At 60.8% G+C, this 45,527-nt stretch carries 44 protein-coding genes and 2 pseudogenes (1 of these 46 running past the window's edge); 18 read left to right on the top strand and 28 right to left on the bottom strand.

All coding sequences use genetic code 11. The annotated features are described in order from the left end of the window. Window positions 1-284: 284 nt before the first annotated feature. Window positions 285-1,208: a LysR substrate-binding domain-containing protein gene (locus P3T21_RS19235; protein WP_429257521.1), complete on the bottom strand. Its 924-nt coding sequence runs from the start codon at window positions 1,206-1,208 to the stop codon at window positions 285-287. A 99-nt stretch (window positions 1,209-1,307) separates the two neighbouring features. Here P3T21_RS19235 and P3T21_RS19230 point away from each other — a divergent pair, with 99 nt between their 5' ends. Both P3T21_RS19230 and P3T21_RS19225 read left to right on the top strand, forming a co-directional pair. Continuing rightward, window positions 1,308-2,264: a DMT family transporter gene (locus P3T21_RS19230; protein ID WP_429257520.1), complete on the top strand. Its 957-nt coding sequence runs from the start codon at window positions 1,308-1,310 to the stop codon at window positions 2,262-2,264. After that, the gene (locus P3T21_RS19225; protein ID WP_429257519.1) at window positions 2,240-2,671 is read left to right on the top strand and encodes an AraC family ligand binding domain-containing protein; all 432 of its coding nucleotides are present in this window, start codon (window positions 2,240-2,242) and stop codon (window positions 2,669-2,671) included. The genes P3T21_RS19230 and P3T21_RS19225 overlap by 25 nt, the downstream gene beginning before the upstream one ends. Window positions 2,672-3,341: 670 nt before the next feature. Here the strand turns inward: P3T21_RS19225 and P3T21_RS19220 are convergent. The 10 genes and pseudogenes from P3T21_RS19220 to P3T21_RS19175 form a co-directional block, all read right to left on the bottom strand. Further along, complete coding sequence (locus P3T21_RS19220; protein ID WP_429257518.1) at window positions 3,342-4,478, bottom strand: hypothetical protein; 1,137 nt, start codon at window positions 4,476-4,478, stop codon at window positions 3,342-3,344. A 1,067-nt stretch (window positions 4,479-5,545) separates the two neighbouring features. Continuing rightward, window positions 5,546-6,328 (bottom strand): annotated as a pseudogene (locus P3T21_RS19215) (helix-turn-helix domain-containing protein); the annotation flags it as partial. Further along, window positions 6,325-6,963 carry a hypothetical protein gene (locus P3T21_RS19210; RefSeq protein ID WP_429257517.1) on the bottom strand — a complete coding sequence of 213 codons (639 nt, stop codon included), beginning with the start codon at window positions 6,961-6,963 and terminating at the stop codon, window positions 6,325-6,327. The pseudogene P3T21_RS19215 and the gene P3T21_RS19210, both read right to left, overlap by 4 nt. 313 nt (window positions 6,964-7,276) lie before the next feature. Further along, window positions 7,277-7,591 carry a high-potential iron-sulfur protein gene (locus P3T21_RS19205; protein ID WP_429257516.1) on the bottom strand — a complete coding sequence of 105 codons (315 nt, stop codon included), beginning with the start codon at window positions 7,589-7,591 and terminating at the stop codon, window positions 7,277-7,279. Window positions 7,592-7,693: 102 nt separating this feature from the next. Further along, complete coding sequence (locus P3T21_RS19200) at window positions 7,694-9,049, bottom strand: ATP-binding protein (protein ID WP_429257515.1); 1,356 nt, start codon at window positions 9,047-9,049, stop codon at window positions 7,694-7,696. 99 nt (window positions 9,050-9,148) lie between these two features. Beyond that, window positions 9,149-9,874: a response regulator transcription factor gene (locus tag P3T21_RS19195; RefSeq protein WP_429257514.1), complete on the bottom strand. Its 726-nt coding sequence runs from the start codon at window positions 9,872-9,874 to the stop codon at window positions 9,149-9,151. A 10-nt stretch (window positions 9,875-9,884) separates the two neighbouring features. Then, complete coding sequence (locus P3T21_RS19190; protein WP_429257513.1) at window positions 9,885-10,646, bottom strand: MipA/OmpV family protein; 762 nt, start codon at window positions 10,644-10,646, stop codon at window positions 9,885-9,887. 195 nt (window positions 10,647-10,841) lie between these two features. Next, entirely contained in the window at window positions 10,842-13,919 is a 3,078-nt protein-coding gene (locus P3T21_RS19185; RefSeq protein WP_429257512.1) for an efflux RND transporter permease subunit, read from the bottom strand. Beyond that, entirely contained in the window at window positions 13,916-15,094 is a 1,179-nt protein-coding gene (locus P3T21_RS19180) for an efflux RND transporter periplasmic adaptor subunit (RefSeq protein ID WP_429257511.1), read from the bottom strand. The genes P3T21_RS19185 and P3T21_RS19180 overlap by 4 nt, the downstream gene beginning before the upstream one ends. 6 nt (window positions 15,095-15,100) lie before the next feature. Continuing rightward, the gene (locus P3T21_RS19175; RefSeq protein WP_429257510.1) at window positions 15,101-16,603 is read right to left on the bottom strand and encodes an efflux transporter outer membrane subunit; all 1,503 of its coding nucleotides are present in this window, start codon (window positions 16,601-16,603) and stop codon (window positions 15,101-15,103) included. Window positions 16,604-16,985: 382 nt separating this feature from the next. Between P3T21_RS19175 and P3T21_RS19170 the strand changes: the two genes are divergently transcribed. The 4 genes from P3T21_RS19170 to P3T21_RS19155 all read left to right on the top strand — a co-directional run bounded on the left by P3T21_RS19170 (window position 16,986) and on the right by P3T21_RS19155 (window position 19,686). After that, entirely contained in the window at window positions 16,986-17,711 is a 726-nt protein-coding gene (locus P3T21_RS19170; protein ID WP_429257509.1) for an MlaA family lipoprotein, read from the top strand. Between the two features lie 104 nt (window positions 17,712-17,815). Further along, entirely contained in the window at window positions 17,816-18,157 is a 342-nt protein-coding gene (locus P3T21_RS19165) for a hypothetical protein (RefSeq protein WP_429257508.1), read from the top strand. Between the two features lie 294 nt (window positions 18,158-18,451). Then, the gene (locus tag P3T21_RS19160) at window positions 18,452-19,141 is read left to right on the top strand and encodes a hypothetical protein (RefSeq protein ID WP_429257507.1); all 690 of its coding nucleotides are present in this window, start codon (window positions 18,452-18,454) and stop codon (window positions 19,139-19,141) included. A gap of 194 nt (window positions 19,142-19,335) precedes the next feature. Beyond that, window positions 19,336-19,686, top strand: a complete 351-nt coding sequence (locus P3T21_RS19155) for a hypothetical protein (RefSeq protein WP_429257506.1) — start codon at window positions 19,336-19,338, stop codon at window positions 19,684-19,686. Between the two features lie 110 nt (window positions 19,687-19,796). Here the strand turns inward: P3T21_RS19155 and P3T21_RS19150 are convergent, their stop codons facing one another. Next, window positions 19,797-20,369 (bottom strand): DUF4337 domain-containing protein, encoded by a 573-nt coding sequence (locus P3T21_RS19150; protein ID WP_429257541.1) that lies wholly within the window; start codon window positions 20,367-20,369, stop codon window positions 19,797-19,799. Window positions 20,370-20,765: 396 nt separating this feature from the next. Beyond that, the gene (locus P3T21_RS19145; RefSeq protein WP_429257540.1) at window positions 20,766-21,125 is read right to left on the bottom strand and encodes an ester cyclase; all 360 of its coding nucleotides are present in this window, start codon (window positions 21,123-21,125) and stop codon (window positions 20,766-20,768) included. A gap of 315 nt (window positions 21,126-21,440) precedes the next feature. Between P3T21_RS19145 and P3T21_RS19140 the strand changes: the two genes are divergently transcribed. Next, entirely contained in the window at window positions 21,441-22,814 is a 1,374-nt protein-coding gene (locus P3T21_RS19140; protein ID WP_429257505.1) for a M14 family metallopeptidase, read from the top strand. A 141-nt stretch (window positions 22,815-22,955) separates the two neighbouring features. Here P3T21_RS19140 and P3T21_RS19135 read toward each other — a convergent pair whose 3' ends face one another. Then, window positions 22,956-23,588 (bottom strand): CGNR zinc finger domain-containing protein, encoded by a 633-nt coding sequence (locus tag P3T21_RS19135; RefSeq protein WP_429257504.1) that lies wholly within the window; start codon window positions 23,586-23,588, stop codon window positions 22,956-22,958. A gap of 172 nt (window positions 23,589-23,760) precedes the next feature. On the opposite strand from P3T21_RS19135, the gene P3T21_RS19130 reads away from it, so the two are divergent. The 4 genes from P3T21_RS19130 (at window position 23,761) to P3T21_RS19115 (ending at window position 26,809) form a co-directional block, all read left to right on the top strand. Then, window positions 23,761-24,456 (top strand): alpha/beta hydrolase, encoded by a 696-nt coding sequence (locus P3T21_RS19130; RefSeq protein ID WP_429257503.1) that lies wholly within the window; start codon window positions 23,761-23,763, stop codon window positions 24,454-24,456. Window positions 24,457-24,528: 72 nt separating this feature from the next. Beyond that, the gene (locus P3T21_RS19125; RefSeq protein ID WP_429257502.1) at window positions 24,529-25,500 is read left to right on the top strand and encodes a zinc-binding alcohol dehydrogenase family protein; all 972 of its coding nucleotides are present in this window, start codon (window positions 24,529-24,531) and stop codon (window positions 25,498-25,500) included. Between the two features lie 43 nt (window positions 25,501-25,543). After that, on the top strand, window positions 25,544-26,314 hold the full coding sequence (locus P3T21_RS19120) for an SDR family oxidoreductase (protein ID WP_429257501.1): 771 nt from the start codon (window positions 25,544-25,546) through the stop codon (window positions 26,312-26,314). Between the two features lie 153 nt (window positions 26,315-26,467). After that, window positions 26,468-26,809, top strand: coding sequence for a zinc ribbon domain-containing protein YjdM (locus P3T21_RS19115; protein ID WP_429257500.1), 342 nt, complete (start codon window positions 26,468-26,470; stop codon window positions 26,807-26,809). 87 nt (window positions 26,810-26,896) lie between these two features. Here the strand turns inward: P3T21_RS19115 and P3T21_RS19110 are convergent, their stop codons facing one another. Both P3T21_RS19110 and P3T21_RS19105 read right to left on the bottom strand, forming a co-directional pair. Continuing rightward, entirely contained in the window at window positions 26,897-27,370 is a 474-nt protein-coding gene (locus P3T21_RS19110) for an SRPBCC family protein (RefSeq protein ID WP_429257499.1), read from the bottom strand. Further along, the gene (locus P3T21_RS19105) at window positions 27,363-27,698 is read right to left on the bottom strand and encodes an ArsR/SmtB family transcription factor (protein WP_429257498.1); all 336 of its coding nucleotides are present in this window, start codon (window positions 27,696-27,698) and stop codon (window positions 27,363-27,365) included. The genes P3T21_RS19110 and P3T21_RS19105 overlap by 8 nt, the downstream gene beginning before the upstream one ends. 227 nt (window positions 27,699-27,925) lie before the next feature. On the opposite strand from P3T21_RS19105, the gene P3T21_RS19100 reads away from it, so the two are divergent. After that, on the top strand, window positions 27,926-28,327 hold the full coding sequence (locus P3T21_RS19100) for a hypothetical protein (protein ID WP_429257497.1): 402 nt from the start codon (window positions 27,926-27,928) through the stop codon (window positions 28,325-28,327). A gap of 214 nt (window positions 28,328-28,541) precedes the next feature. Here the strand turns inward: P3T21_RS19100 and P3T21_RS19095 are convergent, their stop codons facing one another. Then, window positions 28,542-30,563, bottom strand: a complete 2,022-nt coding sequence (locus P3T21_RS19095; RefSeq protein ID WP_429257496.1) for an alkaline phosphatase family protein — start codon at window positions 30,561-30,563, stop codon at window positions 28,542-28,544. Between the two features lie 478 nt (window positions 30,564-31,041). Between P3T21_RS19095 and P3T21_RS19090 the strand changes: the two genes are divergently transcribed. Further along, window positions 31,042-31,563: an NUDIX hydrolase gene (locus P3T21_RS19090; protein ID WP_429257495.1), complete on the top strand. Its 522-nt coding sequence runs from the start codon at window positions 31,042-31,044 to the stop codon at window positions 31,561-31,563. 16 nt (window positions 31,564-31,579) lie between these two features. Here the strand turns inward: P3T21_RS19090 and P3T21_RS19085 are convergent, their stop codons facing one another. After that, entirely contained in the window at window positions 31,580-32,092 is a 513-nt protein-coding gene (locus P3T21_RS19085) for an arsenate reductase ArsC (RefSeq protein WP_429257494.1), read from the bottom strand. A gap of 310 nt (window positions 32,093-32,402) precedes the next feature. Between P3T21_RS19085 and pstS the strand changes: the two genes are divergently transcribed. Continuing rightward, the gene (pstS, locus tag P3T21_RS19080) at window positions 32,403-33,434 is read left to right on the top strand and encodes a phosphate ABC transporter substrate-binding protein PstS (RefSeq protein WP_429257493.1); all 1,032 of its coding nucleotides are present in this window, start codon (window positions 32,403-32,405) and stop codon (window positions 33,432-33,434) included. A gap of 179 nt (window positions 33,435-33,613) precedes the next feature. On the opposite strand, the gene P3T21_RS19075 is transcribed toward pstS, so the two are convergent. Continuing rightward, window positions 33,614-34,054 carry a hypothetical protein gene (locus P3T21_RS19075; RefSeq protein ID WP_429257492.1) on the bottom strand — a complete coding sequence of 147 codons (441 nt, stop codon included), beginning with the start codon at window positions 34,052-34,054 and terminating at the stop codon, window positions 33,614-33,616. A 186-nt stretch (window positions 34,055-34,240) separates the two neighbouring features. Then, window positions 34,241-36,163, bottom strand: a complete 1,923-nt coding sequence (locus tag P3T21_RS19070; protein ID WP_429257491.1) for an SMP-30/gluconolactonase/LRE family protein — start codon at window positions 36,161-36,163, stop codon at window positions 34,241-34,243. A gap of 364 nt (window positions 36,164-36,527) precedes the next feature. Here P3T21_RS19070 and P3T21_RS19065 point away from each other — a divergent pair, with 364 nt between their 5' ends. Further along, entirely contained in the window at window positions 36,528-37,283 is a 756-nt protein-coding gene (locus tag P3T21_RS19065; RefSeq protein WP_429257490.1) for a YoaK family protein, read from the top strand. Window positions 37,284-37,287: 4 nt separating this feature from the next. Here the strand turns inward: P3T21_RS19065 and P3T21_RS19060 are convergent, their stop codons facing one another. The 7 genes and pseudogenes from P3T21_RS19060 to P3T21_RS19030 form a co-directional block, all read right to left on the bottom strand. Continuing rightward, window positions 37,288-38,589 (bottom strand): NRAMP family divalent metal transporter, encoded by a 1,302-nt coding sequence (locus tag P3T21_RS19060; protein WP_429257489.1) that lies wholly within the window; start codon window positions 38,587-38,589, stop codon window positions 37,288-37,290. Between the two features lie 185 nt (window positions 38,590-38,774). After that, complete coding sequence (locus P3T21_RS19055; RefSeq protein ID WP_429257488.1) at window positions 38,775-39,377, bottom strand: hypothetical protein; 603 nt, start codon at window positions 39,375-39,377, stop codon at window positions 38,775-38,777. A 17-nt stretch (window positions 39,378-39,394) separates the two neighbouring features. Continuing rightward, the gene (locus P3T21_RS19050) at window positions 39,395-39,712 is read right to left on the bottom strand and encodes a chaperone modulator CbpM (protein ID WP_429257487.1); all 318 of its coding nucleotides are present in this window, start codon (window positions 39,710-39,712) and stop codon (window positions 39,395-39,397) included. 6 nt (window positions 39,713-39,718) lie between these two features. Continuing rightward, a complete protein-coding gene (locus P3T21_RS19045) occupies window positions 39,719-40,660 on the bottom strand; it encodes a DnaJ C-terminal domain-containing protein (RefSeq protein WP_429257486.1) in 942 nt (313 codons plus the stop codon). A 123-nt stretch (window positions 40,661-40,783) separates the two neighbouring features. Beyond that, entirely contained in the window at window positions 40,784-41,296 is a 513-nt protein-coding gene (locus tag P3T21_RS19040; protein ID WP_429257485.1) for a BCAM0308 family protein, read from the bottom strand. 223 nt (window positions 41,297-41,519) lie between these two features. After that, the gene (locus tag P3T21_RS19035) at window positions 41,520-42,560 is read right to left on the bottom strand and encodes a zinc-dependent alcohol dehydrogenase family protein (RefSeq protein ID WP_429257484.1); all 1,041 of its coding nucleotides are present in this window, start codon (window positions 42,558-42,560) and stop codon (window positions 41,520-41,522) included. 120 nt (window positions 42,561-42,680) lie between these two features. Next, window positions 42,681-42,785, bottom strand: a pseudogene (locus P3T21_RS19030) (SDR family oxidoreductase); the annotation flags it as partial. 225 nt (window positions 42,786-43,010) lie between these two features. Between P3T21_RS19030 and P3T21_RS19025 the strand changes: the two are divergent. Continuing rightward, complete coding sequence (locus P3T21_RS19025; RefSeq protein WP_429257483.1) at window positions 43,011-43,850, top strand: universal stress protein; 840 nt, start codon at window positions 43,011-43,013, stop codon at window positions 43,848-43,850. A 202-nt stretch (window positions 43,851-44,052) separates the two neighbouring features. Here P3T21_RS19025 and P3T21_RS19020 read toward each other — a convergent pair whose 3' ends face one another. Continuing rightward, entirely contained in the window at window positions 44,053-44,538 is a 486-nt protein-coding gene (locus P3T21_RS19020) for a universal stress protein (protein WP_429257482.1), read from the bottom strand. A gap of 386 nt (window positions 44,539-44,924) precedes the next feature. Here P3T21_RS19020 and P3T21_RS19015 point away from each other — a divergent pair, with 386 nt between their 5' ends. Both P3T21_RS19015 and fnr read left to right on the top strand, forming a co-directional pair. Then, the gene (locus tag P3T21_RS19015; RefSeq protein WP_429257481.1) at window positions 44,925-45,122 is read left to right on the top strand and encodes a hypothetical protein; all 198 of its coding nucleotides are present in this window, start codon (window positions 44,925-44,927) and stop codon (window positions 45,120-45,122) included. Between the two features lie 13 nt (window positions 45,123-45,135). Further along, window positions 45,136-45,527, top strand: partial view of a fumarate/nitrate reduction transcriptional regulator Fnr gene (fnr, locus tag P3T21_RS19010; protein ID WP_429257480.1) — the start only. It continues 397 nt past the right edge of the window; 392 of the gene's 789 nt are visible here — the first part of the coding sequence; its start codon is at window positions 45,136-45,138; the stop codon falls past the right edge of the window.

Raw genomic sequence — 45,527 nt, 5'->3', positions numbered from 1 at the left:
GGTGAGCGCTGCAATGGCAACAATCTGGAAGATTCTCTTCGACATAAAAGGTCTTTAGTTTTTGGGACGGCGCCGAGTATAACCGCCCTCCGAAAGGTTTTTGTAACTCGCCAGTTCGGACCTCGGTAAGAGGTGTAACAAAATGATCCGATGGCTTTTTAGCGAAACGCTTTCGGCACCTTTGGCGTCAGGCTGCAGTCGGGCCATGAGCGGTCCGTCACTTCCAACTCAAGAGCGTCCGTTGTTGTCGGGTAAAGCGCCGTTCACGGGGAAATGGCTTCTATTCATCGATGTGTTGCCTGGCCGGAATCCAGGAGAATGCTTCCGGCAGCCATCTTCTCGACCATCCACGCTTTCAGCGATTTCACGCCTGGTTGAAGTTCGTCCGCATCGGGGTGTACCAGATAGTATCCGTTCGGCAGTGGCAGCGCTTTGCCGAACGGTTCGACAAGCGACCTTTGAGCAAGCTCGGACTCAACGAGGATGGGACTTGTCAGGACCACCCCTTGCGCGCGCACGGCTGCTTCGATTGCCATCAAGGACTGATCGAATTGAATGCTGGCGATCGCTTCGATCTGCACTTCGCCAAGATTGCTGAAGCGCGTCAACCAGGCCGACCAGTGCGGATGCAACGTGTTGTGGAGCAGCGTCGCCGATCGAAGGTCTTCGGGTCGCTTCAATTTCCACTTCTTCGCGTAAGCCGGGCTGCAGTAGACGCGCCCCTCATCGGGGCAAAGCAGTTGAACTGAAAGCTGCGGATCGGCGCCGTTGAAATATCGGATCGCGAGATCGACGGCATCGAGTTCGAAATCGACGAGCGTGGTGGACGTCGAAAGGCTCAGCGCGATTCCCGGGTGCGCCTGCAGCAAGTCCGCCATGCGCGGAGCAAACCACTTTGCGGCAAAGCTCGGCGGCATCGAAAGCCGCAGGCCTTTGTTCTGACGTTCCCGCAAGCGGCGGCTTGCATGGATGATCTCCGCGAGCGCCGGCTGGATCCGCGCGAAATACGCGCGGCCTTCGGCAGTCGGCGTCACCTGCCTTATCTGCCGCACAAACAGGGCGACGCCGAGCCACGCTTCGAGCTTCTGGATTTGCTGGCCGACCGCGCCGGGCGTCACGCTCAGCTCTTCGGCGGCTAGAGTAAAACTGCCGAGCCGCATTGCAGCCTCCAGAGCCACCAAGGCCTTCATGGGCGGGATGGGTCTCATGGCGTAGTTTTCCTATTGCATTGGGAAAATTTAATCATTTGTACCGCATCGGCGGCGTAACGACAATGAAGACTGGAAACATTCTTCGAGTTCGTCGCCATGAACCCTGCCTACCTCGCCTTTGCAGCGCTCGGCCTCATCTGGGGCACCAACTTCATGTTCATGAAATGGGCGAGCGTCGACCTATCGGCGTCCCAGATCGTCTTTCTCCGGACGTTGTTTGGCTTCCTGCCTATCCTGGCAATGGCGCTGATCAGGGGCGAGCTGAAATGGCGCCATTTGCGTCACGCACCTCATTTCCTCGTAATGTCGCTGCTTGCCACCGTGGTCTACTACTACGCGTTCGCGAAGGGGGCGGCGCTGCTGCTATCCAGCGTGGCGGGCATGCTAAGCGGAGCGATCCCGCTGTTTTCTTTCCTCGCCGCATGGGCGCTATTGCGCCTGGAACGCCCAACTGCGCGGACGATTTTTGGCATCTTGAGCGGCTTCGTGGGCGTGTTGATGATTGCGCGGCCATGGAATGCCCATGCAAGCGGCGTGAATTTGCTCGGAGTCTTTTATATGGTCGCCGGTTCACTCAGCGTCGGATGCTCGTTCGTGTACGCGCGGCGCTTTCTCTCCGGCCTCGACCTCTCGCCACTGGCGCTTTCGACATGGCAGATCGGCTTCGCGCTTGTCGTAGTGAGTTGCGTCACAGACTTCCACGGCATGGCCCGTGTAACAGGTGACACGCGAGCAGCGCTTGGGCTCGTCCTGGGTCTCGGGCTGACAGGAACGGGGATTGCCTACATCCTGTATTACTACATTGTCGGGCGGCTCGGCGCGGTCGCGGCTTCCAGCGTGACGTATATCCCGCCTGTCATTGCCTTGCTGTTGGGACTGTCGATTGGCCACGAACCGATGCGCCCGCTCGATCTGATCGCGATGGCGGCCATTCTCGCGGGGGTCTACCTGCTCCAGAGCCGGGCGCGCGAGAAGCCGGCTGGCGTGGCGCCCAAGCCTATCTCGAGAGCCGAGGGCAGCGGATCATCATGCCGGCAGGAACGATCTGCGTGATCAATTCTGGCCACTTGCATGGAGGTCGCCCCGCTACGGAGGCCGGATGGGACTACCGGATGGTGTACATGACGACAACAGGCCTCATCGGCCTGCTCAAGGACGACGGCGAGGATTTCTCGGGGACGTTGTACTTCCCCGAGACGGTCATCGACGACCCGCAGACAATGAAGCTGATACGGGAGGCGCATGTCTGTTCGGAGTCGAATGACGCCACGCACCTTGAGAAGACGTCGCGCCTCGCGACTGCGGTCTTGCAACTGGTGCAGCGTCGTGAGCAGATGTCCCAGCTCCGATGCGCGAACGCCGGCATCGGCAGATGCCTGGTCAAGCGATTCGCAGGTGTGAAGGACTGTTGTACCGCTGGAAGCGGCCGATTCGGTGGTGCCCAGCCGACGGTCCGCTGAGGGTCGACTGAGCCGCTCATCATAAGGCTCAGTTCGGCCAGTGGACGAAACCGCTCGCGCGGTAATGGGGCTACGGCTCAACGTTAGTGGTCCGGGAGAGGAAACCCACTCTGTTTTCATGTGAAGGGCGAGGCAATCCGCCTCGTCATTCAACGGGAGCCGTAGAACGCATTGAAAGTGTCACCGTTTCGGCAAAAAACTGTCACCTCACACACCTGCCTTCCTATATCACGATTAAATCAAGCGAATTCAAATACTTACAGTCCGCGAATAAAATCTGCCACTGACGACGGCGAGCGAAGACGTCAATCGATGTGCTTCTGCCCTCTGCGCATGCCGAACGTCGCTGTCCAGCAGCGGGCGGTAGCGCGGCGAAGACCGGGTATATGCCTGCTCCTGCGCCTATTGGTCCGGGGCCTGAGTGCCGGCAGCGGGCAACGAATGATAGAGGTCCCGCCATTTATTCAGGTTCCCGTTCAGCCCCGGGTTGAGTTCTTTGGCCGGACCGGTGTGTCGCTTGCCGCGCTGTCTGTGCTATTGACGCCCGCTTCAAACGGCACACCTAGTTTGCTCCAGCCAGCAGGAATTGCGTCTCCCCGGCCATATGCATCAAGCGATAATTCCGCTGCATCAAGTTCGCTCACAGAATTCGTCACGATAACACCCCGCTTCAGTTATTTTGAAGAAACGTTAGTGATGTTCCGATCGGTGAATCTGATTTGTTTGGCCGATAGTAGACGTGCGCCATGACGAACTTGCGATCAGTATGACTGTAAGCCACGGCATCAATAAAATGCGAATCCGCGAGAGATGGCACGTTAAGGGTTGAAAATGACTGCAAGGCCCGGTTTGCCTCGACAACTGTGGCCTCCTTCGGAACAGAGTCGCGGATTGCTTCTCCGAACACTAGGATGTCCTCAGCAGTGGTCGCCCATGCGGCACTGACGTCCGTGTCGAGCGTTCTACCAGAGACCGTGCGATGCAAAACCCGTAGCTGACTGTCAAGCGTAAGCAGTTCCCAAGGCTTCCCAATTGTTCTCGACAGGATCTGCACAGCCTCCTTGTCTACGGCCGTCTGTACGAGAAGATAACGGCCCGGGAGAGTCAAACGCGCCGAGACCGCCCCGTCGATGCCGATGCTGACAAACTCGGCCTGGTTGGCACCCTCGCCGCAAAACACGATGTGCCCGTCACTGGTCGCCGTAATCGAATCGATTTGCTCGAGCCGCTCGATACCGATCGGCAGCGTTCGTTCCCATTTCAATTCACCGCTCGTGTCATGAAAGGCGATCCAATAAAAATAGTCGATTCGTGGCATGACATTAATCGGTCGATATTTTATAGCGCGTCCAATCGTGATGATCCCGCCATTCCGCGCAATGCATTTTAAGATATCGTTTACCCTGAAGGCTTCATTGCCCGATGGGAAGAGTCTTTTTTCCTTCAGTTTGATGCCATCCGCGCTAACGAGAACCAGAAATGCTGGCTGAGGGGCAACTCTCTGAACGCCGATGTGGCCACACAGCACCGTCGTACCGTCTTGCAGAATCGTTGAACTGTTGAATTTAGATCCAGAAGCAGAGGTTCTCTGTGGATCCTCTGATGGAATGTCGATACGCCACTGCGGATGTCCCTCCCAATCGGTCCTGACAGCCCACGCACTGCGAGTCGCCCAGTTGTCCCCGGCCAGGACGATACCGTTGTCCGGGGCAATGTTCGCCGAGTGAGCATTTGATGCCACGCCAGCCTCAATCACCACCTCCGTGGAGGAGGTGGCAGCATCAGCTTTCGAAAGACCTGTTGACATTAGAAGGCTCATGAGAAATCCAGCAACAAGTAGGCGCACTTTGCGCTCCTTTGGTTTGTATTCGCGTCGACGGAGTAGCGGTAAAACGAAGCTAGGCTTTTGTCTGGACGTTCTGTTATTTCCTTTCAAACCGAATAATGTGTCGCGACCGAACCAACGCGTCATGCCTATCCATCAGCTTTGCACGCCGATACAAGTCCCACGGCATCAAGCGCGTAGTGTCTGTCGTGACCAATACCAATAACGGTTGCCGCTTTCTGCGCGTCCTTAACGATTGGCTTTCCCAACCATTTGGCTTTGTGGGAAAGTTGCGGGTCTACCCAATCCAAAACCGCGCTACCATTAACGCAGCCCCCGAGTTGCCGGAAGCAATAGGCCACAGCCTTACGGGCCGATATTTTCAATGGCCAGACTATATGGACCTTGATACGGGAACTGCGCACTGACTGAAGTGACAATACGGACAACCCGAGGCAACGTTTTCTCTTCAGACACAGCTCAATTCGTGTGATTTGCGGACGACACGTTCACCGAGCATAGTGCCGTCAGAAATGACGATGTACATGAAGGGCCCCCGCAAAGGCATTCAGTGCAGATATCACAGTAGCCGGTCGCAGCTTCTTTTGAATCTCACCGGTCTTCGGATTTTTCGCATTACATAGGCGGTCACTGAATCGCCTACCCAACCGTTACATTTTGTTACCTGGTTTGGCGCAGTTAATACTATCAAATCGCGTTTTTCAAGTAGTGGTTGACCATCAGCTGTGGTGGCGTCGAAAAGCGCCGTTGGAATACCAGGCCGTTGGCCACACTGACCTTGCCCGTTCCGGTGAGGTCCGAAGCCGGTCCCGCATTGCGAAGGCACGTCAGCAACACAGTTGCTGTGATACAGAACGCTGTTCAATACTCGGTCACCGACGCAGACGATAACGGTCGCCAGGATCTCGTCATGCCGTGAATCGACTTTCTTGCAACGTCTCACGCTCTCGACAGCCCACGCGGTTCTGCGAACCAAGCGCCCTTCGCGCCACTCGAAAGCGGCCCGTCGACGCCGGTTACAGATGCGCCATTTCGAATTCGTGTTCAAAGCCGAGCGGATCGCGCACGACCACTTTTAACCGGATATCGAGCCGGTGACCGTCGAACTCCACCACCTGATAGGGACGTGTCGCCGCAGGACTCCCCACGCCGTCATCCCTATGTGGCAACCCCTTCAGATGCGAAGCGCCCGCCGAGCGCGCGGCGGCACCGAAACTGCGCAGCATTTCCGCCTTCAGCCGCTGCGACAGCGAACGGATCGCGCGCCCCGCCGTGTTGAACGGGTAGTCCGCTGCCGTGAGGCCCACCGCGCGACACTGGCGAAGGAATTCGTCATGCAGCGGCTGCAGCCCTCGCAGGCGGGTCTGCAATCGCCCGTCAGTGTTGATCTGCTCGAGCAGCACGCGACGCTGTCTGACCTGCAGCAGCAGCCACGCGGCGAGCGTCGGGTAGCGCTCGAAAAGTTGCGATAGCGCGCCCGCGGCGCCGCAACTGCCTCGCTCGCCACGTATTCGCACTGGACTCAGACGAACATACTCGGCGATCCGCACATAGCTCACCAGGGCGCGGAACCCAAACGGCCGCCCATCCGGATGCGGTGATAAGGCCCGTTCAAGCCAGCGATACAACTGGCGTCGATCGACACCAGTAGACTGTTCGATCTGTTTGAGCGATTCGCCGCGCGCATAACATACCAGCGCCTGCATGCGCGCTTCAAACGCGCGCTGTGCTTCGTGATCGAAGTCGGTGTAAGCAACGGCAGGCCATGTCGCCAGATCGATTGCCTGCAGCTCCGGCTTGCGGCGGCTCATGAGTTTGCCTCCGCGGTAACAAACGAAGTGAGAAGTGAGAGGGCCTGGGTGTGCAGATCCGGCGCCCTGAGCTGCCCGGCATGCAACATCCCGAATACGGCCGTGCGGACCAGCACCGGATCTCCGGTCGAAAACTCCCGCTCGATCGCAAGCAACTTCCGGGGATGGGTCAGGAAGCGCTCGATCGCTCGCGGCAGGGATGGTGAAACAAGGCCCCGGTTCGCCACAACGCACGGGAGCATGCGCTGCCAGTTGTCGATCCACACCCGCGCGGCAGCGAGGTCGGCCGCCGACACCCTCCGGACGGACAGTGCTGCTCCATCGAGATCGCGGTGGAATTTTGCGGTGTGGTCATCAGCACGCAAATCATCAAGGATGACTAACTCCTCCTGTCGATCAACGTAACGGACCAAGAAGTCGGCAAGGCGCTGCTGCCCGTCAACATGCACATAACCGGGCCGCTCGCAAAAGGTGATCACCGCAGGATCCGCTTCGAGCAGAAGCCACTGCTCAAGCAAGGCGCGCCTGTAAAACGTCAGCCGTCGGGCCAGCTTCGGACTGAAGGCTTCGAACCGGTGCGCGCCACGCGGGCGGGCAAGCGCGACCGGCTCCGCGATGTGCAGGAAATTTTCCATAAGATCAGGACCTTACGGACGGGCTTCGAAGTGTAGGACGCGAAGTGACAAATTTAATGCGGACTTATGCGAATTGACGCTTTTATTTCGTTCGGACTGCAAGCAAAAGTGTCACTGTAAGGGCGCGTTGGCCCGATATTTCGAGGTTCCGTCGGTGACACATTTAATGCGGCCTACGATTGCACAATTTCAGATGGTGCGTCGTCTTGCCCGCGGCCAATGAGGCGTCGGAGTCATTCTCGACAGGGTAGGTACGCGCTGCGCAGCGACCGGCGTCAATTCAAAAAACCCGCTGCCGTGGAGTCGGACTCGGTCATCCCTCCATTTTTTCATAGACGCTGCACCACCCTTTCGCCATGACGCGTTCACCCAGAAAGATCGTGCAGGGACCTGACTGGTCAGAAGCAAGACCTTTATAGTGCCGACAATTCGCGCAAACCTGCCCTTTTATGTACTTTGGATGCTCGGCTTCATCGACAGATGTTGCGTCGTCCCGGTAGTTGAGCCATCGCGCTGTCAGGTCGCGCTCAGAGACCGAGCCCGTTTCGGCAAAGGCGCCCGCTTGTGGAGCGCAAGCGACAACGAGTGATGCTATCTGCAAAATGCAGTGGCGACGTGAGAATTTCACTGCACAACTCCCAAATCTGATCGGAAGAAAGACGACTGTTTACGTATGCATACACGCGGTGGCGTGCATCAGGCGACAAGACCTGCCGCCTTGTCATGGTTTCTAAAGCCAGACGATAAAACTCGTGCCCGACAGCAGGCTGCTCACCGTCAGCCGCCATTCGTGAGCAATCGCGATCTCCTTGCAGATGGCCAGTCCGAGGCCAGCGCCGTCGTGCTTTGTATCAGGTGCACGCCAGAATCTTTTGAAAAGGAATGGAAGGTATTCCTGCCTGATGCCAGGGCCCGCGTCCCGAACCTGAATCGAGACGTTGTCCACAGTCAGCGATACGACGCTATTGGGCGGCGAAACGTTGATTGCGTTCTCGACGATATTCTTGAGCAGGATAAAGAGCGCACTCCCGTCTGCCCAGATCGGCGACGGCACAACGGCCGCGTCAAGTTGAAGCTTCACCTGCTTTTTATCAGCTTTGCGCTCCAGATAGGACACGACGTCCTGTGCGACATCGACACTGCTCACCTCCCCAAAGCTGTAGTTCTGCGATTCGCTAACCTCCGCCAGATGCAATAACTGTCGGACCTGGCGGGCCATCAGGTCAATCTCGCGAAACAGCAGTTCCTTGTGCTCGATCTCGGGTTGCAGTTCGATCTGGCCACGGATCAACGTAAGCGGCGTCTGCAACTCGTGCGCGGCCGACGCCAGAAACTGCTGCTGGACAGCGAAACCATTCTCCAGTCTGGCAAGCGTATCGTTGAAGGCGTTGATCAGTGGCTTGATTTCGCTGGGAATACCCTGCAGCGACAGACGCATCGTCAGATTGCGCGGCGTGATCGATGCCGCGGCCTTTGACGCTTCCCTCAGTGGCTTGAGTACGCGATGCACGGATATCGTCAGCGTCAGTCCGAAGATGATCGTCGCAACCAGGATGGTGACTTTGACGATCGCAGGAATCTGCTTGACCTTCGCGCCGATCATCGCGTCGACGAGGCGTGCGCTCGTAGCGGTCTGCGCATAGAAGACCGAATCCCCGTGCGGAACCTGACGCGTCACAATGCCGAATGCCTTGGTGCCTATCGTTACGTCCGCAGTCTTGCCCACGGCCTCGGCCAGATCGCCGGCCACCCATGGCGCGCCCTCCCGGGCGTTGTCCGACGCGAGTAGCACATTGCCCCGCTTGTCGAGCAGCCGGTACATGAGCTCAGTGCGTGCCGCCGCAAAAAGCCACGCCCTCTCCTCTGGAAGCCGTACCGAAACCGGACGGCCAGCGCTGTCGAAGACGAGCCCGTTTGCAATGTCCGTCACGCTTTCAAGCTGTTCATGCCGCCCGAGTGTCTGCTCGGGAAAATGATTGAACACGTAGATAACCATACTGGCCAGCACGGTCAGGCTGAGGGCAAGCGCAGCAACGCTGGTCAGCCACAGCCGCGCGGACAGACTTCGAATCCAGTGATTGAGCATGATGAGAACCGTACAGGTTGGCTGTGGGTGGAACGGGCATGCAATTGGTCAGCGATTTACCTGGCGTTGGTTTGTATCGGCCTGCAGCGCGGCAAGGTTTCATGCGCCACTCCTTGTCGAACCCGGGTTGTCATGCGAACCAGTCTGTCCCGAGGCCGGTTGCAGCGCGAAGCCCGCACCGCGAATATTCGCAAGCCGCGTGGTCGTGCCGATGGCCGTCAGCTTCTTGCGCAGGCGGTGGACCGTCACTTCCAGCGCGTTAGGCGTCACCGCGTCGCCGAGGCCCCATGCAGCATGCTCGAGTGCAGCATGCCGAACCGTGCCGCCCGCTGCCTTCACGAGACATAGCATGATCTGCAGTTCGGCAGGCGCAAGCGGTACCGACTGGGCACTACCGCCCATCCTGCGTTGCTGCGGATCCACCGTGAGGTCGGCGAACGACAGCACCAGTTCCTCCAGAGCCGGCGGCCGGCGCATCAGCGTACGGACCCGCGCGACCAGCTCGCTCATGGCGAACGGCTTGGTCACGTAGTCGTCGGCGCCGCTTTCGAGGCCGTCCACGCGGTCGTGCAGAGCATCGCGAGCCGTCAGCATCAGGCACGGTGTCATCCGGCCCGCGCCACGCAATTCGCGCAGAAAGGTGAGCCCATCTCCGTCCGGCATTCCGCGGTCGATGATCAGCACCGCGTAGTCGGCACGGCTCACACCGTAGTTCGCCTCGGAGAGGTTGCGGAAGTGATCGGCTTCGATTCCCGCTTCCGTCAGCGCCTTACGCACCATGCTTGCGAGGCGCTCGTGGTCTTCGATCAGTGCAACTCGCGACATGACGTTGCGCTCAATTGAATTGATAAAGGTAGCCAATTTTGGCTTGCGGAATGAACCTCTTGCCCACCAGCGGGCTGTCGGTGATGCCGCTACCAAGATGCGACGCGCCGACGTCGAGAATCACAATCTGATGGCGCGTGAACCTGTAGTCGACACGCGCGCCCACCGACATGTCGTAGGTCGACTTTCCTGAATACGCAGGACGCCCTGCCCGCACCTCCGATGCTCGCACGCCGTAATAGTAGTCGACATATTTGCTGCTCAGCCATTCGGCGCCGACGTGCGGCTCGAATGAAAGGTTGCCGTAGTCGAAGGACTTGCTGAAGTCGATGCTCGCCATTTCGCCCTTGTTGCCACCAGCCAGGAAGTCACCGGAAAGAGTGCCGAATGCGGTCCGCCAGGCGAGCGCCGGGCCATACCAGAAGGCGCCGTTGCGGTTCTGCATGCCGTTCAGGATCGGCGCATCGGACTGCTTGTATCCGTCGCCGATCGCGAACTTGCCGCGCAGTGCGAAGCTCACGTTGCTCCATTTGCCGATCTTCAGGTCAACCGTCGTGCCGAAAGCATGCACCCATTTATTGTCGAGGGAAACCAGCGGGATCGGTGTGAATCTGGTGCCATAACCTTTGTAGGGTGCCTGCTCGATACCCGCTCCGACCCCCAGGCCCCAATGGGTCACATTCGTGGCGTTGCTCAACACGGTGAAGCCCGAGTCGTCGGTGTCGGGCGGTTCCGCGCTGACACCGTCCGCCCAGGCCGCGCCCGAATACACGCACGCTGAAGCAACGGCCAGCAGTAGCTGGTGCTCACGGCGAAAAGTTTTTTTCACAGTCGTTCCTGAAGTGGATGGATGAGACGGGATCGACTTTAGGACCGGACGACTTACTCGTTACTTACCCAAAAATACGCTGAACGGAGAGATGAAGGATATGGGCACCGCAAGGACGCGAATCCCTTGGGCCGTCGCCTAACGCGCGTTGTGTCGCGTGAAGCGGCCTGACAGACGCGCAGCGCGACGCCTGAATCCATCGACGTAAGAGAACACCACGGGTACCACCAGCAGGCTCAACGCCGTCGAGGTCAACAGTCCGCCGATCACTGCGAAGGCCATCGGCTGCCGGAAGCTTGCGTCGGCGCCCAGGCCGAACGCGATCGGCAGCATACCCGCCGTCATCGCGACCGTGGTCATCACGATTGCTCGTGCGCGCTTCGCGCACGCATCGACCAGCGCTTCGACGAGCGGTATCTGCGACAGTTGCAGATTGCGGATCGTGTATTCGACCAGGAGGATGGAATTCTTCGTGACAATCCCCAGCAGCATGACAAGACCGACCATCGAAGGCACGTCGAGTTCGCTACCGGTTGCGAGCAGCATGACGAACGAGCCGCCGAGGGACAGCGGCAGCGCGGACAGGATCGTGAGCGGCTGAAGAAAGTCCTTGAACAGTACGACGAGCAACAGGTAAACGCAGAGAATGCCTGTCGCGATCGCAAAGACAAACCCGGACGACAGTTCGGCCATGGTATCGGCGTCGCCGTCTTCGAGAAGTTCGACGTCGGCAGGCAACGCGCGCACGGACGGCAACGCCCTGACCGACGTCAGCGCCTCGCCGAGCGCGGTTGCGCCGAGATCGGCCGACACCAGGACGAAGCGCTTGCGATCGAAGCGCGCAAGCTCCGCAGGCCCACTTCCCACTGAGACGCTCGCCACCGATCCGAGCGGTACGGGACCGTCACGGCCCTTCAGGCGCAGACCGGACACCGAGCTGACGCGTCCCAGTTCGCGATTGCCAAGCTGCACGCGCAGGAAGATCTGCCGGTCGTCGAGGTTGAGTCTTGCGAGCTGTGCGTCGAAGTCTCCGGTGGTTGCGATGCGCGCGGTCTCGGCGATCGCCGCGGTGCTGATGCCGCGTTCAGCGGCAAGCGCCATATCGGGGCGGATCTCGATTTCGGGCCGCTCCACGCTCGCCGACGAAGCCACGTTGCTCAGTCCGCGAATACCGCGCATCTCACGCGCTACCCGTGCTGCACTCCCGGCCAGCGCCGCTATGTTGTCGCTGGCCAGGATGATCTCGAGCTTCTCACCGAGTCCGCCGTCACCGAGGGAAAACCGCGCACCCGGAACAGCAGAGAGGCGTTGCCGGACTATTGCCTCGATCTTCGCCTGCGACGGCCGGGCGCGTCGCGGCGCCAGCATCAGGGTCATCGTGCCGAAGCGAACGCCGGCCGTCTGCGCCGAATCGAAGCTCGTCGTCGCGTTGCCGCCGGCGACGCTGAAGATGCGCTCGATGCCGGAAATGCCACCTAGCGCCCGGCGGGCATCACGCTCGATAGCGAGCGTCGCGTCGAGCGCGCTACCCGGCGGCAACTCGACATTGGCCACGATGAAACCGCGATCGGACGCCGGTACGAAGCCGCTGGGAATCAGGGGAATCAGCGCAACCGAGCCGGCAAGAAACGCCACGGTCAATCCCAGCGCTGTCTTTCGGTGTGCCAGACACCAGCACACGACGAGCAGATAACGCTGCATCAGTCGCGATGGCGCCCGCTCGCAAATCGGCCCATGAAGCGGCGTGTTCCTGAGCATCGCAACTGCCATCATCGGTGTGAGCAGTCGTGCGACCAGCAACGACATCAGCACGGCGACCACCGCCGTCCAGCCGAACTGCTTGAAGAACAGGCCCGGGACACCCGACATTTGAGCGGTCGGCAGGAAGATCGCGACCAGCGTAAGGGTCGTCGCGATCACCGGCAGTGCGATCTCCGTCACGGCGTCCGTTGCGGCCTGGAGGATGGGCTTGCCCATCTGCACATGCCGCTCGATGTTCTCGATCTCCACAATCGCGTCGTCGACCAGCACGCCGATCACGACCGCCAGCGCCAACAGCGTCAGTGTGTTCAACGAATAGCCGAGCCACTGCATGGTGGCGAAGGCCGGCAGGATCGATAGCGGCAACGCAGCAGCGGCCACGAGCGTCGCGCGGCCGTCGCGCAGGAACCACCACACCACCAGCACGGCGAGCAGCGCGCCCTCGTAGAGCATGTCCATCGACCCTTTGTACTGCTCTTTCGTGTAGTCAACGGCGCTGGAAACCAGCTGGAATGTGAACGTGGGGTCTGCTGCGTGAAGGCGGTCGAGCGCCGCTTCGACATCGGTCGCGATGCGTGTCTCGTCCGCACCTTTAGCCCGGTAGATTCTGAACCCGACGACCTTCCTCTCGCCGAGTATCGCGGTCTGGGTCGGCTCAGCGAAACTGTCGTCGACGCGTGCGACCTGATCGAGTCTGATCGAGCGGCCATCGGCGAGAACGATCGGATAGCGCGCGAGATCGGCCACCTGTGGCACGGTACCGAGCACGCGCATCGACTGTTCGCCGCCACTGAAGCGCCCGCGGCCGCCTGAAGCATCCATCTGCATCGAACGAAGTGCGCGTGAGACATCGACCGCCGTCACGCCCGCCGATGCCAGGCTGGCCGGATCGACTTTCACCTGCACCTCTCGCGTGACGCCGCCGACGCGCTCGAATTGCGCGACCCCGGCAACCGCGAGCACCGTCTTGCTGACGGTGTCGTCGACGAACCACGACAGGCGCTCGTGGTTGAGCCGGAACGAAGCGACCGCGAACGTCATGATCGGTGCCGAATCGCTTCGGACCGCCGTCACGACCGGTGGATCGAGATCGGCGGGCAATTCGGAGCGGATTCTGTCGAGTGCGTCCTTTGCTTCGTTCAGCGCATCGGATAGATTGCGCCCGATGATCAGCTTGAGCTGGATATGAACCTGTCCGTCGACAATGTGCGTATTGATGTGCTTGAGACCCTGCAGCGTGGCGAGCGCGTCTTCGGCCTTGCGGGCGACGTCGGCTTCGAGCTGGACGGGCGCCGCACCGGGCAGCGTCAGCGTGACATTGAGGGTAGGCAGATCGAGGTCCGGCATGTTCTGGACGGGCAATCGATGAAAACCCCACAGTCCCGCCAGCGACAGAAAGATGAACAGCACGATGACCGGGATCCGGTGGTGAATCGACCACGTGGCGAAGTTCATTGCGGCACCTCACTGACCGTCGATACCGGAGCCGGCGCAAGCGTCACGACATCCCCGTCGTTTAGTAACGCGGCCCCTTCCCGAACGATGTGTTCCGTGTCGGCCAGTCCGCGCACGATCTCGATCCGCGTGCCCTCGCGCTGGCCTGTCTGCACTTCACGCAGCGTGACCCGCTGCACGCCGCCTCGCTCGACGACGACAGCCACATTGCTGCGCCCATCGTGCATGGCGAGCGCGGAGGCCGGCACCACCAGTGCATCGCTTTCGCCTGACGCGATGCGCCCGCCCGTGTACATGCCCGCGCGCGCATCGGAGCCGGGCTCCAGATCGGCATAGACGATGGCGACGCGCGACTGTGGATCGAGTGACGGCGCGATCCGGCGCACGGTGCCCCGCGCCTCGCTGCCGTCCGGCAATGTCATAAAGACCTGCAAACCGGGCTTGATAGCCGCGACCTCGGCGGCCGTCACTTCGGCTCGCCATTGCAGCCGGTCCTGCCGGATCAGCCGGAACAACTCCTCGCCGACCGGTGTCACAGAGCCGAGGGTAGCCGCGCGTGCGCTGATCGTGCCGTCGTCGGGCGCGACGACGCTTGCGTTCTGCAAGTCGAGCTTGCGGACCTGCAACTGCGCACGCGCGACTTCGACCTGCGCCTTCGTCACCGCGGCCGCCGTGCGGTATTGCAGCAGGTCCTGCCTGCTGATGCCACCGCTGTCCTTCATCTGCAGCGCGCGGGTTTCGTTGGTGCTCGCCTGCTGCGCGCTCGCCTCGGCCTGCGCAAGTGCAGCGGCCATCTGTGCGACCTCGGCACGAAGCATCGCCGTGTCGTAGCGGGCCAGGACCTGACCCTGCTTCACGACTTCGCCGACGTCGACGCGCACTTCAGCGAGGCGCGAGCCGGTCACCAGGGCACGGATCGACGCTTCCTGCCATGGCGCGATTGCGCCGGACACATCGATCGATCGGGTCCAGTGCTCATGGCGCGGCGTAAGGAGTGCGACCGTTAGCGCGCTTGCGGCGCTCGTATGGGCGGTGCCAGATGGGCGGGAGCGAAGCGCGACCGCAACGCCCAGCGCCGCGAGCAGGACAAGAACGATGACTGCGGCGACGGCGCGCCGCCTGGTCGTAGCGTGACGGCGAAAGCCCACGATTCGGGTAGCGAGTGACTGCGGCATGGTGGATCAATCCGGTTGAGAATGCGAGGCGGCAAAAGTCGCGACGTTGCCCGATGCGCGGATCACGTCGACCCAGGCCTGCACGCTCGCACGCGCGGCATCGACTGCGGTTTCGTCCGCCGCTTCGCGCTTGCGGCGCGTGTCCTCGAGCACGAACAGGCTGACTGCGCCGGCACGCCATTGCGATTCGGTCGCGTCGAGCGTCGCCTGAGCCGCATCGCGCGCGTGCGCCGCCGCAGTGAGCCGCTGGCGCGCATGCGCCTGCGCCGACAGCGCGTTTTCGACGTCCTGCGCGGTGGTCCGCACGGTTTCGCGCAAGGTAGCGAGCGCGGCAAGGTAACGGGCGCTCGCGGCATCGACAGACGCCGAGCCCGCTCCGGCATCGAAGATCGGTCCGCTAACGGCGGGCAGCAGTGACCACGCGAGCCAGGACAACGTCGACCCGGACGCGCTGATCCAGTTGCCACTGAACACCGCCGTCAGATTCAGAACGGGCAGGCGGTTGGCACGCGCAACGCCGATTTCCGCGTAAGTCGCAGCCATTTCGTGCTCGGCGGCAATGACGGCCGGATGGCTCGCGAGCACGCTAGCAGGCAGCGCAAGCACGGCTTCGGGCATTTCCCGAAACGCGAACCAACCGTCGTTGCGCTGTCCATGCAGGAGACTGGCAGCGCCAGCACGCGCGTTAAGATCATCCGCAGACAGACCGGTCAGTTGAACCAGCGCGTCCGTGTCCTGCACGCATAGTTCGTCCTGGGCAATCAGGCTTGTCTGCGCATCGGCAAGTGAACTCAGCGCGCGGCTTTCGTCGACCGGCGCGGCAAATCCCAATGCAACACGCTGACGCGTCAGCACCAGGTCGCGTTGCTGCGACTCGATGTCGTGGCGTCTGACGTTCAGGACCACCCGGCACGCACGCAGCGAAGTCACGGTGCCGGCTACCTGGGCGGCGAGCAGGAGGCGCGCTGCCGCCGCGTCTGCCGTACGTGCGGCCAGCCGACTACTGGCAGCCGACTGTGCCAGTCGAAGGCGTCCGAACAGATCGATCTCCCATGCGAACGTCGGGCCGCCCGTCACTGCCGAGCCCACCACTGTGCTGCCACCGCCTCCCGTACTTCCGCCAATGCCGCCGCCTCCGCCCTGAACGCGGGCGCGCTCGACGCTCGCGTTGAAAGACACATGCGGGCGGCTTTGAGCGGTCTGGGCGCCAAGCATCGCGCGCGCTTCGGCGACATGCGCTGCGGCAAGCGCAAGCGACGGGCTGCTGTCGAACGCCGCTTCAATCAAATCATCCAGCACCGGGTCACCGAGCGCGGTCCACCATTTATCTTCAGGCGGCGACGATGCCGACGCGTCATGCATCTGGTTCGCCCAGGCTGGATGAACCTGAAGCGCGGGCTGCACATAAGCAGATTGCACCGAGCAGGCGTTCAGGCCTGCGCAGACGGCGAAAGCAAACCCTATCCATCCCGCTGCCGCATCGCGGCGTACCCGCCGCCTACCCGGCATGTGTGCTGCTCCGCCTGGTGGACGCGGGAAACAGGCAGACGGCCCGAGGCAAAAAGAGAGCCGTCGCCACTTCGATATCAAGCGGGTCAGTCATTGAGAAATCCAGACGGGGTTCGGTAAATCGACCTGGGCTCAACCCGCTCAATCGTGCGACCGATGAGCTGGATGTCGCCGCACCAGCAGCAATGGTGTCGCAGCGTGACTTACCTGACACTTACCGCACAGGGCAAGAACACACAGGGTCCAATGGTGTCTGCGCGCAGCCGTTCGGCGGTAAGTGAGCAGTAAGTCCTCCGGCTTCATCATCCATTCGACTGGCTGCGGCGACGCGCTCGCGTGCATCGCAGGCCCAATCGTCAAATCCCCTGCCGGGAGACTGCGCATGAACAAACGTGATTTGAGTGGCCTGGCGTTGGTCGCGACAACGCTGGTCTTATACGGATGCGCGACGGGTTCCCGACGTACCGCCGGCGACCCGCTCGAGCCGATGAATCGCGCGGTTTATTCGTTCAACGACAAGCTCGATACCTACGTGGCCAGACCCGTGGCGACCGCGTATGAGAAGGTAACGCCGACGCCGGTGCAAACCGCCGTTCGCAACTTCTTCTCCAACCTTGGTGATATCGGCAACTTCGCCAACGATCTGCTGCAACTCAAGGCGACGGACGCGACAGAAGATGTAATGCGCCTTGCGTTCAACTCGACATTAGGCATTGGCGGCCTGATCGACTGGGCGACGCCCGCGGGGCTGCCGAAGCATCATCAGGATTTCGGCCTGACACTTGCCCACTACGGCGTGCCGGTTGGGCCCTATCTGGTCGTGCCGCTATTCGGCCCGAGCAGTGTGCGGGACGTGAGCGACATCGCCGTCGGCGGTCTGCTCAACCCATTCGGGGCCGCACCTGTTGCCGTCCAGGCATCAGTGGCCGGCACTCGCTTTGTGAGCAAACGCGCCGATCTGCTGGGCGCTTCAGACCTGCTTTCGCAAGCAGCCATCGATCAGTATTCGTTCGTACGAGACGTGTATCTGCAAAGACCGCGCGAGCTGTCTTCGAAGCCCACAGATGCCAACGTGCTGCCCGACTACTCCGGCACCGCATCTCAGTGAATTCATCGCCGACACATGACGATCTGGTAACGCTCCGGTAAGTGTCAGGTAAGCCAAGCGCGTTCAACATGAGATGAGTGTCATAGGCAGCGGGAACTCACTCCATGAAAGGCAGTACCGCGACAGCCCTGCGCGCAAATGTCGTGCTGTTTTCTGTTTCGACCGCAATCGCCATGGTTCCCTGTGTTGGGGTTCCCCTGCTGTTTCGCCTGCTCGACGACGGCACGCCCGAATTGCCCTGGCAGGGCGGCATCTTCGTGTTTGCATCGCTTGTCATGTTGTTGCTGCGCTGGAACGCGCGGCGAGCGTTCTATTCGGCCTTGCAGGCAAAGAAGGTTCAGCTCGCGCAAAAGGAGCATCTTCCCGCATTGATCGCCGGCGACTGCCCGCGTGCATGGCTCGTCCAATTGCACCTCGAACTGCGCGGCTTTCGCTGTGGCGAATGATTACGCAACTGGTCGCGAGTTTTTCGAGGAAGGCGAATTTGTCTGGCAGCCACGCCGGGACCGGATTTGGGCCGGTCCCGGCAAATCGGCTAAAGTGCTGGTTTTTTGGATGGCACAAATGGCTGGAAGCCAGTGGGGACAAGCGATTCCAACGAAATTGAGCGGTGCGCAGTTCGAGCAGTTTGTCTTGCCGCATCTTTCCCGCGGCACTCGTGGACCGGCATCGAAACTGAGCCCGCATGCGATCTTCAACTACATTCTGAAACTGCTGTACTTGGGTGTCAGTGGAAGGAATTGCCGATCGAAAAGGATCGGGATGGTCGTCCTGAAATCCATCACACGCGTATCTACCGCGCCTTCCGACGCTGGGAAGCGCAGGGTTGCATCGCGGCCATCTTTGCCGGTTCGGTGCTCAAACTTCATCAGGCTGAACTCCTGGACATCAGCATCATTCATGGCGATGGCACCACCACGGCAGCGAAAAAAAGCGGCGACAACATCGGCTTCAGCGGACACAAGAAAATGAAGGGCGATAAGGTCGTGGCCTTCTGCGACCGGAATTGCAATGTGATCGCACCGTTTGTCGCTGCCCCCGGCAACGATAATGAATCGCCGCTGCTGCGCGAAGCGTTACCGCTGGTAACGCGCATCGCCCGCGAGATTGGCATGAACCTGCAAGGCACCGTCGTCAGCCTGGATGGCGTCTACGATTGCCGGTACAACCGCAAGGCGATTTTCAATCGCGGCATGACGCCTAACATCAACCCTAACCCGCGCGGACGCAAATCACCGAAGCGAGGTCGCAAGCCACTGTTCGAACCATGGATTTTCGAAGAACGCTTCAGCACCATCGAGCGCGTCTTTGGCTGGGAGGACAAGTTCCGTCGCCTGCTGCTTCGCTTTGATCGCCTCAGTCACCTGCACTACGCATTCAAGACCCTTGCTTACACGATGATCAACCTGCGGCACTTCTGCCGCGAATAGCCTTCACACCCATGGCTGTAACCGATGGTGCCGGGCACCAGGCGGCTGCACGCCTGTCTCATGCATCTGAAAATGAAATTTCAATCAGCATAACCAACCATGGCTTTCGCAAACAACCTTCTTCCGATTTCCCAGCGACTGAAGCTCCCGATTGATGACGCTAGATCAATCGAGACGAAACCCGCAACCAGTAGTTGCTATCCGACCACGTCGCCGAATGGATCACCCGTCCGCTCGCGGCACTCGGCAACAAGCTCACCGAGCGCAGCGAGAGCGAGGACGATTCGGTGCACTCGGCGGTGGGTCTGGGCGTGGCCACGGGGCTCCTGTGGGCGCCGTGCGCTGGCCCGGTCCTGGGCCCGCTCCTCACGGGTGCCACCCTCAAGGGGGCCAGCGTCGACGGCGCCACTCAATGGCTCAACAGCCCGCCGCTCACAGCGCGGTCGCTGCGCGGCGAGGTGGTGCTGGTCGATTTCTGGACCTACTCCGTATGCAACCAGGCATGGTGTTCATATGCCACGTGCAGTCTCGAATCGGCGCAATAGTTGGAAGAGATACCCCGGCTGCAATCAAGACGGGCGTCCGTTCAGCACCAGCGATCGACGGAGATCAGGTTTTCCATCGCAAGGCGACGAGTACGAAAAGTAGTGCCGAGCTACCACGACAGGAGCGCCGCAGCGCCTAGAGACACGCCGCATACTGCGACCCCAAACGACATGACCTGCAGCCAGCGCTTTCGCGTGAGCAGGGTGATTGCAGCGAGCGCGATCGATATCTGCACTGCGGTGGTGGCTTGTGCCCAGCGGTGATGACTATGCAATAGAGTCTCGCTCCGCGCGTTCGCCCGCTCTACATCCTTCTCTAGTGCCTCAGCCTGTTGTCGGATCGGTTCCTTCTGTTCGCGATACTTGTTCACGTCCGCTTCGAACTTTGATCGAGCAGCTGAGGTCGGGTCGACAATTGCGGCACCTAATTCCGCGAGATTCTGTTTTTCGCCCTTTGCCTGAAAATAGCCCCACTGCTTCGCTGCTTCCGTCTTACTGATAGCGGCCTCATTCTTGGCAATCAGCGCGAGATTTTCTGTGTTGCCGCTCTGATAAGACCCGAATGCCCCGAGCGTTGCGAGGATAGCCGTCATCACGGCAATTCGCGCCGAGAAAGTATCGCCGTGCGACGCGTGCTCTACCGCGTGATCGTGCGGGCCGTGAATTTCAAACTCGTCCGTCATTGCATACCCTTCGAGATGCTCTTCTATTATCAATTGCAGCGGCGCCACGCGTCGTCGATCGCTCCGAAAACGGGAGAAGCCGCTGTACCTCGCCTAGTTCCTTCAGGTCGGGCCGACGACCGCGTAACATTTCGCAAATCGCAAGCGAGCGACCAGCGACCTGTGCCTTGGTGCCGGAGTCAAGTCGACCCAAAGTCAGCTTCGCCGCGACCGCGTTTTTGGCAATGCAGCAGGAGTCCTGCAACGAGTACCCAAACGGTCATCTGGCGCATCGCTCCCTCCTTTGTTCTTTTGTGAACAAACCATAGAGTTTGACACAAGGCGTTCAATGGATGGCGCGGCACAACACCGCTGCGGATGTAGACCACTGCGAAGCAAGGTCAAGCGTCGCCGACCTTAATGGCCCGGCGGGACGGCCACACCGAGTTGTATCATCAACCCGAGTGTGTCCATGATGATGCGGCTCTCCTTGATCTTGCCCTCTTGAACGCGGTCGATAACCATACCCCAGACGCGTACAGGACGCCCGGTGGCGGGCACGCCGAGAAACGCTCCACTGTGCGTGCCCGTCCATTCGAAGCGGGTCAGCACCCGGTCTGCGTCAGAAAGTTGCTCCTCAATGCGCCAATGCATATCCGGGAACGCGGCCCGCATGCCCCGCAGGACGTCCTTGAGGCCTTCGAGACCGGGACCTTGGCCAGGGAATGGGACCTGTTCCACCATGTCCTCCCAGAAGAACTTATCAGTTGCATCGATATGCCCCTAGTTCAGAACCTCCTCAATAAATCCGCGAACGACAGCGCTGATCTCACGCACGGGACGGACTCCTGGCAACAGGTTGAACAATGAATGGGCCGGCATTGACCGGAAACGCTGCGGTCGCGGGATTCGCTCACCAAGGCTAACCGAAAAGCCCGGGACCCGGGCGAACGCTGCTCAAATAGTGTCCGTTCTACCTTCGTCGCCCAGTTCGATCGCGGCGGCGCGCCAACGGCTTCCAGATTTGAAATGGCTGACACCCTACCCGTCTTTCTAGTTACAGAGGCGAAGAACCGTCACGGGAGAATAACCATGTCAACCTGGCATGCACGAATTATCGGAAGCGACTATGCGGCGATGGCTGACCTCGTGACCAGACATAAGGTCACGGTTGCCCGGCATACCGTCGAGAAAGTTGCCGATGGTTATCGCGTCGATGCGCACGCAAGCGAAGAGCAAATCCATGCGCTCGAGAGCGCGGGTTACAAGGTGGAACGTCTCGAGGATGCTGACGTCGAGGGTATGGCGCGACAGAGGGAGAAGCGCGAAAGCGCTGGGGTCGCGCTAACGCGTGAAGCGTTGTCGGTTGCCGCCAGTACGGGGTACCTCGACGTGGCACACGTCGAAGCGGCACTCGCCGCCGAAGCTGATCCTCCGAATGACGCGATCACCACGTTGATAAAACTGCCGAACGAGACCTGGGAGAAGCGCGTCTGTCACGCGCTCAAGATTGGCAAAGGAAGCGGACAGGGGCGCCCCGGAATCTATTTCCTTGGCGGCGTTCACGCGCGCGAGTGGGGCAGCCCCGACATTCTTGTCAACTTCGTACAACTGCTCACAAACGCATACCGGACAAATACGGATATCACGATTGGCAGCAGGACCTTTACCGCCGCGCAGATAAAATCCGTGGTGGACACGAAGGACGTGTACGTCTTTCCGCAAGCCAATCCTGACGGACGCAACTACAGCATGGCGACCGAACCGATGTGGCGCAAAAATCGTCGCCCCGCGGCGGCTGGGCATGCACAATCCAGCTGCGTCGGTGTGGACGTCAACCGTAACTACGACTTCCTCTGGGACTTTCCAAAGTACTTCGATCCGAAGTGTCCCATTGAAAATTCCACCGACCCATGCGACCACGATATCTACATCGGACCCGCACCTGCCTCAGAGCCCGAGACACAAAATGCCGTGTGGATGTTCGATACCTTTCCGCACATTCGCTATTTTGTCGACCTGCATAGCTACTCGGAAGACATCCTGTACAACTGGGGTGACGATGTCGATCAAAGCAGCGATCCCGACATGAATTTCCGGAATCCCGCGTATGACGGCAAGCGCGGCATCGCTAATGACAAGGCGTACAGCGAATACATCGCGGCTGAGGACAAGAAGCTCGCAGTCCAACTGGCAAATGAGATGCGTGACGCGATCAAGGCATCGCGCGGCCGCGTCTACAAGACGGAACAGTCGATGAGCCTCTATCCGACGGCCGGCACATCGGATGACTATGCGTTCAGCCGTCACCTGGTGGACGCAAAAAAAGCAAAGGTGTTTTCGTACACGATCGAGTGGGGCAGTCCGAATAACCCAACGCCCTTCCATCCGCCGTATCCGGAAATGAAGAAAATCATCGACGAGATTACGTCGGGGTTGCTGGCGTTTTGCATCTCGGCGCAATGATTGTCGAAGGCCTTGCATTTACAAATAGACGGTCGAGTCCAACCTTCATGCTCCTCGGGTCGAAGGCGGCCAACTTTTCTGCACGCATAGCGCGCTCCCTGGAGTGAGCGGGACGTCGATCGATCGAAATCTACCGTAACGTCAACCGTTCTTCCGCTCCCTGAACCGCTTCCGGTGAGCCGCAACCTTCGCGCGGTTACCGCAGGTCGCCATGCTGCACCACCGGCGGGCGTGGCCCCGCGTGTGATCGGCAAACATCAATGTGCATCTGGGGCCTTCGCAGGCTTTCACGTGCGTGAAGTCCTCGTCACATACGACTCTGGCCAGCGCCTCGGCTATCGGCATCAGCAACGACTCTGACGACTGCCAGCGTCGATTCCCGCGAAGTTCAAAGGTCGTAACGCCCGCCAGGATGTTCGTGACGATTTCTCCATGCTGTTCGTCCCGTTCGAGCAGTTGATTTAAAGGTTCGAGCTCACGCAGATCTCTGGCGGTCAACGGCCGCCCCTTCCTCTTCTGGACAAATCCCCTGAACCACTCGCGCAGAACGCGCGCCCGCGCCGCAACGTCGTTGAGTTCGGCGGCCGTGGACCGAATCCGTATCGCCTCGAGCGCTGTGCGTGGCACCAGTCCGGTCTGTTCCAGCCAGGCCAGCAAGCCCTCCCCGTCGCTGATCCAGTCGACCTCCTCATCCACCGGCGTCGCGACCGAGTTCAGGAAATCAAGGCCATGTGCATCGGCCACGAATATCGGGGGAATCTGACGGTAGTCCATCTCTCATGGCGAATGCGAAGTAACGATGATTGCATCGTAACCACTAAAAATACTCTTGACAAGTTACACACCACATCTGTAACCTGTTTAGACGATATTTAGAGGTTACCAGGCGCGCGGCACGATGCGCGTGCGTTACAAGCAGCACCCACAACTTTCAAAGGAGCGAGAAATGTCTATTGGGAACGTGAGCGCGGTGCTTGTGCACGGCGCGTGGACGGATGGCTCGAGCTGGAGCAAAGTCATCGAACGTCTGAAGATACACGGCATAAATGCAGTCGCGGCTCCGTTGCCGCTCAGCTCTTTGCACGAAGACGTTGCCGCCCTGAATAGAACCCTGGAACGGATCGAAGGTCCGGTTGTGCTCGCCGGGCATGCTTACGCTGGCGCAGTGATTGGTTCAACGTCCGCCGAAAACGTCAAGGCATTGGTCTACGTTGCGGCGCTTGCGCCCGACGAAGGCGAAACGGTGGGCGATGTTTTCTACCGCGGTGAAGCGCATCCGCAGGCGCCGAAGCTGTCACCGGATCGACATGGCCTGATATGGCTGCCTGATGAGGCATTCGCGGCTGCGTTCGCTCAGCACGCAGCGGCGCAAGCGTTGACGGTGCTCGGCGCGGTTCAACGTCCCATTGCGGTTTCGTGCATCGCCGAGACGGTTGGGCGCCCGCACTGGAAGGATCTTCCGAGCTGGTTCCTGATCGCTGAGCAGGACCGGATGATCAGCGCCGACACCCAGCATTTCATGGCGCGGCGAATGAACGCACTCGTGCGCTCATACCAGGTCGATCACACGCCAATCGTAACGGCGCCTGACGCCGTGGCCAGCGTGATCGACGAAGCGGCCGAGTCAATCCTGGCTCGCTAACGCTTATTTCGCTGACATGCGAACGCATCGTCGGCATCAACAGCGGTGTCTTCAAACTGAAGGAGAAAAGTCATGCGTGCAATCGTGCTAGACAAATTCGGCGGCCTCGATAGCCTCGTGTACACGGAACTGCCCGAGCCCGAACCACTGGCAGGTCATGTGGTCATCGAAATCAAGGCATTCGGCATCAACCACGCCGAGATGCACATGCGTCGCGGCGAGTGGGCCGAAGCTGCCAGGGTCAGTGGTATCGAGTGTGTGGGCGTGGTGAAGTCGTGTCCCGGCGGCGAATTCCCGATTGGCGCGAAGGTCGCCGCGTTGATGGGCGGTCTCGGGCGAACCATCAACGGCAGCTATGCGGAATACACACGGGCGCCAGTGTCCAATGTGGCGCTGATCGAGTCCGGGCTGCCGTGGGCTGACCTCGCGGCCATTCCGGAAACGTATGCAACGGCGTGGACGTGCCTTTTCCGTAACCTCGAGATTGCGCACGGGCAAACGGTCGTCATCCGGGGTGCGACATCGTCGTTTGGGCAGGCGGCCGTCAACCTGGCAGTCAACGCCGGCGCGAAGGTCATCGCGACAACCCGCAATCCGGCGCGTTTTGCGATGCTGGAAGGCTTAGGCGTCGCGCGCGTCGAGGTCGAAGGCCCCGACCTTTCGAAGCGCATTGCCGAAGCGAAGCAGATCGATGCCGTACTCGATCTCGTCGGTAACAGCACCATACTCGATTCCCTCGCAATGTTGCGGCGAGGTGGCCGTGCCTGTCTTGCGGGCTGGTTGGGCGGCCTCGATCCGATTGTCGATTTCAATCCTCTCCTCCAGATGGCGAGTGGTGTCTACCTGAGTTTCTTCGGCAGTTTCGTATTCGGCACGCCGGGTTTTCCACTTTCCGACGTACCGCTTCAGAAGATCGCCGAAGACGTTGCCGCCGGCCGATTCAACGCGAAGCCCTCCCGAGTGTTTGGTTTCGACGAAATTCGCGAAGCCCATCGTGTGATGGAAGCGAACGAGGCTGGCGGAAAGATGGTCGTGGTCCACTGAATCGCTATTCAAGTGGTTCGTCCACGAGCTAGGGAGAAAGGAAATGTCCAGGAGAGTAGCAATCGTCACGGGCGCGAGCCAGGGTATCGGCCGTTCGACCGCAATCAGGCTGGCGCAAGACTTTACCGCGATCGTGCTGGTTGCGCGCAACCGCGAGAACCTCGACCAGACCGCCGTCGACGTGAAAAAATCAGGTGCCGGGCCGCTTGTAATCGACCTCGACCTGTCTCACCCCGACGCCGCACAGAAAGTCGTCGACCAGACTCTGTCGGCGTTCGGGCAGATCGACGCATTGCTCAACATCGCGGGCGCGGTGCCGCAGATCGATGTCTTCGAGATGACCGACGATCAATGGAACCGTGGCCTCGAACTGAAGCTCCACGGCGCGCGGCGATTGACGGTCGCGGCGTGGCCGTCGTTGAAGGAAACGTCAGGATCGGTGGTATTCATGTCGGGCAATTCAGCTCTGGTTCCCAAAGCACCCTACGCGGCCGTGGGCACGATCAACGCGGCGATCGTGGCGCTAGCAAAGGCGTTCTCAGACCGGGGTATCGCAGACGGTGTTCAGGTCAACAGCGTGTTGCCCGGCCCCGTGATGACGGGTCGGAGGCAATCCTATCTGGAACATTGGGCACCGCTGCACAACCTGACTGTCGAAGAAGCGACGGCGAGGTTTCCGCTTGAAGCGGGGATCGCCCGCTATGGCACGCCCGAGGAGATTGCCGGGCTGATGGCGTTCATCGTGTCGCCGGCGGCTCACTGGATGACGGGCTCGACGCTGAGGATGGACGGCGGAGAGGTCAAGTCGGTCTGAATCGGACGATAAGACCATCAAACCGGCCGTCCACCGCCGGGCCGGAAGCGGACGCTCAACATTGACATCATGAGCACGGCAGGACAAGCAAGCCACCGGACAGCGATATACTTTGCCGCTTTTATTGCCTTCGTCAGGCACCAAGGATTTCACATGAGCGCATTGCCCCCCTGTCCGAAATGCAATTCCGAGTTCACCTACGAAGATGCGGGCGTGTACATCTGCCCGGAGTGTGCGCATGAATGGTCGGCGCAAGCAGCCGCGCCGACCGAAACGGTGGACGGGGTTTATCGCGATTCAGCTGGAAATGTCTTGCAGGATGGGGATACCGTCACTGTCATCAAGGACTTGAAACTGAAGGGTTCGGCTGGGGTGATCAAGATGGGCACCAAGGTAAAAAATATCCGACTGGTGGACAGTGACCACGATATCGATTGCAAGATCGATGGCTTCGGCGCCATGAGCCTGAAATCGGAATTCGTCAAGAAGGTGTGACGAGGCGCATGGCGCATGTTTGCGCGGCAGTTGGCCGGACCCTTTGCCATGGTTGCTCCTTCCAGAGTGGGCGCTCTCCATGGGATGTCAGCGGCGGCCGTAGGGATTGCCCGTCGGGTACGGGTCCTGCAGAGCGATGGAGCCGGTCTCCAGCAGGGACTTCAGGTTGGAGATGACCTTCGGCCAGCCGCCGGACACCGCCTCGATGAATTTCGAGGGTTCGCGCTCGATGGTGTGGGTGATGGAGAGCTTGACCGCTGTTCCACTGGGTTCCAGTTCCATCGTGCATTGCGACTCGCCTTCGGCCTTGAGCTCGGGCTTGTTCTGGTGTTGCCAGCGGATCACCAGGCGCCGTGGCGGCTCGGCCTCGACGATCTCGCCGGTGTCGTAGATCTGACCGTCGCCGGACACCATCTTCCACGAGGATCCCGCCGTCCACTGGCTTTCGCAGTGCATGCCGAACCAGTACTGCTCTATGAACTCCACGTCGGTCAGCGCTGACCACAGCTTCTCCGGCGTGGTGCGAATGTAGGTCACGTAGACAAAAGTCGATCTAGCCATTGGCTTTCTCCAGTCGTCGTTTCAGGTCGCCCAGCGCCTTGAGGCGCGGCTTTTCGAACTTGGCTATCCAGCGCTCGTAGATCTCCTGCAGCGGCACCGGATTGAGGAAGTGCAGCTTCTCGCGGCCGCGCCACATGGTGACCACCAGGTTCGCCGCCTCCAGCACGCCCAGATGCTGCGTCACGCCCTGCCGCGTCATGTCCAGGTGCTCGCACAAATCGTTGAGGGTGCGGCCGTCGTGTGCGTGCAGCAAGTCCAGCAGCTTGCGCCGGCTGGGATCGGCGAGGGCTTTGAACAGCAAGTCGGTGTCATCGAGGCGCTCGGCCATGGGCGGCTACATGCAAGTAATCTGTTGCATGAACTATAGGCAAGCAATCCCTTGCATGTCAAGCACGGGTTAACGATCGCCAGCGCGCGCGCCAATCGAGGCACTTCCGTCGTCAGCCTTGAACAGCGCCTCGAATCTGGCAATAGCAGCCGTTCTTCGCTTTCAGACCCGTTGGACAAGATGCCATTACAATCCAGCACTTCGATCCGACAACCGTGATTTGCGCCATGAAATACCTCCTTGCATCGACACTCGCGGCGCTCATCGCGGCCGCAGGGACGGCTGCGAAAGCCGAAACATCCGCGGGCAGCGATACACCCAGACAGCAGTGCGCCATTGGGTATGTCACCGGCGTCGGGGGATCGGCACAGAGCGTTCGTGAATACCTTGCGACCCCCGACAGAGACAAATATCGCTACCTTGCAGACAACCCGTTCCAATGCCAGATCTCCGATGAGGGTCGCGCGTCTGCCTGTACCGGCATCACAAGCCTCCGGCATGAAAAAGTCAGCGTGTACGACGACATCGACAACGCGACGATGGCCGTGGTCGCGCGCGTGGAACTCGACCGGGGGACATACCCGGTGATCATCGTCGTGCCAAAGCACGATGTGCAGTGCGAGGAGTGAATGCCGTCACGGCGCTAACCGATGACGATGTTGATGGGTCGTTTGGCCTGTCGAGCCGGGCGAATCCATCGTGGGATCGGGTGGGGCCGGTGGCGATGGAGTAAGGAGCGTCAATAGCCAGTTCAGCGGCGTTCGGGGACAACGGCCTGACCGGCGGACACGACGTCGTTTGCACGATGTCATGTCCGCTGGCTGGATAATGTTGAGATCGAAACTAGAAAGGCCACCACCCGAAACCGCCGTGGCCGCCGTTCGCGTCTGAATGACCATCGTCGCTACCACCATCGTCCCGTCGGTCGAAGCGGAATGAGTTGAACAGATCGCCGATCGCGGGCGCATTCACGGGCACGTACGGGTCAAGTGGGAGTTGCACCGGATTCGGCAGATTGTCCCGGCTGCGCCGTGTAATCGGATCGAGCGACCAGTTGCGTTCGATGAATTTGACAATCGATACGTGGTCCGAATATTCGTGCACGACTCGCCCTCCTCGCGAGAGCGGTGATACCACGATCAGCGGAATACGCGGGCCGTCGCCGAAGAAGTCGACAGGCTGGATGTATCCCGAGTCATAGTAGCCGCCGCCTTCGTCGGTGGTGATGAAAATCGCTGTCGATGCCCAGAGCGCTGGATTCTTCTGGACCGAGTCGATGATCTTGCGAACGAAACCTTCATAGAGCCCAAACTTCGAAGATTCCGGATGTCCGTCGAGCAAGCCCCCCGGTTTGACGAACGACACCGCCGGCAAGGTGCCGTTTGCGATATCCGCGTACAGATCGGTCGTATCCTGCATATGCGCCTTTACCAGCGCGGGACTGGTCATGATCGCAGTTTCATACAGGAACGGATTGCAGATGTTGCAATACACGCTTGTCGACGGATGCCAGACGAACGTGTTCCACCCTTCCCCGTAATACTTCCATGAAATATTCTTCGCAAGGAGCGAGTCGGCGATCGTCGGCACCGGCGAAGGTGGAATGGTGAACGTGGCCGTATTCACGGTGCCGTCGCCGTTGTACCCGGGGTTGTAGTTGTTCAGCAGGTACCAGGTATTCGACGCGCAATTGGCCTTCGGGTGATACGGCAGCGTATCGAGGTAATGCCGGATGGCCCCTACGCCCGGTTGACCCGGGTCGGAGCAGTTGCTGTACGTACCGCCCGAATAGCCGTCCTGCGTATACCAGTTGTTGGTGCCCGGCTGCGGAAACGGATTCTCGATTTCGTTGGCGGGCGGTGTCGTCGCGTTGCCGTGACCGTCCGTGTAATAGAGCGCGTCGGCCGTGCCGATCATGATGCTGTTCGCGCCCGTGCCCCCCATCACCGGCTGGTGATAGTTGTCGCTGATCGTGTACTTGCGCGCCAGTTCGGTGAAGTACGGCATGTCTCCGGTATTGACGTTGTAATAGCCGAGCGCAGTCGAGCCTTCGCTTGTCGTCTGGTCATTGAAACCGGCGGGCTGCGATTTGCCGTTCGATCCCGCTCCGACCGACGTCTCGACCCATGCAAAAAGATCCATCCTGCAGCCACTCGGATTGCCGGGCGTTGCGTGCGAAACATTGCAGTCTGCCTGCTGCCAGTTCTGGTAAAAACGGTGCACGGGACTGTTCATGTACTGATCGTAATTCGGGCCGACTCGCGAAATCTGATAGGGGCCGTTCGGCAGATTGAATGTGTTGGCACCGAAACGCGTGTCGGGCACCTGCTGCGCCAGCCCGGACGCGCCGGTCGTCAGATGCACGAGGTCCTGAGGTTCGAGCGAGTTACCTTCAACGGCGGTTGCCATCGCAAGGGTCGCAAACGGCGGTGGGCTTGTGTCGCTCGCTGACGTATTCACAAAGCCCGTATTGGGCGCAGGCAGGACCGGATACAGTTGGCGCGAGCCCGGGCTCAAATCGAAACGCGAGGGGTCATTTGCGACGGCCGTGTATTGGGCGGCACGCGAAAAATTCGGACCCGGCTTGCCGTCGTCAGTGATGATGCCCTTCGAAAGCAGGTTCGAAACGGTTTGCGAACCGCGCGGCCGGTATGCGCCAAAGACGTGATCAAATGTCCTGTTTTCTCCGACGATCACGATCACGTGTTTGATCGGCGACGCAGTGCGCGCCGATTCAGCCGTGGCCTGTGACTGACTTTCAGACACCGATGGGAACACGACGCCCGCGGCGGCCAGTATCAGCCCCGTGCCAAGCAGACAGCCTTTTGTGACGCTTGCATCAATCACCTTCTTCATTCGCTTCATGGAATGCTCCGTCGACGTGATTCGTGTGGGGACTTGGAGTCGATCCCGCAGCGCGAAAGCGCTGCGCATCTCCGTTCGTAACCTGATTACGGCGCGTTACAACCGCAAAACTAGGCGCTTCGGGTGACGAAAAGAGGTTGGAAAGATGTCCACCACGCGGTAGTCACGTGACGCAGCCGACGTCCGGCTTTTGATCTGCCTTCAAATACCCGACGGAGGTCATCGGCGAGGTTCGGCCGTCAGGCCTGTGTGGGCCTCAGCAGCAGGGAATCGGGGCGAAGCGTTCGAAAAATGCGCTTCCGCTCCCAGCCACGACCCGTTCGTCACAAACCTGTCACGTACCAAAATCACTATTGTCCTGCACACCAGACCGATGACGGAGCACTGGCGTGACGGGAACCCGCACCTGGTCGCTCCGGAAACGATATAGGGCGCTGTGGTGGAAGCCGGCCAGCGGCCGTGCATTCAGGCATGCGGCATGCCGCAGCAATCCACGGCCCCGATAAATGGAAGAGACACCTTGAAGCAACGTGCGACTGTTGTATGCCAGCGTGGAACGCATATCCTGCTGGTCCGCCAGGAACATGCCAGATGGTCATTGCCGGGCGGACGAGCCAAAGCGGACGAAAGCCTCGAAGAAGCGGCGGTACGCGAGCTGGTCGAAGAAACTCACCTGCGTGCTCTCGGCATCAGGTACATGTTCGAGTTTGTCGGCGTACGCACGTGCCACCACGTGTTCGTCGCCCGGATTGCCGGGAACCAGTCGGCAGTGCCGGGCAACGAGATTGCGCGTTGCCGCTGGGTTGACGTGTCGGACGTGTCCAGCTTTGCCACCGGCGTCTCGACCAGAGGCATCGTGGATATCCTTGCGATGAGTCGCCGCCCCTCACTTGCGCGGAGTCGCCATCAGCGGGCCGAAGCATTCATCCAGAACCTGGAGCTTGCGTTACAGAGTGAAGGCTTCGACAGCCAGCCGGGATTTGCCCGGCGCGCAGCATGAGGCGGCTTTCGACCCGCTAACGGGCGCACAGCATCTCGTTTGCACCGGGAATGGATTCGATAGTGGTCGCATGTTCCGCCATTGGGACAGCGTATCGAGGCAGCTCCATGAATACGCTGACGCGGCGCACAATCTGCCAGAACACTTTTTCGAATGACCTCGTTCGCTCGGCGTGCGTCATGCCCTCCGCGAGCGGGTCTGCGAAATTCCACTTGATGAAGTGCGGTTCGCCAGGGAACGTCGGCGCATGATACTCGTCGACGCAGTCGTCCATTGCGATGACAAGGTCCATTAGCGGTGCCCATTCGCCCGTAAATTCCAGCCAGCTTTTGGGACTGAGGACTTCCAGGTCGGAAACGCCGGGCCGCAGTTGCGCAATAGCAAGCGAGTGAACCCGTGCAGCCGGCGTTGCGCCCGCGCTGAATGCCTCGAATCTGTCGCCCGCCAGTTCGCGGAGCAAAGCCTCCGCAATAATGCTGCGTGCCGAATTCTCACGACAGAGAAACAGCACCTTATATTTTCTGATCACCCCTCGTACCCCGTATCGCGCATTTTCTGGTTATAGGCGGGATTCTGCCGAGTCTGTCTTGCATGTCTGTGACAGGACCATGACCTGAGATAATTCCGCCGTCAACCCCCTGGCCGTCGGTCATGGCCATGCGGCGTGTCGTTCGGTTCGTCGAGCCACCGGCGGTCTGGTAGTTCGCGCTGGCCGCCTCAACGTACCCATCCGCGAGTCCATCATGCAAGTCGCGATGGCCCAATGTTGTCACCCAATTGTCATCAACCGGGTCTAGTTTTGGGCAAGTATCCCTACGAACCTTTCAAGGAGAACGCCCATGAGATTCGCCTGGTTTGCGATTGCGGGTTTGAGTGGCGCGCTTCTGAGTGTGAGCGCTGGGGCCGTCGACGTCACCGGCGCCGGCAGCACATTTGCGGCGCCCATCTACACAAAATGGGCCGATACCTATCAGAAGGCCGGTGGCGCCAGAATTAACTATCAGGGCATCGGGTCATCGGGTGGCATCAAGCAGGTCATTGCCAAAACGGTCGACTTCGCCGGCTCCGACGCACCGCTGAAGGATGATGAACTCGCTAGGGACGGCTTGTTCCAGTTCCCGACAGTCGTGGGCGGGGTGGTACCCGTGACGAACGTAGCGGGCGTGAAGCCCGGCGAGCTGACGTTGTCCGGCCCCGTGCTGGGCGACATTTTCCTGGGCAAGGTCAAGAAGTGGAACGACCCCGCCATCACTGCGCTGAACCCTGGCGTCAAGCTACCCGACACCGATATCGCCGTGGTTCGCCGCGCCGATGGTTCCGGAACCAGCTTCATCTGGACGCACTATCTGGCGCAGGTGAATCCTGAGTGGAAGAGCAAGGTTGGCGAAGGCACGACAGTGAACTGGCCAACGGGTACCGGCGGCAAGGGAAACGACGGGGTAGCAGCCTTTGTCCAGCGGCTGCCGGGCGCGATCGGCTATGTCGAATGGGCTTACGCGAAGCAGAACAAGATGGCGTACACCGCGCTGCAAAACCCGGCGGGTTCAGTCGTTCGACCCTCGACGGAAACATTCAAGGCGGCGGCCGCTGGTGCCGACTGGTCGAAGACGTTCTATCAAATCCTCACCAACGAACCCGGAAAGGATGCATGGCCCGTCGTAGGCGCTACCTTCGTCTTGCTGCATTCGGTGCAGGACAAGCCCGACCACGGCAAGGAAACGCTGAAGTTCTTCGACTGGGCGTTCAAGAACGGAACGCAGGCTGCGCAGGAACTTGACTACATCACGCTGCCGGACGCCGTGGTGAACGAGATTCGCACGCAATGGCGCTCGAAGGTGAAGGATGTGTCTGGCAAGCCAGTTGCCGAATAAACACGCAGACAAGGCTGCGTCAGGGTGCTTGACCGGCCCGGGCGCAACCTTGCCTGAACGCATGCAACTGGACTACGCGCTGTACGCCGGCGTTGGACAGAACGCGTACCGGAAATGCTCGCGAAGTGTGCGCGCCACAGTGGAAGGCGCGCCCATCGTTCATGCAGCGCGTCGGAAGGCTACGATTTTGCCGGGCGCCCCGTCTTGATTGTTTCGACGGCTGAAACCGCTGCCAGCAAGCGCTTATCCGGCGTCGACGCCAGCAGAAGCAGCCCGGCCCGCAGCAGCTCGCTCTTTTTCACCGAGATGCCCGCGTCCAGGCACTTCTGCTTTAGGGTCGCGATTTTCGCATAGTCCGATTTGGGCATTGTGAAGCTGTCGCGAACTACCTTCTCCTTCTTCACCCGCTTCACTTTCTCTTCTGGGGTCGCAGCGACAGGCTTTGCTTCAACCGCCGCCGCACGCTTCTGACGTGCCACCTTTGGCGTCGCAGGTTCCGCAACCACGACTGACTCAACAACTGCGCCGGCCTTTTTATCGGACGGTGCGACTGTGCCGGCCGCGCCTTTTGGAAAGTGGAAAGCTTTCTTCGTTGACTTCTTGATGGTGGGCTCGTTCATAGGGATCTCCTTTTGATAAACGATATAAACAGTATATATCGTTTGTGCCTTCGCCGGCATACATGTGGCCACACTCATGGGGAATGAAACCGGCTCCGCATGGATGGCGGACCGTTACCCCGGGTTCGCCGGCTGCCTGCGGCAGGTTCCCCCAGCCAGCAAGTCGCACGGGCCGTCGCCCCCGACTCATCCAGGCGTCCAGCGATAAACAACAATGCTGGACTCGTTGTAGTTATCCTTCGTGACCACGTACTCCCCGGTCGATCGCAGGTATGACCTGAGGCCATACATCGAATCCACGTCATTACCGACGTCCACCAGGGTGGGGCTGGTATTGACCAACGTGGTGTCCAGGCTGCCTGTGTTGAGATTGAATGCGTCGATGTTGGGCACGGTGTGTACGTACCCGACGAACAGATAATTGCCTGCTGCCGTAATCGACTTGGCGTTGGGGCTGGTGATGTTGATCACGGGATTCGGTGAGGTCTGGTTTCCTGCGCGCCAGCCGTGATACACCTCGACCCTCGTTCCGATCGACGTCCAGTCTGTGCTCCCCACAATGCCTTGCGCCAGGATCATGGTGTCGCTGTCCGCGAGGTAGATGATTCGTGTCATGGGTCTGATGGACCTCGGCGTGGAGTACGTCACCGCGGCTCCCCAGGTCGGCTTGCCGTCGGCGTCAAAGCCGGTCAGCGGGTAGTAGTAGATGTGGTTCGTCCTGTCGAGGCCAGCCCAGATGTTTCCGTTGCTGTCGAGGCAGAATCCACCCGTGACCTGTGCAGCCGTATTGAACGCTGCACCCGGCAGCGACGCGTCCGGTATTGCGATGTAGCCATTGGCCGCGTTGAAGTGGAAGAAGTGGAAGATCCCAGGATTCTGGCCGGATGCCACAAAGATCCGGTTTGCGCCGACGGTGGCGATTTGCGCGAAGTGCTGGCCGCGCTGGCCGTCGTTGATGTCGATTCGCGGATCGGACGGATAGTCGATCGGATCGACGGTGTTGGCCACGAAAGTTCCGCCGGCTGTGCCGGTGTAGACGTTGAAGCCTCCATAGAAGTACGCGCCGTCTGTACCGGGGTCCGGAGCGGCGTTGCCTTCGAAGTTCAGTGCCTGAAGCTTCCATCGCAGGTTGCCCGAGCTGTCGTAGGCGTGAATGTCAGTGTTGCCGTTGCGGCCGAGGTCCCAGGTTCCACCCCATGGGTTGTTGAGCACATACAGGTTGCCGGCGGCGTCTTTGCCGATGCCGGCAACGCGGGTGAAGCGCTTGTCGCCGACCTGGCCTTTGATTCCGGCCGTCGTGTCGAGATATCCGCCCTGAATGCCGAACGTGCCGACCTGAATCGGCCCGCCCATGATGTTGTATATCTTGATGTTCATGTCGGGCCCCTCGTCGCCGGCCATGAGCTGTCCTGTTGCCGCGTCGAAATACAGCGCGGACGGTCGGGACGCAGCGGACATCTGGATCGTGTTCAAAGGTGCGCCAGCGGGACTGAATTCGACAATCGTGCCCGCACCTTTCTGGGCAACCCAGATATTGCCGGCGCCGTCCACGGCGAGCGCGCCAGGGCCTGACACATTGATATCCCGCTGCCAGACGCCGTCGGTACTGAAAACCCGGACGCGATTTCCAGGAAAGTCGCTCGCATAAAGGAGTGAGCCTGATGTCGCGAGTCCCGTGACGACATCGGCACGCGCCTCAGTCGTTGTCGCGCTGACGGGAATGACGAGGTCGCGAGATTGACTCCTCCGGTTGTAGCGCCCCACCCTTCCACCGCCGTCCGTTCTGCTGAACTGCAAAGCCACGAAGATTGACGTTGCATTACCCGTAATGGCACTCCCCTGAAAATCGTTGTGCAGCCCCATGGAACCCACGCTCTGGCCGTTCCGGTACAGGGCGACTCCGCCTTCGTTTTCATCCCACAACGAGGATGTATAGATGACGCCCTCGGGCGCTACCCACATGGAACGCGCGCCGTTACCGACGTGGGTGGCATTCGTGCCAAATGTGTTCGCCAGCCAGTCGGTGGTGTACTGCGCCTGGCATGCCGGTGCAATCGTCGCGATTAGTACAACGGCAGCGAACAGGGCATGGATGCGTTTCATAACCATGAGCAATGTTCTCCTGAATCGACGGGTAACCTGGACGCGTGCAATGAAATTTTCGTGAAGCCGGGCGTGGCGAATTGACCGGTTCAATTTCAGATCCGAAATCTTCCTAAAAATTCGGTGCTGGCGGCACTCCTCCTACGATACCCGCCAGAATCCCGTTTCTCATCTGAATCTCCCGCATTTGTGGAGACTGTTCGCTCGCTACTTCGGTAAGCGCCGCGATGAACGATCAGGCCCGTTCTTGACGGGGCAGCATTGCACGCGCACATTGAGGCCGTGGACACCCTGGCGCCGTCGCTGCCCGTCAAGGCAATCTCTTCGAACGGTGTGAGATGATGCGCTGGACATACTTTCGTCGATCAACATGCCAATCAACTATCTGCGCGGCTTCGCAAGCCGTGAGCGAACGGATACAACCAACCGACGCCTGGGACGCTGGCTGGCGTTCGTCGCGGGCGCTGCAAACGCGGGCGGCTTCCTTGCGGTCGGCCAGTACACGTCGCACATGTCGGGTATCGTTTCGTCGATGGCCGACAATCTTGCACTTGGCGAAATTGGACTTGTAGCAGCAGGTCTGGCTTCGCTGCTAGCGTTTCTGACAGGCGCAGCGACGTCCGCCATCCTGATCAACTGGGGGCGTCGACGCGAAGCGCATAGCCAGTATGCAACGCCGTTGATGCTGGAGGCCGCGCTGCTGCTGTGTTTCGGATTGATCGGCTTCAGGCTCGACAGTCATCATCTGCTGTCCGTGTCAGCCACGGTCGCCGTGCTGTGTTTCGTGATGGGGTTGCAGAATGCGATCATCACCAAGATTTCCAGGGCTGAGATCCGCACCACTCACGTAACCGGACTCGTCACCGATATGGGCATCGAACTGGGCAAGCTGGCCTACTGGAACGTCTCCGGTACTGTCGACGTCCCTGTGCGAGCCGACCGGCAGAAACTCGCGCTGCTGTCGTCACTGCTCGGCATGTTCTTTGTTGGCGGGCTGATCGGCGCGGTGGGTTTCAAGCATCTCGGGTTTATCGCGACGCTGCCGCTCGCGCTCATCCTGCTAACGCTCGCTGTCGTCCCGGTGCTGGACGATATTCTGGGTAGAGCACCGCCCGAGCGCCGCTAGCCTGCTAACCCGGCATGAACATCCGTATGGCAGCGGCGCCCATGATCGCCGTCGCAAGCCAGCCGAGGAAAACCAGCGTGCGGCCTGCGGTATACACACCCATCACCCGTTTCGTCGACACCAGCACGATGATGACGACCATCAGTGGCACAGCGACGACCCCGTTGATCACGGCGCTCCAGAACAGTGCCTTCATCGGACTGACCGGCGAGTACTGAATCGCGAATCCGGCCAGCACGCTAACGGCGATCACGCCGTAGAAGCCCCGCGCGTCGTTAGCCTTGCGTTCGAGTCCCTCCTTCCATCCCATTGTCTCTGAAAGCGCATACGCTGCGGATCCTGCCAGCACAGGCACCCCGATCATGCCGACACCCAGGATGCCAAGCGCAAAGAGTATGTAGGCAAAATCTCCGGCGAGGGGCCTGAGTGCGCTGGCTGCCTGTGCGGCCGTGGTGATATCCGTGACGCCGGCAACGTGAAGCGTTACCGCTGTCGCAAGGATGATGAAATACGCGGCGAGATCCGAATACAGCATGCCGCTCCATGTGTCCCAGCGAATACGGCGCAGTTCCTCCGCGGCGGCGGGTGCATTGCCAGTGAGGAGCGCATCGGCATGTGCCGCATGCATATCCTCAACTTCTTCCGATGCCTGCCAGAAAAACAGATAAGGGCTGATGGTCGTTCCAAACACGCCAGTCACCATCGCGGCGGCGCTGGAATCGAACGTGAGATGCGGCCAGACCGTGCGCGCCATGACCTGCCCCCAGGGGACGTGTACGATGAACAGCACAGCTGCGTAGGCAAGCAACGAAATGGTCAGCCATTTCAGGAAGAAAACGTAACGATGGTATGGAACGAACACCTGCAGGATCAGTGTGCCGAACACGAAAACGGCGGTCATCCGGTAACGGCTGACACCGGTGACGAGTTCGGCAACCTCCCCCATTGCGGCGACGTCAGCGGCGATGTTGAGCGTGTTAGCGACCAGCAGGAGCAGCACGACGCCCCGCAGAACGAAAGGCGGAAACGCTTCCTTGATGTTGGCCGCGAGGCCCTTGCCCGTCACGCGCCCGATCCGCGCGCACATCGACTGGACGGCGGCCATCAGCGGAAACGCGAGCGGCATCGTCCAGAGCATATTGAGCCCGAACTGCGCGCCCGCCTGCGAATAGGTGGCGATACCGCTGGGATCGTCGTCTGCGACGCCGGTGATGAGTCCCGGCCCCAGGCGTGAGAGCGGATGCTGTTTCAGACGGTTCCACAGGGTGCGCAAGGCAGGTACGGGTTGCGTCGCGTCGTCGGCCATCCTTCTATCTCCCGTGAAGCGGCTGCGACCCTGCTATCCGTTACTGCGTCGCCAAAAGAAATGGACGGAAATCCATTCCGAGCGTGAAAGCGCTAGACGTTGATGGTCTTCGCCATATGGCCTGCATCCATCGCTTCACGATAGCGGCAGCAGCCATCTGGCGACTGATCGTGATCAAAGATTGATCAACCTTCGGATTTCCACGGCCAGGATGGATAGATGCGCCCGCCGCTTTCGACGTTTTCGACACCTTTCTGACCGGCGCGCTGCTGTTCGACATCGCCGCGTTCGACATCGGCTGCGCCCGGACGCTCATCGCCACCGGGAACTTCGACAGCGCCTTCCTCGACGTCGTTCGCCGGTTCGTCGTCGCCGGTGTCTGTCTGGACCGCGGCCTCGCCCTTACCTTCGTCTTCGACCAGCGGCAGGTTCTTGCCGAACCAGGCGACCTCTGTCCTTAACGTCGCGACATAGGCACGCCAGCCTGCCGGATTACCGGCAAAAAGCGAACGCCGTACGGCTAGCGCGAGTTGCGCGCGGTTCAGATCTTCCTCCAACAGCGCCTGTGGCCACGAAGCAAACGCACGGGTGGAGCGCTCGACGAACTCCTGCACCGGCATCTGCGGCGATATCTGGGTCAGAAGCGGGAAACGGGCCAGGGAATGGTGCGCGGCGACCAGTTCGCGCACGGCCTGCTCGTCGCGGCGGCAATGCAGAACGTCCTGTATGGCCTCCAGAACGTCGCCCAGATGAAGCAACAGGGCGCGCCGCTCGTATGCGTCTTTCATCTCTCTTCTCCCGGCACTTACGCGCGCGGCGGACGGCGAGGCTGCGCGCGCAATGCGTCGATCTGGTCCAGCAGGTCAAGCGCCAGCGCGATGCCGGGCGGATTGATCTGCAGGTCGTGCGCGAGCCGCTGCGCGGTGCGCACGCGGCGCAGCGACGCGCCGCTAAAGCGCCAGTCCTGCGGTCCGTTGCCGTCCGGGTCGAAAACCCCTTCGGCCACCCAAAGCGTCAACTCGTCTTCTGATGCACCGGTCACCCGGCACAGCTCGACGAGTGTGAACTCCACCTGTTCATCGATGACCTGTCCTTCCAGACGGGGCGTCGCAGAGTCTTTCATGATGAGTTACCCGTAGAACCGCGCGCGCGGGTCGAAGTTGAACGCCTGCCGCATCGCTTCGTATGCGGCTCTTGCCGGCTCGCTGTCGGCCGAAGGCAACACGATGTTCAAGACTACGTAGAGATCGCCTGGCGGATTGCCGGGAATTCCCATCCCCTTGAGTCGCAGACGCCTGCCGCCGGCGGAATTCTTCGGCACTGTCATTTCTACCGCACCGTCCGGTGTCGGGACCGTCACCTGCGCGCCGAGCGCGGCTTCCCACGGCGCGACCGGGAGGTCGATCGAGACATCGCGTCCGTCTACGTGAAAACGCGCGTCTTCCTTAAAAGCGATTTCCAGGTAGAGATCGCCAGCGGGCGCGCCCGCTCGCCCGGCTCCGCCCTGCCCCGAAAGACGCAGATGCTGTCCGGCGCGTACGCCCTTCGGAATGGAGACGTTCAGCGTGCGTGACTGCAGCGTGACATGGCCCTGCTCGTCGACAACCGGCAACTGCAGCACAATCGAACGCTCCGCGCCTCGCCAGGCATCGCGCAGATCGATGACGATCTTCGCGTGATGATCCTGCCCCATCGCGGGCGACGGTCCCGCCCGCGGATGCCCGCGGTGCGCGCCGCCGAACATCGCCTCGAAGAAATCGTCCAGGTTGCCCTGCGCGTAAGCCTCATTGCCCGGACCAGTGAACTCGAACCCTTCGTCCCAGTTCGGCGGCGGCTGAAAGTCCTGGCCGTTTTTCCAGTCACTCCCCAGCCGGTCGTAAGCGGCGCGCTTTTCCGGATCCTTGAGCACCTCGTAGGCTTCGCCCAGTTCCTTGAAGCGATCCTCCGCGTCTGAATGCTTGCTGAGGTCCGGGTGATACTTGCGCGCGAGCTTCCGGTACGAGCGTTTGATCTCCTCCTCGGTCGCGGTGCGCGCCAGACCGAGAACCTCGTAATAGTCCTTGTATTTCATCTGAAAGAGTCAGACCAAAGGGGTATGGAGGACCGCGCGTCCACACGACGCCGGCTGCACGGGATGGATTGACTTTACATGAATACGGCGCCTCGCGAGGGCGCGCGGGCGCCGCCACGCCGGTCAGGTGACCAGCGAACGTTCCCAATGCGCGCGCAGCAGCCCCTCGTCGTCGCGGTAGCTGATCTCCAGATGCCCGTGGTGCGCATGCAACATCGCCACGCCTATCCTGCGCACCATATGCGACCCCGTGGTGTGCACGACAATGTGCGTCGGATGCGCATCGATGTCCATGATCTTTTCGAGCGGATGATCCCTCTGCTCGCTGGCCGCCTGATGATTCAGCAACGCTACCACTTCGTCCCGGCGATTCAGCAGATAGTCGCCGTCGAATATGATCTCGCCCGCTGGCACGTTCTCGTGGATGCGATGACAGGCTGGGCACATCAGCTGACGCATCTCCGTGAAGGTCGCGCTCCAGCTCCAGCGACCTTTATCGCAGATGGCTCCGCACTCGGGGCATTTCGAGGCGCCTCCTGCCCGTTTGTGCATGCGGTGGGTGTCGGGGGTATGCGCCTCAGCGTGTTTGTCGCGGTGCATCTGCGACTTTTTCGTCCGTCCCTGCATCGTGGTCATCGCCGTCGCCTTCGTGTGCTGGTTCGATTGGGCCATTGTTGCAATGGCGTGACGGAGGGCATGGCGCAATGCGCCATGCCCTCCGCACCTTTCGTTAGCCGATCAGCCGATCAGCCGATCAGTTGATCTGCAAGCGCTTCCCGGAGCCGCATTCCGCGGGCAGGATCGGGTTTCATTCGTCGCCGACAAAAATCCAGTTCCATTTCCTCGCGTCGCGTGCCGCTCAAGGCACTTCGATGATCACCTTTAACGCGTGCGTATCCGCCGCGCGGCCGAACGTGTCATAGGCACTCTCCATCGCTTCGAGATGAAAACGGTGGGTAATCAGCTGCTTCGGATCGAGCCGGCCGGAGCGGACTGTCTTCAGCAGCATCGGCGTGCTGACGGTATCCACGAGGCGCGTGGTGATCGAGATGTTGCGATCCCACAATTTCTCCAGATGCAGGTCGGCCTTCACGCCATGCACGCCGACATTGGCGATCACGCCGCCCGGCGCGATCAGCGCTTCGCACAATTCGAACGTGGCAGGCACACCTACTGCTTCGATCGCGCAATCGACGCCGGTCTGATCCGTCAGTTTCATGACTTCCGTCACCGCGTCGGCGTGGCCGGAATCGATGCAGGCCGTCGCGCCGAACCGTTTCGCGATCTCGAGCCGGTTCGCATCGCGATCGATCATCACGATCTGCGCCGGCGAGTAAAACTGCGCGGTCAGCAGCGCCGCGAGGCCGATCGGCCCGGCGCCCACAATCGCCACCGTGCTGCCGGGTTCCACCTTGCCGTTCAGCACACCACATTCGAAGCCGGTTGGCAAGATGTCGGACAGCATCACGAGCGCTTCTTCGTCGGCGCCGGCGGGAATGGGATACAGGCTGGTTTCCGCATGCGGAATGCGCACGTATTCAGCCTGGGTACCGTCGATCCGGTTGCCGAGAATCCAGCCGCCGGTCGTGCAATGCGAATACATGCCGCGCCGGCAGTAGTCGCATTTCCCGCACGACGAGATGCACGAGATCAACACGTGATCGCCTGGCTTGAACGACGACACCGCGGCGCCAACCTGCTCGATAATGCCGACGCCCTCATGGCCCAGAATGCGGCCCGGTTCGCAGGTGGGCACGTCGCCCTTCAGGATATGCAGGTCCGTGCCGCAAATGGTCGTGCGTGTCATCTTGACGATCGCATCGGTCGGTGCCGCGAGCTCGGGAACCGGCCGTGAATCCAGCGATTTCTTTCCCGGACCGTGATACACAAGTGCTTTCATTGTCGCGCCTCCAGTGATGGAACAAAGGGTCCTCTCCGAAAGGACTGTAGGCTGCAGTGCAATATGAGGGTTGACGTGCATCAAGTGTAGGCCGCTGCGCGCGCCTTGAGAGATCCCGCTTCATTGCATGTGCATGCCGCCGTTGATCGCCAGATCGGCGCCAGTGATGAAGCTGGCGTCGTCAGAGCAGAGAAACGCAACCAGCGCGGCAATTTCGTCGGGCTGGTCGCCATGATGGGCTCCTTGAAACGCGAGGAAGAGACGAAGACGAAGCGCGACAGCCACGACAGCGGTATCCGACCACTGTAGGCGACCGCGCCGCCCTTTCCTTGACCTGTATCAAACGGCTGGCTGTGTCTCACGCTTGATCTGCGTCAAGCCACAGAGCAGCCGCGCTCATAGACTCCAGATGATGCAAGCCCGCCCCGTCCTTTTTCTGGAGTCGCCGTAATGAGTTACAAGAGCATCGCTGTTCATCTCGACACGAGCGAGCGCGCCCATCCGCGGCTCGAACTCGCGCTCGATCTCGCGAAGCGCTTCGACGCGCACATCACGGGCGTGTTTTCGGTGTTCACGCCCGATCCGCGCTCGTTCTACGTCATGGCGGGCACTGCCGGCTACTACCCCGAACACGAAAACCTTCGACAGGAACGGCGTGCGGCGCTCGAACGCCTGTTTCACGCCGAAGCGATGCGCGCACAGGTGCCCGTGGACTGGATCAGTACCGACGAATACGCGAACCACGCCGTGCCGCGCCTCGCCCGCTGTGCGGACCTGATCGTGGCCGGCCAGGACGACCCCAACGATCCCGACGCGTATGTCGGCGACCATTTCCCCGAAGCGCTCGTCATGTCGGCTGGCCGTCCGGTATTGATGGTGCCCTATGCCGGCAACTTTCCGTCGGCCGGGTCCCGGATCACCGTGGCATGGGACGGCAGCCGCGAGGCGACGCGGGCGGTGCACGACGCGCTGCCGTTCATGCGGCGCGCAACGCTGACGACGATCGTCACCGTGAACGGCGCGAAAGGCGAGCCGCCCGGTAGCTGGATTCCGGGCGCCGACATCGCGGCGGTCGTTGCGCGACACGGCGTCCAGGTCGAAGTGAAAAATCTGGTCGTGCCGCACGCCGACCCGATTGGCGAAGCGCTGCTGTCGCACGCCGCCGATGGCGGAAGCGATCTGCTGGTGATGGGCGCGTACGGTCACGCCCGCTGGCAGGAACTCGTGATGGGCGGCGTTACTCGCTCGGTACTCCAGTCGATGACCCTGCCCGTGCTGATGTCGCACTGACGCGTTCATGCGAACACGCGCATTTGTGGTGATCAACACGGGCTCATCGAGCATCAGGTTCCGCCGCCCTGGCTGCACGGACGACGCTCCGGGCCGGCGGCCGGCCGCTTCGGGCGAGGCGACCGGTATCGGCGGGGCGATGACGTTCAGCGTCAATGGCGCCCCCCGGCGGACGAAGCTTGCCTGCCGCGACCGGCGACCCTTACGAGGCCGCGCTCGCGCCGATCGGCGGCTCAGCCTCCGGGTCGAAGCGCACGAGCAGGACCGGCAGGCTCGTCAGCCGGACCAGCGATTCGGCGACGCTGCCCATCAGCATCCGCCGCCAGCCCCGGCGGCCGTGCGTGCCGATGACGACCAGTTCGGCCTCGCACTCGTCGGCCGTTCGCGAGAGCACGCTGGCGATGTCTTCGCCCCAGGCGTCGATCGCGCGGGCCACGCCCTGCACGTTGGCCTTCCGAAAGCGTTCGTCTGCTTCGGCCAGCGCGGCGGTGGCCCGTTCGGACGCCTCGATGCTCGTGGGATCGTCGTCGAGGACCCCCTCCCCGACATCGACGAGTCGCGCCGCGTGTTCGACGACGCAAACGGCCGTTACCGTGGCATTCGTGACCTGCGCCAGCCTGATCGCTTCTTCGAGCGCAAGCCGCGCGCAGCCGCTGCCGTCGATCGCCGTGAAAATTCGCTTGTACATGACCGCCTCCGGGGCTTACGCCCGCTCATGTTGATGGCGCGACCATCGCGGCCGCGTGCGAGGTTTCAGTGTGACGGCCAGTCACGGACGTAGACTTGACGCGGATCAAGCGTCGGGCGCTGTCCCGGCCGGGCGGGCAGATCCTGTACAGGCTACTCGCTGTTTCGCGCTGGCACACCACGGGTAAAGCGGGCAAAATGAGGGGAGGTACAATCCGCGCCGCTCAGGCGAGGGCCTCAGACGAATTTCTCCCCTCTCCGCATTGACATCGCTCCACGTGGAAAGATCCCGGTCAGGCGAACCCGCATGGCAGTGCACAATAAGGCTCACAGCGCTCGCACGCAGCCGGAACGGCCGCGTATCGCCGCACTCGGGCAGCGCCCGGTGTGGAGGCTATCGTTGTGTTCGTGCTGGGTGTCGCCGCTGTCGGCACGCGTGCTGACCAACCATTCGAATGCGTCGTTTCGCGAAGCCTGCATGGCCGTCGCGCGCACTACTTCTTCGACAAGACCAGCGAATTCCAGCTGGCGCGAGACACGATTGAGAGAATCGCGCGCGAGCGTGTTGCTGGCGCCACTGAGTGAAGAGGAGCAGATCATGTCTGACGTTGCCGAATACCCTGTCGACGCGCCGCCTGCCCGCAACATCCCGGCGGTATCCCGCGCGCCCAACGCGGCAGGCGCCCACGCCGACGCGACACGTCCGGCGTCGCGCTGCTCCACCTGCGCGATGCGTTCTGTCTGCATGCCGCAGGGTCTCTCGCCGCTCGAATTGCTGCGGCTCGACGCGATCATCTGCTCGACACGCGTGGTGAAGCAGGGTGAAGCGCTCTACCGCACGGGCGATTCGTTCCAGAGCATCTATGCCGTGCGCGCGGGCTCGTTCAAGACGATCGTCATGCATCGCGATGGACGCGAGCAGGTCACCGGCTTCCATCTCGCGGGCGACGCGCTCGGACTCGACGGCGTCAGCACCGGCCACCACAGCTG

The sequence above is a fragment of the Paraburkholderia sp. GAS334 genome (assembly GCF_050436625.1).
GTDB lineage: Bacteria > Pseudomonadota > Gammaproteobacteria > Burkholderiales > Burkholderiaceae > Paraburkholderia.
Note: the sequence above shows the minus strand (reverse complement) of the source record. Positions and strands in the feature narration are given on the sequence as shown.

Coding starts and splice junctions, on each gene's coding strand:
- P3T21_RS19165 (WP_429257508.1), top strand. CDS start 17,816: ATGAAAGGCAGTACCGCGACAGCCCTGCGCGCAAATGTCGTGCTGTTT.
- P3T21_RS19170 (WP_429257509.1), top strand. CDS start 16,986: ATGAACAAACGTGATTTGAGTGGCCTGGCGTTGGTCGCGACAACGCTG.
- P3T21_RS19140 (WP_429257505.1), top strand. CDS start 21,441: ATGTCAACCTGGCATGCACGAATTATCGGAAGCGACTATGCGGCGATG.
- P3T21_RS19180 (WP_429257511.1), bottom strand. CDS start 15,094: ATGCCGCAGTCACTCGCTACCCGAATCGTGGGCTTTCGCCGTCACGCT.
- P3T21_RS19035 (WP_429257484.1), bottom strand. CDS start 42,560: ATGAAAGCACTTGTGTATCACGGTCCGGGAAAGAAATCGCTGGATTCA.
- P3T21_RS19105 (WP_429257498.1), bottom strand. CDS start 27,698: ATGGCCGAGCGCCTCGATGACACCGACTTGCTGTTCAAAGCCCTCGCC.
- P3T21_RS19125 (WP_429257502.1), top strand. CDS start 24,529: ATGCGTGCAATCGTGCTAGACAAATTCGGCGGCCTCGATAGCCTCGTG.
- P3T21_RS19025 (WP_429257483.1), top strand. CDS start 43,011: ATGAGTTACAAGAGCATCGCTGTTCATCTCGACACGAGCGAGCGCGCC.
- P3T21_RS19195 (WP_429257514.1), bottom strand. CDS start 9,874: ATGTCGCGAGTTGCACTGATCGAAGACCACGAGCGCCTCGCAAGCATG.
- P3T21_RS19095 (WP_429257496.1), bottom strand. CDS start 30,563: ATGAAGCGAATGAAGAAGGTGATTGATGCAAGCGTCACAAAAGGCTGT.
- P3T21_RS19110 (WP_429257499.1), bottom strand. CDS start 27,370: ATGGCTAGATCGACTTTTGTCTACGTGACCTACATTCGCACCACGCCG.
- P3T21_RS19050 (WP_429257487.1), bottom strand. CDS start 39,712: ATGAAAGACTCTGCGACGCCCCGTCTGGAAGGACAGGTCATCGATGAA.
- P3T21_RS19135 (WP_429257504.1), bottom strand. CDS start 23,588: ATGGACTACCGTCAGATTCCCCCGATATTCGTGGCCGATGCACATGGC.
- P3T21_RS19120 (WP_429257501.1), top strand. CDS start 25,544: ATGTCCAGGAGAGTAGCAATCGTCACGGGCGCGAGCCAGGGTATCGGC.
- P3T21_RS19230 (WP_429257520.1), top strand. CDS start 1,308: ATGAACCCTGCCTACCTCGCCTTTGCAGCGCTCGGCCTCATCTGGGGC.
- P3T21_RS19020 (WP_429257482.1), bottom strand. CDS start 44,538: ATGTACAAGCGAATTTTCACGGCGATCGACGGCAGCGGCTGCGCGCGG.
- P3T21_RS19060 (WP_429257489.1), bottom strand. CDS start 38,589: ATGGCCGACGACGCGACGCAACCCGTACCTGCCTTGCGCACCCTGTGG.
- P3T21_RS19040 (WP_429257485.1), bottom strand. CDS start 41,296: ATGACCACGATGCAGGGACGGACGAAAAAGTCGCAGATGCACCGCGAC.
- P3T21_RS19070 (WP_429257491.1), bottom strand. CDS start 36,163: ATGGTTATGAAACGCATCCATGCCCTGTTCGCTGCCGTTGTACTAATC.
- P3T21_RS19045 (WP_429257486.1), bottom strand. CDS start 40,660: ATGAAATACAAGGACTATTACGAGGTTCTCGGTCTGGCGCGCACCGCG.
- P3T21_RS19235 (WP_429257521.1), bottom strand. CDS start 1,208: ATGAGACCCATCCCGCCCATGAAGGCCTTGGTGGCTCTGGAGGCTGCA.
- P3T21_RS19115 (WP_429257500.1), top strand. CDS start 26,468: ATGAGCGCATTGCCCCCCTGTCCGAAATGCAATTCCGAGTTCACCTAC.
- P3T21_RS19200 (WP_429257515.1), bottom strand. CDS start 9,049: ATGCTCAATCACTGGATTCGAAGTCTGTCCGCGCGGCTGTGGCTGACC.
- P3T21_RS19100 (WP_429257497.1), top strand. CDS start 27,926: ATGAAATACCTCCTTGCATCGACACTCGCGGCGCTCATCGCGGCCGCA.
- P3T21_RS19065 (WP_429257490.1), top strand. CDS start 36,528: ATGCCAATCAACTATCTGCGCGGCTTCGCAAGCCGTGAGCGAACGGAT.
- P3T21_RS19220 (WP_429257518.1), bottom strand. CDS start 4,478: ATGTCAACAGGTCTTTCGAAAGCTGATGCTGCCACCTCCTCCACGGAG.
- P3T21_RS19075 (WP_429257492.1), bottom strand. CDS start 34,054: ATGAACGAGCCCACCATCAAGAAGTCAACGAAGAAAGCTTTCCACTTT.
- P3T21_RS19185 (WP_429257512.1), bottom strand. CDS start 13,919: ATGAACTTCGCCACGTGGTCGATTCACCACCGGATCCCGGTCATCGTG.
- P3T21_RS19225 (WP_429257519.1), top strand. CDS start 2,240: ATGCCGGCAGGAACGATCTGCGTGATCAATTCTGGCCACTTGCATGGA.
- P3T21_RS19175 (WP_429257510.1), bottom strand. CDS start 16,603: ATGCCGGGTAGGCGGCGGGTACGCCGCGATGCGGCAGCGGGATGGATA.
- P3T21_RS19150 (WP_429257541.1), bottom strand. CDS start 20,369: ATGACGGACGAGTTTGAAATTCACGGCCCGCACGATCACGCGGTAGAG.
- pstS (WP_429257493.1), top strand. CDS start 32,403: ATGAGATTCGCCTGGTTTGCGATTGCGGGTTTGAGTGGCGCGCTTCTG.
- P3T21_RS19055 (WP_429257488.1), bottom strand. CDS start 39,377: ATGAAAGACGCATACGAGCGGCGCGCCCTGTTGCTTCATCTGGGCGAC.
- P3T21_RS19090 (WP_429257495.1), top strand. CDS start 31,042: ATGCCGCAGCAATCCACGGCCCCGATAAATGGAAGAGACACCTTGAAG.
- P3T21_RS19210 (WP_429257517.1), bottom strand. CDS start 6,963: ATGGAAAATTTCCTGCACATCGCGGAGCCGGTCGCGCTTGCCCGCCCG.
- P3T21_RS19130 (WP_429257503.1), top strand. CDS start 23,761: ATGTCTATTGGGAACGTGAGCGCGGTGCTTGTGCACGGCGCGTGGACG.